51 protein-coding genes (2 of these 51 cut by a window edge) are annotated in these 57025 nt (G+C 73.6%); 28 read left to right on the forward strand and 23 right to left on the reverse strand.

The genetic code is table 11. The features are described from left to right. A protein-coding gene (locus tag OG730_RS36925; protein ID WP_327308344.1) for a DNA-binding protein NsdB crosses the window boundary here: on the forward strand, positions 1-1294 show its 3' portion. Its footprint begins 188 nt before the window's first position; the window shows 1294 of its 1482 coding nt (coding positions 189-1482); its start codon lies beyond the left edge, outside the window; it ends in the stop codon at positions 1292-1294. Positions 1295-1402: 108 nt separating this feature from the next. On the opposite strand, the gene OG730_RS36930 is transcribed toward OG730_RS36925, so the two are convergent. Beyond that, a complete protein-coding gene (locus tag OG730_RS36930) occupies positions 1403-2830 on the reverse strand; it encodes a PP2C family protein-serine/threonine phosphatase (protein WP_327308345.1) in 1428 nt (475 codons plus the stop codon). Between the two features lie 633 nt (positions 2831-3463). Between OG730_RS36930 and OG730_RS36935 the strand changes: the two genes are divergently transcribed. The 3 genes from OG730_RS36935 (at position 3464) to OG730_RS36945 (ending at position 8476) form a co-directional block, all read left to right on the forward strand. After that, the gene (locus OG730_RS36935) at positions 3464-5788 is read left to right on the forward strand and encodes a xanthine dehydrogenase family protein molybdopterin-binding subunit (RefSeq protein WP_327308346.1); all 2325 of its coding nucleotides are present in this window, start codon (positions 3464-3466) and stop codon (positions 5786-5788) included. An 18-nt stretch (positions 5789-5806) separates the two neighbouring features. Continuing rightward, a complete protein-coding gene (locus tag OG730_RS36940; protein WP_327308347.1) occupies positions 5807-6277 on the forward strand; it encodes a (2Fe-2S)-binding protein in 471 nt (156 codons plus the stop codon). Positions 6278-6508: 231 nt separating this feature from the next. Continuing rightward, positions 6509-8476: an APC family permease gene (locus tag OG730_RS36945; protein WP_327308348.1), complete on the forward strand. Its 1968-nt coding sequence runs from the start codon at positions 6509-6511 to the stop codon at positions 8474-8476. On the opposite strand, the gene OG730_RS36950 is transcribed toward OG730_RS36945, so the two are convergent. Further along, positions 8367-9617 carry a helix-turn-helix domain-containing protein gene (locus OG730_RS36950; protein WP_327308349.1) on the reverse strand — a complete coding sequence of 417 codons (1251 nt, stop codon included), beginning with the start codon at positions 9615-9617 and terminating at the stop codon, positions 8367-8369. The genes OG730_RS36945 and OG730_RS36950 overlap by 110 nt on opposite strands. 155 nt (positions 9618-9772) lie before the next feature. Between OG730_RS36950 and OG730_RS36955 the strand changes: the two genes are divergently transcribed. Beyond that, on the forward strand, positions 9773-10336 hold the full coding sequence (locus OG730_RS36955; RefSeq protein WP_327308350.1) for a TetR/AcrR family transcriptional regulator: 564 nt from the start codon (positions 9773-9775) through the stop codon (positions 10334-10336). 108 nt (positions 10337-10444) lie between these two features. After that, entirely contained in the window at positions 10445-11173 is a 729-nt protein-coding gene (locus OG730_RS36960; protein ID WP_327308351.1) for a DUF6461 domain-containing protein, read from the forward strand. Positions 11174-11182: 9 nt separating this feature from the next. On the opposite strand, the gene OG730_RS36965 is transcribed toward OG730_RS36960, so the two are convergent. Next, positions 11183-12502 carry a M48 family metallopeptidase gene (locus tag OG730_RS36965; RefSeq protein WP_327308352.1) on the reverse strand — a complete coding sequence of 440 codons (1320 nt, stop codon included), beginning with the start codon at positions 12500-12502 and terminating at the stop codon, positions 11183-11185. Positions 12503-12639: 137 nt separating this feature from the next. On the opposite strand from OG730_RS36965, the gene OG730_RS36970 reads away from it, so the two are divergent. Continuing rightward, positions 12640-13593 (forward strand): DUF4304 domain-containing protein, encoded by a 954-nt coding sequence (locus OG730_RS36970; protein ID WP_327308354.1) that lies wholly within the window; start codon positions 12640-12642, stop codon positions 13591-13593. 53 nt (positions 13594-13646) lie between these two features. Here OG730_RS36970 and OG730_RS36975 read toward each other — a convergent pair whose 3' ends face one another. Further along, positions 13647-14141, reverse strand: coding sequence for a LysR substrate-binding domain-containing protein (locus OG730_RS36975; protein ID WP_327308355.1), 495 nt, complete (start codon positions 14139-14141; stop codon positions 13647-13649). Between the two features lie 104 nt (positions 14142-14245). Between OG730_RS36975 and OG730_RS36980 the strand changes: the two genes are divergently transcribed. From OG730_RS36980 to OG730_RS37010, 7 genes are all read left to right on the forward strand, one after another. Then, complete coding sequence (locus OG730_RS36980; protein WP_327308356.1) at positions 14246-14560, forward strand: helix-turn-helix domain-containing protein; 315 nt, start codon at positions 14246-14248, stop codon at positions 14558-14560. Between the two features lie 208 nt (positions 14561-14768). Further along, positions 14769-15167 carry a hypothetical protein gene (locus OG730_RS36985; RefSeq protein ID WP_327308357.1) on the forward strand — a complete coding sequence of 133 codons (399 nt, stop codon included), beginning with the start codon at positions 14769-14771 and terminating at the stop codon, positions 15165-15167. Next, complete coding sequence (locus OG730_RS36990; protein WP_327308358.1) at positions 15164-15943, forward strand: transcriptional regulator; 780 nt, start codon at positions 15164-15166, stop codon at positions 15941-15943. The genes OG730_RS36985 and OG730_RS36990 overlap by 4 nt, the downstream gene beginning before the upstream one ends. A gap of 71 nt (positions 15944-16014) precedes the next feature. Next, the gene (locus tag OG730_RS36995) at positions 16015-16425 is read left to right on the forward strand and encodes a roadblock/LC7 domain-containing protein (RefSeq protein WP_327308359.1); all 411 of its coding nucleotides are present in this window, start codon (positions 16015-16017) and stop codon (positions 16423-16425) included. Between the two features lie 81 nt (positions 16426-16506). After that, complete coding sequence (locus OG730_RS37000; RefSeq protein ID WP_327308360.1) at positions 16507-16881, forward strand: hypothetical protein; 375 nt, start codon at positions 16507-16509, stop codon at positions 16879-16881. Between the two features lie 161 nt (positions 16882-17042). Further along, complete coding sequence (locus OG730_RS37005) at positions 17043-20633, forward strand: bifunctional glycosyltransferase/CDP-glycerol:glycerophosphate glycerophosphotransferase (protein ID WP_327308361.1); 3591 nt, start codon at positions 17043-17045, stop codon at positions 20631-20633. Between the two features lie 124 nt (positions 20634-20757). Then, positions 20758-21240 (forward strand): VOC family protein, encoded by a 483-nt coding sequence (locus tag OG730_RS37010; protein ID WP_327308362.1) that lies wholly within the window; start codon positions 20758-20760, stop codon positions 21238-21240. Positions 21241-21469: 229 nt separating this feature from the next. Here OG730_RS37010 and OG730_RS37015 read toward each other — a convergent pair whose 3' ends face one another. Beyond that, complete coding sequence (locus tag OG730_RS37015) at positions 21470-22210, reverse strand: SIR2 family NAD-dependent protein deacylase (protein WP_327308363.1); 741 nt, start codon at positions 22208-22210, stop codon at positions 21470-21472. A 46-nt stretch (positions 22211-22256) separates the two neighbouring features. Continuing rightward, on the reverse strand, positions 22257-23120 hold the full coding sequence (locus OG730_RS37020) for an AAC(3) family N-acetyltransferase (RefSeq protein WP_327308364.1): 864 nt from the start codon (positions 23118-23120) through the stop codon (positions 22257-22259). Between the two features lie 138 nt (positions 23121-23258). Between OG730_RS37020 and OG730_RS37025 the strand changes: the two genes are divergently transcribed. Next, positions 23259-24137 (forward strand): ATP-grasp domain-containing protein, encoded by an 879-nt coding sequence (locus OG730_RS37025; RefSeq protein WP_327308365.1) that lies wholly within the window; start codon positions 23259-23261, stop codon positions 24135-24137. A gap of 52 nt (positions 24138-24189) precedes the next feature. Next, positions 24190-25068, forward strand: a complete 879-nt coding sequence (locus tag OG730_RS37030) for a GNAT family N-acetyltransferase (protein ID WP_327308366.1) — start codon at positions 24190-24192, stop codon at positions 25066-25068. Between the two features lie 37 nt (positions 25069-25105). Here OG730_RS37030 and OG730_RS37035 read toward each other — a convergent pair whose 3' ends face one another. From OG730_RS37035 to OG730_RS37045, 3 genes are all read right to left on the reverse strand, one after another. Next, positions 25106-25549: a subtilase-type protease inhibitor gene (locus OG730_RS37035; protein ID WP_327308367.1), complete on the reverse strand. Its 444-nt coding sequence runs from the start codon at positions 25547-25549 to the stop codon at positions 25106-25108. A 185-nt stretch (positions 25550-25734) separates the two neighbouring features. After that, entirely contained in the window at positions 25735-26193 is a 459-nt protein-coding gene (locus OG730_RS37040; protein WP_327308368.1) for a Crp/Fnr family transcriptional regulator, read from the reverse strand. A 131-nt stretch (positions 26194-26324) separates the two neighbouring features. Further along, the gene (locus OG730_RS37045) at positions 26325-26627 is read right to left on the reverse strand and encodes a hypothetical protein (RefSeq protein WP_327308369.1); all 303 of its coding nucleotides are present in this window, start codon (positions 26625-26627) and stop codon (positions 26325-26327) included. A 360-nt stretch (positions 26628-26987) separates the two neighbouring features. Here OG730_RS37045 and OG730_RS37050 point away from each other — a divergent pair, with 360 nt between their 5' ends. Continuing rightward, complete coding sequence (locus OG730_RS37050) at positions 26988-29717, forward strand: DNRLRE domain-containing protein (RefSeq protein WP_327308370.1); 2730 nt, start codon at positions 26988-26990, stop codon at positions 29715-29717. Positions 29718-29768: 51 nt separating this feature from the next. Here the strand turns inward: OG730_RS37050 and OG730_RS37055 are convergent, their stop codons facing one another. Next, positions 29769-30077, reverse strand: coding sequence for an ArsR/SmtB family transcription factor (locus tag OG730_RS37055; RefSeq protein WP_327308371.1), 309 nt, complete (start codon positions 30075-30077; stop codon positions 29769-29771). Positions 30078-30150: 73 nt separating this feature from the next. Here OG730_RS37055 and OG730_RS37060 point away from each other — a divergent pair, with 73 nt between their 5' ends. After that, the gene (locus tag OG730_RS37060; protein ID WP_327308372.1) at positions 30151-32148 is read left to right on the forward strand and encodes a heavy metal translocating P-type ATPase; all 1998 of its coding nucleotides are present in this window, start codon (positions 30151-30153) and stop codon (positions 32146-32148) included. On the opposite strand, the gene OG730_RS37065 is transcribed toward OG730_RS37060, so the two are convergent. Continuing rightward, complete coding sequence (locus OG730_RS37065; protein ID WP_327308373.1) at positions 32136-32678, reverse strand: DUF3224 domain-containing protein; 543 nt, start codon at positions 32676-32678, stop codon at positions 32136-32138. The genes OG730_RS37060 and OG730_RS37065 overlap by 13 nt on opposite strands. Positions 32679-32820: 142 nt before the next feature. On the opposite strand from OG730_RS37065, the gene OG730_RS37070 reads away from it, so the two are divergent. Together OG730_RS37070 and OG730_RS37075 are read left to right on the forward strand one after the other, a co-directional pair. Beyond that, a complete protein-coding gene (locus tag OG730_RS37070) occupies positions 32821-33822 on the forward strand; it encodes a helix-turn-helix transcriptional regulator (RefSeq protein WP_327308374.1) in 1002 nt (333 codons plus the stop codon). Positions 33823-33974: 152 nt separating this feature from the next. After that, a complete protein-coding gene (locus OG730_RS37075) occupies positions 33975-35819 on the forward strand; it encodes a hypothetical protein (RefSeq protein ID WP_327308375.1) in 1845 nt (614 codons plus the stop codon). Between the two features lie 10 nt (positions 35820-35829). Here the strand turns inward: OG730_RS37075 and OG730_RS37080 are convergent, their stop codons facing one another. Together OG730_RS37080 and OG730_RS37085 are read right to left on the reverse strand one after the other, a co-directional pair. Then, positions 35830-36231: a S26 family signal peptidase gene (locus tag OG730_RS37080; RefSeq protein WP_327308376.1), complete on the reverse strand. Its 402-nt coding sequence runs from the start codon at positions 36229-36231 to the stop codon at positions 35830-35832. A gap of 76 nt (positions 36232-36307) precedes the next feature. Beyond that, positions 36308-36778, reverse strand: coding sequence for a hypothetical protein (locus OG730_RS37085; protein WP_327308377.1), 471 nt, complete (start codon positions 36776-36778; stop codon positions 36308-36310). 158 nt (positions 36779-36936) lie between these two features. On the opposite strand from OG730_RS37085, the gene OG730_RS37090 reads away from it, so the two are divergent. Next, positions 36937-37284, forward strand: a complete 348-nt coding sequence (locus OG730_RS37090; RefSeq protein ID WP_327308378.1) for a hypothetical protein — start codon at positions 36937-36939, stop codon at positions 37282-37284. Here OG730_RS37090 and OG730_RS37095 read toward each other — a convergent pair. The 3 genes from OG730_RS37095 to OG730_RS37105 all read right to left on the reverse strand — a co-directional run bounded on the left by OG730_RS37095 (position 37251) and on the right by OG730_RS37105 (position 39224). Continuing rightward, positions 37251-37796, reverse strand: coding sequence for a P-loop NTPase family protein (locus OG730_RS37095; RefSeq protein WP_327308379.1), 546 nt, complete (start codon positions 37794-37796; stop codon positions 37251-37253). The genes OG730_RS37090 and OG730_RS37095 overlap by 34 nt on opposite strands. 29 nt (positions 37797-37825) lie before the next feature. Beyond that, complete coding sequence (locus OG730_RS37100) at positions 37826-38662, reverse strand: MerR family transcriptional regulator (protein ID WP_327308380.1); 837 nt, start codon at positions 38660-38662, stop codon at positions 37826-37828. A gap of 73 nt (positions 38663-38735) precedes the next feature. Then, the gene (locus OG730_RS37105) at positions 38736-39224 is read right to left on the reverse strand and encodes a hypothetical protein (RefSeq protein WP_327308381.1); all 489 of its coding nucleotides are present in this window, start codon (positions 39222-39224) and stop codon (positions 38736-38738) included. Between the two features lie 375 nt (positions 39225-39599). Here OG730_RS37105 and OG730_RS37110 point away from each other — a divergent pair, with 375 nt between their 5' ends. Then, entirely contained in the window at positions 39600-40958 is a 1359-nt protein-coding gene (locus OG730_RS37110) for an MFS transporter (protein WP_327308382.1), read from the forward strand. Between the two features lie 610 nt (positions 40959-41568). Then, on the forward strand, positions 41569-42345 hold the full coding sequence (locus tag OG730_RS37115; RefSeq protein WP_327308383.1) for a peptidoglycan-binding domain-containing protein: 777 nt from the start codon (positions 41569-41571) through the stop codon (positions 42343-42345). Between the two features lie 86 nt (positions 42346-42431). Here OG730_RS37115 and OG730_RS37120 read toward each other — a convergent pair whose 3' ends face one another. Next, on the reverse strand, positions 42432-43175 hold the full coding sequence (locus OG730_RS37120; RefSeq protein WP_327308384.1) for an SDR family NAD(P)-dependent oxidoreductase: 744 nt from the start codon (positions 43173-43175) through the stop codon (positions 42432-42434). A gap of 231 nt (positions 43176-43406) precedes the next feature. Here OG730_RS37120 and OG730_RS37125 point away from each other — a divergent pair, with 231 nt between their 5' ends. From OG730_RS37125 to OG730_RS37140, 4 genes are all read left to right on the forward strand, one after another. Next, positions 43407-44033 carry an ArsR/SmtB family transcription factor gene (locus OG730_RS37125; protein ID WP_327308385.1) on the forward strand — a complete coding sequence of 209 codons (627 nt, stop codon included), beginning with the start codon at positions 43407-43409 and terminating at the stop codon, positions 44031-44033. A gap of 59 nt (positions 44034-44092) precedes the next feature. Next, positions 44093-45391, forward strand: coding sequence for an MFS transporter (locus tag OG730_RS37130; RefSeq protein ID WP_442815235.1), 1299 nt, complete (start codon positions 44093-44095; stop codon positions 45389-45391). A gap of 56 nt (positions 45392-45447) precedes the next feature. Then, positions 45448-46506, forward strand: a complete 1059-nt coding sequence (locus OG730_RS37135) for a LacI family DNA-binding transcriptional regulator (RefSeq protein ID WP_327308387.1) — start codon at positions 45448-45450, stop codon at positions 46504-46506. A 135-nt stretch (positions 46507-46641) separates the two neighbouring features. Beyond that, a complete protein-coding gene (locus OG730_RS37140; protein WP_327308388.1) occupies positions 46642-46833 on the forward strand; it encodes a hypothetical protein in 192 nt (63 codons plus the stop codon). A 90-nt stretch (positions 46834-46923) separates the two neighbouring features. On the opposite strand, the gene OG730_RS37145 is transcribed toward OG730_RS37140, so the two are convergent. Both OG730_RS37145 and OG730_RS37150 read right to left on the reverse strand, forming a co-directional pair. Beyond that, positions 46924-47439 (reverse strand): putative immunity protein, encoded by a 516-nt coding sequence (locus tag OG730_RS37145; protein WP_327308389.1) that lies wholly within the window; start codon positions 47437-47439, stop codon positions 46924-46926. 38 nt (positions 47440-47477) lie between these two features. Beyond that, positions 47478-48806 carry an ROK family transcriptional regulator gene (locus tag OG730_RS37150; protein ID WP_327308390.1) on the reverse strand — a complete coding sequence of 443 codons (1329 nt, stop codon included), beginning with the start codon at positions 48804-48806 and terminating at the stop codon, positions 47478-47480. Between the two features lie 230 nt (positions 48807-49036). Here OG730_RS37150 and OG730_RS37155 point away from each other — a divergent pair, with 230 nt between their 5' ends. Beyond that, on the forward strand, positions 49037-49978 hold the full coding sequence (locus tag OG730_RS37155) for an NADP-dependent oxidoreductase (protein WP_442815140.1): 942 nt from the start codon (positions 49037-49039) through the stop codon (positions 49976-49978). 182 nt (positions 49979-50160) lie between these two features. On the opposite strand, the gene OG730_RS37160 is transcribed toward OG730_RS37155, so the two are convergent. From OG730_RS37160 to OG730_RS37175, 4 genes are all read right to left on the reverse strand, one after another. Further along, on the reverse strand, positions 50161-51234 hold the full coding sequence (locus OG730_RS37160; protein ID WP_327308391.1) for a DUF1996 domain-containing protein: 1074 nt from the start codon (positions 51232-51234) through the stop codon (positions 50161-50163). A 124-nt stretch (positions 51235-51358) separates the two neighbouring features. Continuing rightward, entirely contained in the window at positions 51359-53560 is a 2202-nt protein-coding gene (locus tag OG730_RS37165; protein WP_327308392.1) for a pectate lyase-like domain-containing protein, read from the reverse strand. Between the two features lie 327 nt (positions 53561-53887). After that, a complete protein-coding gene (locus tag OG730_RS37170; RefSeq protein WP_327308393.1) occupies positions 53888-56827 on the reverse strand; it encodes a poly(A) polymerase in 2940 nt (979 codons plus the stop codon). Beyond that, positions 56827-57025 carry the 3' end of an RNA ligase family protein gene (locus OG730_RS37175; protein ID WP_327308394.1) on the reverse strand. Its footprint extends 1739 nt past the window's final position, so 199 of the gene's 1938 nt are visible here — the last part of the coding sequence; its start codon lies off the right edge, out of view; it ends in the stop codon at positions 56827-56829. The genes OG730_RS37170 and OG730_RS37175 overlap by 1 nt, the downstream gene beginning before the upstream one ends.

Raw genomic sequence — 57025 nt, forward strand, 5'->3', positions numbered from 1 at the left:
ACTGGCAGCACTGTTCACCGAGCGGCTCGGTCGTGTCGTGACCATCGAGGACCTCGGGTTCGTACGACAACGGCGCACCGCCAAACAGCAACCGGACGGGGAGCAGGAGAACCCCGACGGAATGCCCTGGGCGCCCGAACGCACAGCCGCGGTCCTCACCGAATTCACGGGAATGGACCTCATGCTCAACCGTCGCGGTCTGATGAGCGCGGGTGCCGCGCTCACCGCCGGCTCAGCCCTCAGCAACGCCATGCACGACTGGCTCCACACCGACCCCGCCCGCGCGAAGGACGTACAGCGCCACGGTGACGGCTTCCAGGCCGACTCCGCGGGCTACGACCGCTACGAGGCGGCGCCCATCGGCTCCCAGGAGATCGAGGCGCTGGAGCGTTCGGTGGAGGTCTTCCGCGCCTGGGACGCCTCCAGAGGCGGCGGCCTCCAGCGCAAGGCCGTGGTCGGGCAGCTCAACGAGGTGGGCGGCATGCTCGCGTACCACCACCCCGACCACCTCCAGCGCAGGCTGTGGGGGGTGGCAGCCAACCTGGCGGTTCTGGCGGGCTGGATGTCCCACGACGTGGGCCTGGAGCCCACCGCGCAGAAGTACTTCGTCATCGCCGCGCACGCGGCCCGCGAGGGCGGCGACCGGCCGCGCGCGGGGGAGGCGCTGTCCCGCGCGGCCCGTCAGATGGTCCACCTGGGCAAGCCCAACGAGGCGCTCGACCTGATGAAGCTGGCACAGTCCGGCTCCGGCGAGCAGACCCTGCCGCGGACCCGCGCCATGCTGCACACCATCGAGGCCTGGGCACAGGCCGCCCTCGGCAAGGGGCAGGCCATGCGCCGCACCCTGGGCGAGGCCGAGGACCTGTTCGTGTCCACCTCGGGTGACGTGCCTCCGCCGTCCTGGATGCAGCACTTCGACGAGGCCGATCTGCACGGCATGCAGGCGCTGGCCTTCCGCACCCTCGCCGACCACGACCCCTCGGCGGCGACCATCGCGCAACAGCACGCGCAGGAGGCCCTGCGGCTGAGGGCCGACGGCCACCAGCGCTCGAAGATCTTCGACTACATCTCGATGGCCTCCGCCTGCTTCATCGCCGACGACCCGGAACAGGCCGACCGCTACGCCCGGCTGGCGCTGGTCTCGATGAACGAGACCTCCTCGCACCGGACATGGGACCGGTTGCGCGAGATGTACCGGCTGACGGGGCACTACTCCGGATTCGCCGGCATCGAGGAGCTCCGCGAGGAGATCAAGCTGGCGCTCCCGAACAGCCCCGTGGCGCGGTCGGTCTGAGAGCGGTGGCCGACGGTCCGACCAAGACGAGAGAGGTCCCACGACGAGAAGGGCCGCGCCTTCCGGCGCGGCCCTGAATCCCGCGAAGCGTACGCGACCCGCTGCCCGCTACGAGCCGATCCGGGCCACCAGCACGCAGGCGTCGTCCTCGCGCTCACCCTCGCCGAACTCCCCGATCACCAGGCGCACACAGTCCTGGGCCGACCGGGCGGCGGAGAAGTGCGGTGCCAGCGCCAGCAGCCGTTCGGTCCCGTCGGCCTTGCTGAACTCGATGCTGCGCGGCGTCAGTCCGTCGGTGTGCAGGACGAGGACGTCGCCCACCTCCAGCCGCTCCTCGGCCTGGCCGTACGCGGCTCCGGAGGTCGCTCCCAGCAGGACGCCCTCGGGCGGCAGCAGGGAGCGGCCCTGGCCGCGCCGGAACAGCAGCGGGGCGGGGTGGCCGGCCTGCGCCCAGGACAGCACCCGGCGCGCGGGATCGTAGCGGCAGCACACCGCGGATCCCAGCGCGGGCTGGACGGAGGTTTCCAGGAGTTGGTTCAGCCAGCCCATCAGCGGGCCCGGCTCGATGCCCGCCATCGCCATCCCGCGCAGGGCGCCGAGCATCATCGCCATGCCGGAGGTGGCGGTCACCCCGTGGCCGGTGAGGTCACCGACCGTCAGCATCGAGTGCCCGTGCGGGAGTTCGAGCGCGTCGTACCAGTCGCCGCCGATGAGCGCGCTGGTCGCGGAGGGCAGGTAGTGCGCCGCGACGTCCAGTGCCCTGGTGTTGTCGTGCGGGAACCGCAGGGAGCCGCGCCACGGGGGGAGCACGGCTTCCTGCAGCTCGACCGCCAGCCGGCGCTCGGTCTGCGCGATCTCCTGCCGGCGCTGCAGCGAGTCCCGGGACTCGCGCACCGCCCGCTGGCTCCGGCGCAGTTCACTCACGTCCCGCAGCACGGCCCACATGGAGGCCGTGCAGCCGTCGGAGTCGAGTACCGGCTCGCCCCTCATGTGCAGCGTCCGGACCCGGCCGTCGGCCCGGACGATGCGGAACTCGCCGTCGATCGGCCTGCCGTCCACCAGACAGGCTGTCACCATCGCGGTCAGCAGCGGCTGGTCCTCGGCGAACAGGGTGGAACCCAGTTCGTCGAGGGGCAGCGCGCCGGCCTCGGGGGAGCGGCCGAAGATCTGGAAGAGTTCGTCGGACCAACTGACCTCGTCCGTCAGCAGGTTCCACTCGGCACTGCCGACCCTGGTCTGCTGTGCCTCGGCTCCGGTCTCGGGAGCGGCCTGCGGCAGCGCGGCGGACTCGGCCGAGGTGGGCGGCAGTCCCTCTTTGAGCTGGCCGAGGTGGGCGCGGAGGTCGTCGAGGTGGTGGACGGCGAGATCGCACAGCGCGCGCTGCCAGCGGCCCTGGGCGTCGTCGTCGTCGACCACGGTGTCGCGGCGGACCGCGTCGACTTCTCCCCGGAGCTGTCGGGTCTGAGAGATCAGCGCGTCCACCGACCCTGGCTCGGGGGGTTGCGCGGGGCGGTCCGCGTACAAGTGGGACGGCATCTGAACTCCGATACAGGCGCGGCACGGCCAAGTCTGAGGAGGGACCGGTTCTGAAGGAAGGGCCGGTGACGACTGTGGCACAGCAGGCGACGGCCTGTAAGGCGTTTGGCAACATCTGAGGCGGACTTGCACCAGGCATATGCCTGAGGCCTTCCGGCCCTCCTGGAGTGTGCGAACGAATCCGGTCAGCCGATGCCGGCGGGCCGCTGTGGCAACCCCGCCGGCCCTTGCCCGTACCGGCTCGTCGCAGGGTGATCCGTTCCTGCGGGATCCCACCGGAGCGCGTTGTGGGCGGCCTCCGGCAGCTCCGTCGTGCTCCGCCGGCCGTCCGCCCGCGCCGTCCGCCCGCGTCGTCCGACCGCGGCCGGAAAGCGGCCTGTCGGACGGCGGTGATCGATCGTACGGCCGAGGTGTACGAAGCCGGCGCCCCGCCGGACCGGCGAAGGACATCGCGGGACCCGGATCAACACGGCGATGCCGGCGCCCCCCGAACGAAGGACCCCGAGCCGTCCGCGATTTCGTCCAGGAGGTGATCCGGACTTCCCCACGAACCCCCGAATGGCTACTCTACGTGCCGGTAATGAGCCGGGGAGGCTCGCTGGGGCAGGCCGCGCAGGGTGGGGACACAACGACATGACCGGGCACAGCCATGCGCCGACCGACGGGAACGGCCCCGCGCCGGCCGACGGGAACGGGCTCGCACCGAGTGACGGGAACGGCCCCGCACCGACCGACGGGAACGGCCCCGCCCACGGGCAGAGCCGACGGTCCTTCCTCACCTATCTGATCGCCGCCCCGACCCTCGCCCTCGTCACCCGCGCCGGCGCCGACCTCCTCGCGCCGCAGCCCGCGCACGCCGTGATCCCGACCCTGCCCGCCATCGCGGACCTGATCGACCTCGGTGACCTGTTCATCCTGGCCGGCGCCCCCACCTCCGCCCTGCTCGCGCTCGTCGTGGAGGCCGACGGAACCGTCCGCTTCCGGCTGCCGCGCGTGGAGGTCGGCCAGGGGCTCACCACCGCCGTGGCCATGCTCGTCGCCGAGGAACTGGACGCCCCGCTGGCCTCCGTACGGGTGGAACTGGACGACGCACGACCCGAGCTGCTCTTCAATCAGCTCACCGGATCCTCCAACTCCATCCGTTCCCTCTACGGTCCGGTCCGCCAGTGCGCCGCCACCGCCCGGGCCCGCCTGGTCGCGGCCGCCGCCGTGCGCTGGAGCCTCCCGGCGTCCACCCTGACCACGGCGAACGGCGCCGTCCGCGCCCCCGACGGCCGCACCGCCTCCTACGGCTCCCTCGCCGCGGCGGCCGCCGACCCCGCGCTGATCGTCCTCGGGGCCACCCCCAAGCCGGCGGCGAAGCACGCCCTGGTCGGCAGGCCCACCAGCCGGATCGACGCCCGCGCCATGGTCACCGGGGCCCAGCGCTACACCCTCGACCTGGACGTGCCCGGGGCCAAGCCCTGCGTGGTCCGGCGCCCGCCCACGCTCGGCGGCAGCGTCCGCTCCGTCGCCAACCTCGCCGCCGTCCGGGCCATGCCCGGCGTCCTGCACGTGGTCACCATCGCCACCGGGGTCGCGGTCGTCGCCGAGACCTTCGGTCAGGCCCTCGACGCCAAGGCCGCCCTCCAGGTCACCTGGGGCCCGGGCCCGGCCGACCAGCTCTCGGACGCGGCCGTACGGACGAAGCTGCGCGCCGCCACCCCGCCGCTGCTCGTGCCGCCGCTGCTCACCGCGCACGTGGACGCGGAGTTCGACTTCGCCTTCGTCAGCCACGCCCCGATGGAGACCAACTCGGCCGTCGCCGATGTCCGCGACGACCGCGCCGAGATCTGGTCCGGGCTCAAATCGCCGATCGTGGCCCGCGAGACGATCGCCGCCGACCTCGGCCTGCCCCTCGACAAGGTCACCGTCCACGTGGTGCAGGCCGGCGGCTCCTTCGGCCGGCGGCTGTTCTTCGACGCCGCCCTGGAAGCGGCCCGGATCTCCAAGGCCTGCCGCCGCCCGGTCCGGCTGATGTGGACCCGGGTGGACGACACCCGGCACGGCCGGATGCGCCCGGCCACCCACCACAAGATCCGGGCCACTCACGCGCTGGGGGAGGTGCTCAGCTTCGAACACCGGGTCGCCGCCGCGGAGACCGACTTCCGGCACGGACTGGGCGAGATCATCACCGCGACCGCCGCCAGCCTCCCGCTCGGCATCGGCAACGCCACCCTCGCCCAGACCCTCTTCCTCACCACGATCAAGTCCCCGTACCACTTCGGGCTCACCACGCAGGCGCTCACCGAGGTCCCGACCGGCGTTCCCACCGGGTCCTGGCGCTCGGTGTACTCGGCGAACACCCGCGGGGCCGAGGAGATCGTGGTGGACGAGCTGGCCGCCGCGACCGGCCGGGACCCGTACCAGTTCCGCCGGACCTTCCTGAAGACGGCCGCCCAGCGCGCCGTCCTCGACAAGGTGGCCACCGAAGGGGGCTGGGGCCGGGCCGTGCCGGCCGGGTGCGCCCAGGGCATCGCCTTCCACGAGGAGTACAAGTCCCGTACGGCCTGCCTGGTCGAGATCGACACCAGGGACCCGGAACACATCCGCGTCACGAAGGCCGTCATCGCCGTCGACGTGGGCCTGCCCGTCAACCCGCGCGGTCTGGAGGCGCAGATGATCGGCGGCCTGACCGACGCGATCTCGACCACGCTGAAGGCCGGCCTGCACCTGGACAAGGGGCTCCCGCTGGAAGGCAGTTACAGCCAGTTCCACTGGGCGCGGCAGCGCGACACCCCGAAGGACGTACGCGTCTTCGTGCTCCCGGCGACCGGAACCGAGCCCGGCGGGGCCGGCGAGCTGGGCCTGCCCGCCGCCGTGGGCGCCATCGCCAACGCCTACGCCCGGGCCACCGGCACCAAGCCGCGCAGCTTCCCCCTCGACTTCGACGTCGACTTCACCCCGTACCCGCGCTAGTCAGCCAGGAGCCGAGCCGTGCCCTCGCACACCTTCACCGTCAACGGGCAGAGCGTCACCGTGGACGCCCCCGACGATCTGCCCCTGCTGTGGGTGCTCCGCGACATGCTGAACGTGCGCGGCCCCAAATACGGCTGCGGAGTGGACGTCTGCAAGGCCTGCACCAGCCACCTCGACGGGGTGGACGTCCGCCCGTGCGTGGTGCCGGTCTCCGCGTGCGCGGGGAAGGCGGTGACCACCATCGAGGGGCTGGCGGACGGCGAGGACCTGCACCCGGTGCAGGAGGCCTGGCTCGAACAGGACGTCGCCCAGTGCGGCTTCTGCCAGCCCGGTCAGATCATGGCGGCCGTCGCGCTGCTGCAGCGGACGAGCGCGCCCACGGACGAGGACATCGACGCGATCGCCAACATCTGCCGCTGTGGCACGTACTTCCGGATCCGGGAGGCCATCCGCAGCGCGGCGGCGAAGATGGCGGCGCCGAAGATCTAGGCCGTCTCTTTCGGATCTTGTCGGGCCCGCGACGCCTGGCACCGCGCCTGGCCGCACTGCCGAGGCGACCACGTACGCCCAGTACGCGAGCGCCCCGACAGCACGCCCAGGCACGGCACCAGACGCCACGAGCTCGGCCGACAAGATCCGAAAGAGACGGCTAGGCGGTTCACCCCATGACACAGGGTCGATATGGGACAGATCCGCACGTTTTTGGCTGATCATGCCTGAATGAGGCGTATCAATGCGAAACGTGTGCTGGTCGGCGAACCGCTCGACACCGCGCGTCTGGGCGAGACCCTGCTGCCCAAACGGCTCGCGCTCCCGATCTTCTGCAGCGACCCGCTCTCCTCGGTGGCGTACGCCACCGAGGAGATCCTGCTGATCCTCGCCCTCGGCGGGGTCGCGCTGCTCCACCTCGCCTGGTACGCGGCCGCCGCCATCGTGTTCCTGCTCGTGGTCGTCGTCGCCTCCTACCGGCAGACCTGCTACGCCTACCCGGGCGGCGGCGGCGCCTACATCGTCAGCTCCAAGAACCTCGGCCAGACCGCCGCCCTCACCGCCGCGAGCGCCCTGCTCGTCGACTACGTCATGACCGTCGCCGTCTCCGTGGTCTCCGGCGTCGCCGCCATCACCTCGGCCATCCCCTCCCTCTCCGACCACGAAGTCCCCCTGTCGGTGGGTTTTGTGGTGCTGCTGACCCTCATGAACCTGCGCGGGGTACGGGAATCCGGCCGGGTCTTCGCCGTCCCCACCTACGGCTTCGTCCTCGTCATCTACCTGATGTTCGCGGTGGCCGCCTACCGGCTCGCGACCGGCGACGCGATCCGCGCCGAATCCGCCGAGCTGCCGATCACCGCCGAGGGCAACTACGCCGGCCTCGCGGTGGTGCTCCTCGCACTGCGGGCCTTCGCCTCCGGCTGTACCGCGCTCACGGGCGTCGAGGCCATCAGCAACGGCGTCCCCGCCTTCCAGAAGCCCAAGAGCAAGAACGCGGCGACCACCCTCGCCGCCATGGGCGTGCTCGCCGTCACCATGTTCGCCGGGATCACCGTCCTCGCGATGAGCTACAAGGTGCACGTGGCCGCGGACCCGACCGAGCTGGGCCTGGCCCCCGGAACCCCGATGTCCACCGCGCTCGCCCAGATCGGCCGGGCCACCTTCGGCAGCTGGCACTTCATGTTCTACCTGCTCCAGGCCGTCACGGCCGGCGTGCTGATCCTCGCCGCCAACACCGCCTTCAACGGGTTCCCGATGCTCGCCTCGATCCTCGCCAAGGACCGGTACGTGCCCCGCCAGCTCTTCAACCGCGGCGACCGGCTCGTCTACTCCAACGGCGTCGTCCTGCTGGCCCTCGCCGCCATCGGCCTGATCATCGCCTTCGACGCCCAGCTGACCCGCCTCATCCAGCTCTACATCATCGGCGTCTTCGTCTCCTTCACCCTCTCCCAGGCGGGCATGGTCCGGCACTGGCAGCAGGAGCTCGCCTCCCCGGAGACCCGCAAGGAGCAGCGGATCCACATCCACCGCCGGCTCGCCATCAACGCGGTCGGCGCCACCATGACCTTCGTGGTCCTGGTCATCGTCCTGATCACCAAGTTCACCCACGGCGCCTGGCTCGTCGTCATCGCGATGCCGCTGCTCTTCATCGGCATGAAGGGCGTACGCCGCCACTACGACACCGTGGCCCGCGAACTCGCCGTCGCCCCCGGGGTCAAGCCCCGCAAGCCCGCCCGCCACCACGTCGTCGTGCTCGTCGCGTCCGTGCACGCCCCCACCCTCAAGGCCCTCGGTTTCGCCATGGGGCTGCGCCCCGACACCCTGACGGCCGTCTCGGTGGCCGCCGACGAGGAGAGCGTGATCCGGCTGCGCGCGGACTGGGCGGACCACGACCCGGGCATCCCGCTCAAGGTGCTGCACTCCCCGTACCGCGAGGTGGTCGGACCCGTGCTGGCCTACGTACAGGAGCAGGCGGCCGCCGAGGGCACGGACATGCTCTCCGTGGTCATCCCGGAGTACGTGGTCGGGCACTGGTGGGAGCAGCCCCTGCACAACCAGAACGCGCTGCGGCTCAAGGCGCGCCTGCTGTTCACGCCCGGGGTCGCGGTGATCGACGTGCCGTACCTGCTGGAGTCCGCGAGGCCGGAGGAGAAGGGGGAGCGTCAGGAGGGGGCGGGGACCCGGCCGGGCGCTGGGTGACCGCCGTGTGGGCCAGCGCCAGTTCCACGACGTGGGCGGGATCGGCCAGCGAGCGGCCGGTGAGCTGCTCCAGGCGGCGCAGCCGGTTCGAGACGGTGTTGCGGTGGCAGTACAGCCGCTGGGCGGCGTACGTGGTCGAGCCCCGGCAGAGCAGCCAGGTGCCCAGGGTGGTCAGCAGCACCCCGCGGTCCTGCGGGGCCAGCGCCAGGACCGGACCCAGCACCACCTGACGCAGCCGGCCCGCGAGCTCGGGCTCGGCCGCGACCAGCGCCGCCGGCAGCCGCTCGTCCAGCAGGGCGGTGTGCGGACCGTCGGCTCCCGGCGCCGCGCGCAGCGCGAGGACGGCCAGCCGGCGGGCCCCGGCCAGCTCGCCCGGAGTCTCCACCACCGGGCTCACCCCGGCCCGTAAGCCGAGGGGCGCGAGCAGACCGGTCACGGAGGCGAGCGGGAGCCGGCCCAGGTCCACCAGGCCGGTCTCCCCGTCGGCCCGGATCCGCCACAGCACGCGCGGGGCGCCTCCGGCCGGGACCGTCCCCGCGCCGTCCCCGGAGTCGAGGACCACCACGGCGAACCGGCCGCGCTCCGGCAGCCCGAGCCGCCGCGCCGACTCGGCGGACCGGCCCGCGGGACCGCCGCCGTCGAACAGGGCGTCGAGCAGGGCCCCCCGCAGCTCCCGCTCGCGGTCGCCGCGCACCGCGTCGGCCCGGCGGTAGGACTCGGCCGTCGCGTCCGCCATCCGGTCGACCACGTCCCACAGTGCGGGCGCCCCGGGCAGCAGCCGGGGCAGCGCCGCCCGGTCGTGGGCGGCGACGGCCTCGGTCAGGACCTGCCACAGCAGCCGGCCGGCGAGCCGGTGGACGCGCAGCAGGGAGTCCAGGGGCAGCCCCTGCCGGGCGCGGAGCTCCCCGTCGGCGCGGGCCTCGGCAAGCTCGAGCGGCAGGCCGCGGGCCTCGCGGAGCAGGCCGTCGACGGCCTGGCGGAGCAAGTGGTGGACCCGCTCGCGCAGGGCGGCCCGGCCGAGCAGGGCGACGTAGACGGCGCAGGCAGGCTCCCCGTCCGGCGACCGGTCGGCGAGCCGCTCGGCAGCCACGGCCAGCCGGCGGTCCAGGTCCTCGCGTATCTCCCCGATGATCCGCTCCATGACGGGCAGGGTGGCACGTCGCGGGGGGTGCTGGGGAGGGCCGCGACGAGGCGGTGTCCGCTAGCGTGTCCGAAGCACTGCACGTGCAGTGCATATGCGGCGGTCATACCGGCGGCCACGTCCGCAGCCACGTCCACACCGTCAGGGATCCACCCATGCGCCAGAACCCCGAGCGCCGTGCCGCGCTGCTCGACGCCGCCATCGAAGTCCTCGCCCGCGAGGGCTCGCGGGGGCTGACCCTGCGCGCGGTGGACACGGAGGCCGGGGTTCCGACCGGCACCTCCTCCAATTACTTCGCGAACCGCGCCCAGCTCCTCGTGCAGATCCTGCGCCGCACCCGCGAGCGGCTGACCCCCGATCCGGCGGACCTGACCGGCCCGTTCGACACGAAGCTGCTGTTGCGCCGGCTCCTGGAGCGGATGCGCCGCGAGCGCAGCGTCCACACCGCGATGCTGGAACTGCGGCTGGAGGCCACCCGGCGACCGGAACTCCAGGAGGCGCTGGCCGGGTTCCAGGGCGCCGAACTGGAGGCGAACATCGCCTGGCACCTGGAGGCGGGACTGCCGGGGGACCGGCAGGGTGTGGTCCTGATCTACCTGGCCATGCTCGGGCTGATCGTGGACGACCTGACCGTGCCGGGACTGCTGGACCCCCACGCGGTGGAAGGGCTCATCGACACGATGGTCGAACGCCTCCTCCCGGAGGGCCCCGCCGACTGACTATCGTGCCGGTAGGACTGCTTCCGGCAGGACCGTCACAACGGGCGGAACCGGCGGGACAGGTACGACCGGCTCGCATCGCGGAGATCGCGGGAGGGGACCGTGGCAATGGCGGACAGGACGGGGCGGGCAACGGGCGAAAGCGCCCGCGGCCCGGGCGAAAGCGCCCGCGGCCCGGGCGAAAGCGCTCGCGGCCCGGGCGAAAGCGCTCGCGGCCCGGGCGGAAGCGCTCGCGGCCCGGGCGCCGGCATCCAGTGGCTGGCGGGCTGGAGCGCCTGGTACGTCGGCCTCACCTTCGCCCGGGGCATCGGCCCCGAGGAACTGGCCGTGCGGCTCGGCGCCCTGCCGGACCTGCGCCCCGGGCCGCTCGGGGCCATCGACGCGTGGAGCATGGTCACCGAGACCCTGGACGGTGACGGCGTGGCCCGGGTCGGGAGCTGGGGCGGCTGGTCCTTCGCCGTGGAGCACGGAGTGCCCGCCGGGGCGCACCGCCTCGCGGAGGTCTCCGGCTCCGGGGTCGAGGCCGTGTACCTCGACCCGCAGCCCGATCACCCGCCCAAGCAGTTCGCGTACGCCCGGGACGGCGAGCTGGTCTGCTGCTTCGGCATCGGCGAGGAGCACTGGCGCGGCGGCCACCGGCCCGATTTCCTCCTGCCGGAGCTGGTCGAGGCCAAGATCCTCACCCCGGACGGCTGCTACGGCCGCCCCGAGGACGAACCGCACGAGGAGCGCGACCGCCTCACCCTCGCCGTACTGGAACACCGCTTCGCGCTGTCCCTTCCCCGCCGCCTCGTCGAGGAGACCCCACTCCCGGCCTTCGTGACCTGCACGCAGTAGGCCGTCGGTTCAGCCGGCGTGGTCCCGGATCACCCGGCGGCCCAGCACGGCGCGGGCCGGAGCCAGCTCGGCCGCGACCGCCTGGGCCCGAGGCCCGTCCCAGACGACCCGGGCGGGCTGCGGGTCGGCCGTGGCCAGGCAGCGACGGCGCAGGTGGGTCGGCGGGTGCGTGTCGTCGACGCTGTGCCCGCGCCGGGCCGAGACCCTGCGCAGCCGCTCGTACTCGATCTCGGGGACGGAGTCGATCCGCGCGGCCAGCCGCTCCCACAGCTCCCGTTCGGCGGCCTCCCGCGCCTCGCGTCCCGCGGATCCGCCGCCGGCCCGGGCCGCCGTGATCGACTCGCGCCGCAGATGTGCCTCGGCGCCGTCACTGACCAGGAGCCGGTCGAGCAGTGTGATGGCCGCCGCGCTGGAACCGGCACGGGCCGCGCCGGCGTCGGCCAGGTACTCCGCACGCTGCGAAGCCCGCATGGTGAGGCCGTCGAGCAGGTGGATCAGCCCGTAGACCGTCCAGCGCGGCAGGAACGTCAGGGCGTTCAGGAACCAGTCCACGATGCTGCCGTGGTTCACCGAGCCCAGGACGGAGTGCCATTCGGCGAGGGACCGCAGGGCGCCGTGCATCAGGAACGAGGAGCGGACGTCGCCGTTCGCGAAGTGCCCGAGCTCGTGTCCCAGCAGGGCCACGCGCTCCTGCGGCGTGAGGATCTCCCACAGCCCGAGTCCCAGGACCATCACGCGGCGGCCGCGGTACCCGTAGGCGCTGACCGCGGCGTTGACGGAGGTGTCCACCACCACCGTGTGCACTCCCGTCGTCCCGACGGCCGCGCCCACCTCGTCGATCAGCCCGAAGAGTGCGGGGGCGTCCGCCCGGTACAGCACCGGCTGCCCCTTCGGGAGCCGGCCCGGCCGGGGCAGCAGCAGCGCCACGGCCACCAGGAGCACGACGCCGAGCACCGGCTGGATGCCCGTGTGCCACCCGCCGATGATCAGTACGGCCGCGGCCAGGAACAGTCCCGCGGTGACCCCGTGCACCAGCAGCGCGAGCCCGAAGGCCAGGACGGTCGAGCCGTCCGGCCCGCCCGGCCCGGCCCCGCTCCCGCCCCGCCCGATCTCCTCCGCCAGCTGCTCCCCGTGCCGCCCGGCCAGCCGCCGCCGGACCTGCGCGAGGCGCCCCCGGTCCGGATCCGGGGCGCCCGGATCCACGTTCCAGTCACAGGCCGCGCACCAGGTGACGTACGCCGCGTGCACGGTGGCCCCGGTCCCGCACTCCGGGCACGGCCGTACCCCCTCGCCGTCCACTCCGCCGAGGCTCTGCCTCACGGTTTCCATGTCCGCTGATCCCCTCCCCGCCGCCGACCAGCCGTGATCCGCGGTCCGCGAAGAATAGAGGGGCCTGTTCAGGCCGCTGCGGGCGCCCGAGGATGGCCGGTTTTGGTCGGGAGGGCGCGTCTTGTGACACTACGGGGGTGAACGCGACCGAGTTGTTCCACCAGACGCTGCGCGAGCGGATCGCCCCGGTCCTGCACGACGCGGGTTTCGCCGGAACGGGACTGGAGTACCGGCTCCGCGCCGCCGAGCCCGACCACGCGCTGCTCGGCTTCCAGCGGAGCGCTTCGTCCGGGGCCGCCGAATGCAGGTTCACCATCAACCTGCGCGCGGTCCCGTACGAGGAACACGAGGCCCTGCGGCGGCTGCGGCCGGCCCTCGGGACCCGGCTCAGCGCCAACCGGATCGGCCCCGTCGGCTGGCACGCCAGGATCGGGCGCCTCCTCGGCCATCCGCACGACCACTGGTGGACCATCACCGACGAGCGCACCGCCGCCCGCGTCGCGGACGAGGTCACGGACGTGGTGCTGCGCCACGCCGTCCCCGCCCTGTGGGGCGAGGTGACCGACCGGCCGCCGCTGCCCGGGCCCGTGGTGGATCCGGTGCCCGACTGTCTGGACCCGGTGTGCCTGCGGGTGGACAGCGGTCCGTTCCCCGTCGCGAACGGGGTGGCCCCCCTGCCCGTGGACCTGGAGGGCGCCCTCGTCCTGGAGACGGGCGAACGCCGGCGGGCCTCGCCCTTCCTCACCGTCCACGACGAGCTGACCGACACGGAAGCCCGGATCGTGATCGACGCGCCCTGGCGGCTGGAGCAGCCGCTCTTCGGCTCGGTCCGGGTCGGCATCGCCGCCGACGGCGACGTCCGGGTCTCCGCCAGCCCCGGCAGCATGCTCCCCGGCCATCCGCTGGCGCTCCTCGGCGAACTGGCCCTGTGCCGGATCAACACGGCCGAGGTCACCGGCAACGGCTCCCTGCGGCTCACCTTCGAACAGGGCTCCCCGCGCGAGGCCTGCCTCACCGTCTCCGGCGCGCCGCACGCGCTGACGGTCGGCGAGCCCTGGCACATCGAGGGATGGACACCGGCCCGCATCTGATCCGGCCCGGAGCCGTGGGCGTCAGCCGCCGAGCTGCCGCGCCAGGTGCCGGATCATCGACTCGGTCGCCGGGCCGCGGTCCCCGGTCCGGACGGTCGCGTAGATGTCCCGTACGAGATGGGCCGGTTCGGCGATGTCGTGGAAGGAGATCTCCGCGCGCCGCTCCGCCGCGCTCTGCGGGACCAGCGCGACCGCGAAGTCGGCTTCTCCCGGCGCAGCAGCACCTGCCGCAGCCCGCGCAGGTCCGGCTCCGGGAGGTGGGGGTACTGGTGGGTGACGGCCAGGTCCAGGCTGCCCGCCGCCAGCGAGGGCAGGGCCAGCTCCGGCTCCAGCTCGGTCAGGCTGACGTCGAGCCCCGGGTGGGTCCGCCGGAACGCGGCCGGCGCGGGCACCGTGAAGGGCTCCGCGGCCGAAGCGAAGGTGGCGACCCGCAACTGGCCGTCCCGCAGCCCCGCGATATCGCGCAGCGCCTCCTCCGCGGCCTCACCCGCGATGGTGCCCGTGCGTGCGACGTCCCCGAGGAGCTTCAGTTTCCGGGGGTCGAGCATTAGTTGATCTTATGCTCAGGTTTACGCGCGTCCGCTGGTTTTGCGGCCGGTGAGCGACTTTGATGGGTTTGCCAGGCCTCGTACCGGAGCAGGGGGGACCACTCATGGGTACCGAACACAGCCCGAAGGGCAGCGCGGACACCGCCGGCAAGGCGGACGCCACCGACAAGGCGGACAGCGCGGAGAGCGGCAGCGCCACCACCACCGCTCCCACCCTCATCGGTTCCGTACAGCGGGCGTTGCGGCTCGTGGAAGCGATGTACGCGGAGGGCGGGGCGACCGCCAAGCGGCTCGCCCGGCTCACCGGAATCCCGTTGCCCACCGTGTACCACCTGCTGCGCACCCTCAGCCACGAGGGCTACGTACAGCGCGAGGGCGGATCCTTCCGGCTCTCGGACGATCTGCCGCTCGCCTCGTGACGGCGGGCCGCGCGCGGGGAGTTCGGGGCGCGTGTTCGAAGTTAATGATCAAAATGTGTGGGGTTCCGGCCAAGCTGTCACGTGCCATCGCGCATGTTCCAGCGGAAAATGCCAGAACGCCCTTCCACAGTGTGGAACTTGAGTAAGTTCCCTTCTGTCGCGCCGTAGCCCGTGCACCACGCACGGTCCGGCCGGGAGGGGAGCCCGCGTGCCCGGGATCGACGAATGCCTGCTCGAAGCCATGGCCCTGCCTGGTGCCAGGGGGGCCGCGCTGGTCGACTGGAGCAGCGGACTGGCCCTCGGCACCGCCGGGGAGTCACCGGTGGGGGACCACGAGACCACCGCTGCCGAGACCGCCGAGCTGGCCCGGGCGGCCGCCGAGTACGAGTCCTTCGCCCCGGACGGGACCGAGGCGCCGGACGGCGCCGGTCCGCCCGTGGAGGACCTGATCGTCACCACCCGGACCGGCTACCACGTGCTCCGCTTCGTCGAGACCAGCTTCGACAGCAGCGTGTTCCTGCACCTGTGGCTCGACCGGACCGACGGGAACCTCGCCCTGGCCCGGCACAGACTCCGGGCCCTGGCCGAGGAGCTGGTGCTGAAATGAGCGCCGTCGCCACGGTGGCCGTCTCCCCGCTGCTCACCCGGCTCGCCGCCGAGCGGGCGACCGGCGCCCTGTTCCGCGAGCGCGGCACGCTCTTCCTGGAGGACGGCCGCGTGGTGCACGCGGAGAGCCCGGCCACCCCCGGACTCGAGGTCCTGCTCACCACCGGCGGCGGCCTCACCCACGAGCGCTGGACCGAAGCCGTGAACGAGGCCGGCGCCCGCCGGCAAGTCGCCCGGTTCCTCGTCGACAGCGGTGGGCTCGCCGGCGGCGAGCTGGAGATATGCCACCTCGCCGCGATCTTCGACGCCGCCTTCTTCGCCCTCTCCCCGGGCAGCGGCCCCTCCCGCTTCCGGCGCGGGGCCACCCACTGGATCGGCTCCGTCCGTTCCGTTCCGGCCGCCGCCGTCGAGCGGGAGACCTGCCGCCGCCGGGAACTCCTCGACGCGGTCTGGCCCTATCCGCTGCTGGACACCTCCCCGGTCGTGCCCCGGGCCGCCGCCCCCGGGCAGACAGTCACCGCCCGCCAGCGGATCCTGCTCGACCTGGCCGACGGGGTGCGGACACCGGCGGACCTCGCCTGGGTGCTGGGCCGGCCGGCCTTTCACACCCTGCTCGACGTACGACGCCTCGCGGCGGCCGGGCTGGTCGAGACCCCGCACGCGCCGGCACCCGCCGCCGCGGCGGAGGCGCCGCTGCCCGACTGGATGACGCAGGCGCAGTCCCCGGACGTGGCGCTGCTGCGCCGGTTACGCGACGCACTGGAGGCAAGCCTGTGAGGCTCCCGCTGCGACCCGCCCAGCGCGGCGACCGTTCCGAGCGGCGGCAGTCCGAAAGGAGAAGGTCCGACATGAGTACGGTGCCCGCCGAAGCCGAGGCCGAGATACTCGCCGAGCTCCGCCGGCTGAGGGCCCGGGTCCCGCAGCTGGGCGGCGCCCTCGCCGCGAGCGTCGACGGCCTGGTCCTGGCCCACGACAGTGCCGCCGCCGAGGCGGAATCCGTCGCGGCGCTGACCGCCGCGGCCCTCGGAGTGGCCCAGCGCCTCAGCGACTGTACGGGGCAGGGCGGGTTCCGCGAGCTGCTCGTGCGCGGGGAGGGCGGCTACGTCGCCACCTACGCGGCGGGCGATGCGGCGGTGCTGACCCTGATCGCGGAGCCGCGCGTCAACGTCGGCCGGCTCCACCTGGAGGCCCGCCGTTCCAGCCTGCGCATAGCGGAGCTGATCGACCAGAGCCTCGGCCGCCGCGGCCCGGGCTCCTGATCCCGTCGACCACGTACACCCGTACCGACCGAACGTACCGACCGAGAACGTCCAGGACACCGAAGAGAAAAGGGAACAGCCATGGCCAATGTGGAGACATCGCTCAAGGAAGCCACCACCAGCATCGAAGGCGTGCTCGGCGTCGCCCTGGTCGACTGCAGCAGCGGTATGGCCCTCGGCACCATCGGCGGCGGAAAGGACCTCGACCTCACGGTCGCCGCGGCCGGCAACACCGACGTGGTGCGGGCCAAGCTCCGCACGATGGAGATGCTCGGTCTGAAGGACGAGATCGAGGACATCCTCATCACCCTCGGAAGCCAGTACCACCTGATCCGGCTCCTGAAGGGCCGGGGCTCCGCGGGGCTCTTCCTCTACCTCGCGCTCGACAAGACGCGGGCCAATCTCGCGATGGCACGGCACCAGCTGAAGAAGATCGAGGCGGAGCTGGAAGTCTGACCCGATGACGGCGAGGTGGCGGGCGGCTGAACTCACGGCCGCCCGCCCCGCGGCTTCTCACTTATGCCCGAGATGACCGAATTCTTATCATCTCGTTACAGCGTAGGATGCTGTAATCGGCTGATCATCAAAGTGTTATTGAGCTGGAGAACCCCCACCCCATGCCTCCGCGCCTGAGCATCGTCGTGCCCGTCTACAACGTCGAGCTCTACCTCGACGAGTGCCTGGAGTCCCTCGCGGCACAGACCTTCGGTGACTTCGAAGTCGTGCTCCTCGACGACGGCTCCACCGACGGCAGCGCGGCACTGGCTCAGGCCTTCGCGGACCGGGACGACCGCTTCCGGCTGGTCCTCCAGAAGAACGCCGGACTCGGCGCGGCCCGCAACGCGGGCACCCGGCACATCAGCCCCGACAGCGAGTTCCTGGCCTTCGTCGACAGTGACGACACCCTGCCGCCGAACGCCTACCAGCGCATGATCGACGCCCTCGACAAGACCGGCTCCGACTTCGCGGCCGGCAACGTCAAGCGCTTCCGCTCCGTCGGCATGCAGCAGGCCTGGGGACACAGGGTCCCCTTCGCCTCGACCCGGCTGAAGACCCACGTCTCGAAGTTCCCGGCGCTGGTCACCGACCGCACCGCGTGGAACAAGGTCTACCGGCGCAGCTTCTGGGACGAGCACGCCTTCCAGTACCCGGAAGGCATCCTCTACGAGGACGCCCCCGTCTCCATCCCCGCGCACTACCTCGCCAAGAGCGTCGACGTCATCGGCGAGTGCGTCTACCACTGGCGCGTCCGCGAAGCGGGCGAGCGCTCCATCACCCAGCGGACCACCGACCCGGTCTCGGTCATCGACCGGGTCACCTCCATCCGGCTGGTCCGCGAGGCCCTCCAGCGCAAGCAGGACGCCGCGCACGCCCGCCACCTGCGCGACTACGACCGCAACCTGCTGACCGAGGAACTCCAGCTCATCTACAAGTTCGTTCCCGAAGGCGGCGCGGATTTCCGTGCCGCCTTCGCCAAGGAAGTCGGCGCCCTCATCCGGGAGATGGGCTCCGGAACCTGGTCCGACCTGCCGGTCGGGGACCGGCTCAAGGCCTACCTCGCGGAACAGGGCCGGGTCGAGGAGTTCGTGGCCCTCATACGCCACCAGCGCGCGTTCCACCACAGCCTGCCGGTCAAGGGGCTGGCCCGCCCCCAGGCCGACTACCCCTTCCTCAAGGCGCCGGTTCCCGCGAAGGTCCTCGCCGTCGGCCCGAGCGAACGACACGTCATCAGCCGCGTCGAGCAGGTCCTCTGGGCCGACGGCAAGCTGCTGCTGCGCGGCTACGCCGTGCCCGGACACCTCGGCGCCGAGAGCCGCCTCGGCTCGCGCAAGATGCTGGTCTTCCGCGAGCAGGGCAAGCGCAAGGCCAAAGGCAAGGGCAAGAACAAGCCCCGCCGGGCCGTGGTCACCACCCGTACCGTCGCCTCCCCCCTGGCCACGGCGAACTCCCCGCACCTCACCCTGCGCCATGCCGACTGGGCCGGATTCAGCGCCGCCATCGACGCCACCGCCTTCCAGACGAACGGCCAGTGGAACGAAGGCGTGTGGACCGGGTCCGTCATCGCCACCGGCGCCGGCGGTCTGCACCGCGAGCGGCTTTCGCACGGCGAACACGACAGCGGACAGAACCCGCCCGTGCACTGGGTCGCCCCGGACGTGCGGATCGTGCCGAGCACCGGCGGTCTCTTCAGCGTCCAGGTCGAGATCGTCCGCGCCCGCGCCCTGGACGTCCGCCTGGACGGTGATGACATCGAGGTATCGGGCGAGCTCGCCGCCGAGGTCGGCGCCGGGGCCTCCCTGCGCGCGCTGCACGTCTCCAGCCGGGCCGTGCTCAACCTCCCGATGGACACCGCTCCCGCCGTCGACGGCGGCCGGATCCCCTTCACCGTACGGCTCCCGCTGGCCGATCTGGCTGCCGTCCCCACCTCCCCGGGCGCCCCCGGCCAGTGGGCCCCGAAGCCGTGGAACCTGACCGTGATCGGCGCCGACGGCGCGGAACACCGCCTGGCACAGGACGAGCGTGCCGGATTCGCCGGACTGGTCGTCCCGCTGCCCGGTGACGAGCCCGGACGGGTCCTCTTCGCCAAGCGCGGCACCACCGGACACCTCATCCTCTCGATCCAGCCCTCCCCGCCGCTGGTCGACACCGTCGAGACCGGGAACGGCACCCTGACGCTCCGGGGCCGGTTCGTCGCACCCCTGGACGAGCCCTACGAGCTGGTCCTGCACAACGCGTCCGGCACCGAGTTCAGCTACCCCGTGACCTGTGACGGGGACACCTTCGAAGCCTCCTTCGAGCCCGTGTTCCCCGAGAACCACGCCGGCCGCGTCCCGCTGCCGCAGGGCCGCTGGTGGCCCACGCTGCGCCCCGTCTCCCAGGGCGGGGCCACGGCGAGCCTGCTCGGCGTCGACCGGGGCGTCCCGCTGCAGTTCGCCCCGACCGCCCTGTACTCCGGACCCCACGCCGTGACGACCCTGGGCCGCCGGATGCGCGTCGAATCGCGCCTCTACGACCGGCTGGTCCTGGTCGCCGACCCGATGCTCAGCCCGCACGACCGCTCGCGCTACGCGCAGCGGGTCGCGCGCGATGTCACGTACCCGGCGCAGCGGGCCCTCCCGCTCAAGGACGTCGTGCTTTACGACGCCTTCCAGGGGCACGGCGCCGGAGACTCGCCCCGCGCCATCCACGAGGAACTCCTGCGGCGAGGAGAGAAGCTCGACCACGTCTGGCTGGTGCGCGACGGCCGCGTCGAGGTCCCGGAGACCGCGCGCGCGGTCCAGTACGACGGCCTCGAATTCTGGGAACTGCTCGCGCGGGCCAAGTACTACGTGGTCAACGACAGCGTGCCGCTCGCCTTCCGGCGCCGCCCCGGCCAGACCGTCGTACAGACCTGGCACGGAACGCCGCTGAAGCAGATCGGCCACGACTTCAACCACGACTACTACACCAGCCCCGCGGTGCTGGAGGCGCTGGAGCACGACAGCGCGCAGTGGTCGCTGCTCGCCTCCCCGGGCTCGTACGCCACGCCGGTCCTGAAGCGGGCGCTCGGCTACGACGGCGAGGTCATCGAGTCGGGCAGCCCGCGCACGGACGCCCTGGTGCGTCCCGACGCGGCGCGGATCGCGGAGGTCCGCCGGCGCCTCGGCCTGCCGGAGGGCAAGAAGGTCGTCCTCTACCTGCCCACGTGGCGGGAGAACCGCGAGGGCTGGACGCTCACCTCCGGCTACAAGCTCGACCAGCGGATCGACCTCGACGCGGCCCGGCGCGAGCTCGGCGAGGACCACGTCCTGCTGATCCGCAGCCACCACAAGGTCACCGAGCAGGTGTGCGAAGGTGCCCGCGACGGGTTCGTCGTCGACGTGTCGCGCTGGCCCGACACGACCGACCTGCTGCTCGTCGCCGACGTGCTGATCTCGGACTACTCCTCCGCGATCTTCGACTTCGCGCACACCGACCGGCCGATCCTGCTCTTCACGTACGACCTGGAGCACTACCGCGACACCCTCCGCGGCTTCAGCTTCGACCTGGAGAAGAAGGCCCCGGGCCCGCTGCTCAGGGATTCGGCGAGCCTGATCGAGGCCGTGCGGAACGCGGACGCGGTGGGCGAGCGGTACGCGCGGGCGCGTGCGGCCTTCCGCGAGGAGTTCTGCGACCTGGACGACGGCCAGGCGGCCCGCCGGATCGTCGATCGCATGCTCGAGAGGTAACCCGCGGGAGTGTTCTCCAGACTGGATACGGACCGGTCCCGGCCCCACCGATGAGTTTCGGGGCCGGGACCGGTCTGTATCTGCGGGCCGGATTCCCCGCCCCCCGCACACTCCGGAGGCAGTCATGGCGAGCAACCCCTTCACCACGTGTCTGTGGTTCGACGGCGCGGCGGAGGCCGCCGCCGACTACTACCTGTCGGTCTTCAAGGACGGCAAGATCGGCCGCGTGGGCCTTTTCCCCGAGCACGGCGGCGGCGTGGCGGGCGAGGTCATGGTCGTGGAGTTCGAGGTCAACGGCCAGAAGTTCGTCGGGCTCAACGGCGGCCCGCAGTTCCCCTTCACCGAGGCCGTCTCCTTCCAGATCAACTGCGCCGACGACGCCGAGGCGGACTACTACTACGAGGCGCTGACCGCCGACGGCGGCCAGGAATCCGCCTGCGGCTGGGTCAAGGACAAGTTCGGGCTGTCCTGGCAGGTCATCCCGGCCGGTGCCATCGACCTGATCTCCGACCCCGACCCGGGGCGGGCCGGCCGGGCGACGGCCGCGATGATGAAGATGAAGAAGCTCGACGTGGCGGAGATGCGACGGGCGGCGGACGCGGGCTGAGCCGGGCCGGCGCGCGGGGCCGACGCCGGCCGGTGGGCCCGCGCCGGCCACCGGGCCCACGCGGCTAGGCCGTCTCTTTGGGATCTTGTCGGCCGAGTCCGTGGCGTCTGGTGCCGTGCCTGGGCGTGCTGTCGGGGCGCTCGCGTGCTGGGTGTACGTGGTCGCCTCGGCAGTGCGGCCAGGCGCGGTGCCGGGCGTCGCGGGCCCGGCAAGATCCGAAAGAGACGGCCTAGAGGCGCGCGCCCTCCGAGGCGATCCGTGCCAGCAGGGCGGGCAGCGCCGTCCCGATGGGTTCGCGGATCACCTCGTCGGCGAGGGAGTCGTACGGGGTCTCCTGCGCGTTCACGATGATCAGGCGGGCCCCGGCCTCCGCGGCCATCCCGGCCAGCGAGGCCGCGGGCTGCACCTGGAGCGTCGAGCCCACGGCCACGAAGACCTGGCACCCCTTGGCGACCGCGACCGCCCGCGCCAGCACCTCGGGGTCCAGCCGCTCCCCGAACATCACGGTCGCCGCCTTCAGGATCCCGCCGCACGCCAGGCAGGCCGGATCCGGTTCCCCGGCGGCGACCCGGGCCAGCGCCTCGTCCATCCCGGTACGGGCACGACAGGCCGTGCACACCACTGCCCGCGCCGTGCCGTGCAGCTCGAACACCTTCCGCGCGGTGGTCCCGGCGAGCTGGTGCAGCCCGTCCACGTTCTGGGTGATCACCCGCAGCGGGATCCCTGCACGCTCCAGATCGGCGACGGCGAGGTGCGCGGCGTTCGGCCGCGCCCCCAGGGCGCCGATCTCGGCGCGCATCAGCCAGGACCGGCGCCGGATCTCCGGATCGGCCATGTAGGGCGCGTAGGTCACGAGCTTCTCGGCGTCGGGCTCCCGCCGCCACAAACCCCGCGGCCCCCGGTAGTCGGGAATTCCCGAATCGGTGGACATCCCGGCCCCACTGAACACTGCGACGAGCGGCTTTCCCATGCGCCGAGCCTAGGGAGCGGGCGTGCGCTTCTCCACAGGGTTTCGCTCAGCCCGACGCGGGCGACCGCACGTCCGTGTCCGTGTCCGTGTCCGCGCCCGTATCCGTATCCGCGCCCGTATCCGTGTCCGCGCCCGCGTCCAGGAGCTCCTGGAGGCGCGGGACCGCGAAGTCCACGAGGGCGGCCACCGGAAGGAGGCGGCAGACCGCGCCGCCCACCGTGGACTCCGCGATGCCCGCATGGCGTTCGAAATCGGCGCCGAGGACCGGGAAGTGGGTGTCGTTGTCGTTGCCCACGTCCGGGGTTTCGACCCAGACCCGCTCTCCGGCCACCTCCATCGGGAACCGCCGCAGCCGCAGCCGGGGCCGGGGCACCAGGGACTCGACGTAGTGCAGGAACGAGTTGCGGTTGTGGCCCACGCCGATCAGCAGGATGTGCGCGCCCAGGTCGTGCAGCCGGCCGAACGGCGAGGTGCGGCCCAGGGCGAAGCCCAGGGACTGCCCGGCCGTCACCTCCGCGGCCCGGGCGCCCACCGCCGCCACCGAAGCCTGCGGATGCCCGCTGCGCACGCTCTCGGGCAGGGACCGCAAGGCCTCCGGTACGGCGCCGAGGGCGCGGGTGACCGGCAGATCCGGCCGGAACAGCGGCACCGCCGCCCGCCGCGCCGCGACCGCGGCGTCGGGCACGCCCACGTGCTCCGGGTCCGGATCGGCCACCTCCCAGGTGAAGGCCGGGACGGCCACCGTCCCCGCCGACCCCACCGCCTCGCGCAGGCTCGCCACCACCGTCCCCGCCCCGCCGTCCACCCGCCCGAGCGCGGACAGCGAGGCGTGCACCATGAGCGCCATGCCCTCGCCGACGCCGGCCGTCCGCCAGCCCGTGACCAGCTCGCCCATCCCGAGCACGTGCACCCTCCCGTTCTCCCGCCGGCTCCGATTCCCGTGGCCCGTACCGCCGACGGTTGCCGGGGCCACGGAAATCAGACCATCCCGGCGGGCGCCCGGGTCATCCGGCCCCCGCCTCCGCACCGGAATCCGTAGGGTGGCCGCATGCCGACCACCGTCCTGTACTGCTCCGATCCGCTGAACGGGCGCCGCGCCGATGCCCACTTCGCCGAGGAGGCCCGCGCCGTGCGCGACGCCGGGGGCGGCATCGGGCTCATCGATCACGACGCCCTGCTCGCCGGGGACGCCGGCCGGGCCGTGGCCGGGGTCCCCGCCGGGGCGGGGGCGCTCTGGTACCGGGGCTGGATGATTCCGGCCGGCCGGTACGCCGACCTCGACGCGGCCCTGCGCGAGCGCGGCGCCGCACTGCGCGTCACCCCGGAGGCGTACCGGCGCGCCCACGAACTCCCCGGCTGGTACGAGGCGTTCGCCGGACTCACCCCGCCCAGCCGCTGGCTGGCGACATCCCCGGGGAAGACCCCGGAACCGGACCGGCTCGCGGACGCCGCCGCGGCCCTCCCCTCGCGCGCCGGCATCGTCAAGGACTACGTCAAGTCCCGCAAACACGAGTGGGCCGAGGCCTGCCACCTCCCCGACCTCACGGACCGGACCGCCGTCCACCGTGTGGTGAACCGGTTCGTGGAACTCCAGGGCGAGGACCTGGCCGGCGGGGTGGTGCTGCGCGCCTTCGAAGAGTTCACGGCGGCCGAGGGCGAGGCCGGCGAGGTACGGGTCTGGTGGCGCGATGGCGAGCCCCGGCTGGTGACCGCCCACCCCGACAGCCCGTACGCCGTCGCCCCGGCGCCGGACCTGACGCCGGTGCGGCCCGCCGTCGCGGAGCTCGGCTGCGCCTTCGTCACCACGGACCTCGCGCTGCGCGCGGACGGCGCGTGGCGGGTCGTGGAGGTGGGCGACGGGCAGGTGAGCGATCTGCACCGGGAGGCCGATCGCACGGCGTTCGCCCGTCTCCTGACGGGCGGTTGAGCCCGGGCGGGACGCGGGCCGGGGCGCGGGCGGATCTGGTACAACATCGGGCATGACGGGACTCGCTGGATTCGAGATCAACGGCGCGAGCGTCGCCGACCTGGCGCTCATCCGGGACTGGGCCGACGAGGAGGGCTGGAATCCCGGGGACTCCGACCGGTTCGCCTTCGCCGTCGCCGATCCGGGCGGATTCCTCGTCGGGCGGCTCCGCGGGAAGCCCGTCGCCTGTATCTCGGCCATCCGGTACGGGGCCGGATTCGGCTTCATCGGCTTCTACATCGCCCGTCCCGAGGTCCGCGGCCAGGGGTACGGGATCCGGCTGTGGAAGGCCGGAATGGAGCGGCTCGACGGACGGCTCGTCGGGCTGGACGGGGTGGTGGAGCAGCAGGACAACTACCGCAAGTCCGGCTTCCGCCCGGCCTGGAACAACGTCCGCCACGAGGGAGTTCCGCAGGCGGCCGGGCAGCCCGGGGCGGGAAGCGAGGAGGCCGCGCCCGGGGTGCGGATCGTGGACGCCGCCACCCTGCCCTTCGGGCAACTCGCCGCGTACGACCGGATGTTCTTCCCCGCGCCGCGCGACGCCTTCCTCGCGGCCTGGGTCGGACTGCCCGGCCGCACCGCCCTCGCCGCCGTCCGGGACGGCCGGATCGAGGGACTCGGCGTCGTCCGGCCGGGCAGCGGCGCCTCCCGGATCGGCCCGCTCTACGCGTCCGGCCCGGCCGTCGCCGCCGCCCTGCTGCTCCGGCTCGCGGAGCGGACGCCCGACGGCACGGTGGCCGTGGACGTGCCGGACGCCCATCCGCGAGCCGCCGCCCTGCTGGGCGGACTGGGCCTGACCCCGACGTTCGAAACCGCCCGGATGTACACGGGCCCGGAGCCGGACCTCGACCTGACCGGCCTGTACGGGGTCACGAGTCTGGAACTGGGCTGATCCCGAAGCGGGGCCGGTCCCGGGAGCCGGCCCGAGCTCAGAAGGCGAAGAGCGTGCCGGTGCTGTTCCACAGGGCGCACGGGTTCGCGTAGGTGTAGGAGTAGGTCATCCGGCGGCCCTGCCACACGCCGTCGGCGGTGACGGTCACCGGGCTCCACTCCCGGGTACACGCCGCGTCGGGGCGCGGCTCGGCCAGCGCGTCCAGTTCGGGTGCGTTGGCCCGTAACTCGGCGCACGCCGCGTCCGGGGCCGGATGGGTTCCGCCGGGCCGGGGCGCGCAGACCAGGGTGACCGCGCGCAGCACCGTACCGCTCGCCGCGTCGTCGCCGTCGGTGACGCTCAGGACGAGCGCGGACGGGGCGTACAGGCTTTCGCCGCCGGTGGGGGCGGCTCCGGCGATGCCGGAGCCCGTCAGGGCGGTGAGGGCGGTGAGCCCCATGGCGGCGGACGACAGTCCCAGGGTCCTGGTGACGGATCGCATGTCGAACACTCCTCGCGTCGTTGCGTCGGATAACGGACGCGAGTCTTGCCCATGCGGAACCGGAACGCCCGTTCGCACCTCTACTTCTCGTCACGCACCGCGCACGCATGACCGCAGACCGCAGTGGCCCCGAGTGGCTGACCTGTGGGGGAGCGCCCCGCGGATTCGGCCCGAACCCGACCGGATCAGCTCGCGGCGAGGCGGGGGGCGTACAGGTCCATGAGGCGGGTCCGGGTCTGGTGCAGCCGCAGGGCGAGGACCCGCCCGACCCAGTGGCCGAGGGCGGACCCGAAGGCCGGGTCGGCGTCCATGAGCATCCGTACGGTGGTGGCGTCGAACTCGTACGCGCGCACCGGCGTCATGGCCTCGGCGCCCAGCTGCCACACGTACGGCGGGAAGAGCCACGACCACCCGACCAGTTCTCCGGGGCCCAGGCTCTCGATCGGGGTGGGCCGGCGGCCCGGTACCGGGATCTCCAGGGTCACGGTGCCGGAGCGCACGATCCAGAAGGAATCCGCCCGGGTGCCCTCGTCGAAGATCCGCGCGCCCTCGGCGAAATTGACGTCGCGGGCATGGGACATCAGCCGCCCGCGATGCTCGGTCGACAGGACGGCAGCGATCCGGATGGGGGAAGGTGTGCTCACGACGGCCTCCGATCGGGACCCCCCGCTCACCCCAGTGTCGCCGACGGCGGACCGAATCCGGGGCGTCCGTCTCCGGGGAATTGTCCGATTTTCGGCGAGGTAAACCCCGGGGGCCGGAACGGCGGCCCCGGCTACTCCTCGGCGCCCGCCTCCAGGCAGGCCAGCTCCATGGCGTCGAGGACGGCCTCGTGGGTGCGCCCGCTCAGCTCGCAGACGTGTCCGATCTGTGCCGTCGCCCAGGCCGCCAGGGTCATGACCAGCACGCGGAGCCCGTCGGTGCCGTGCTCGGCGAGGATCTCGTCGGCGGCGTCCATCGCCCTTTCGGGCACCTGTTCCGGTGGTTCGAGCCCGGCCAGGCCGCGGAGCAGGGTCAGGGTGCGGCGGGAGATCTCGGGGGTCATCCTCGCCAGTCGCGTGTCTTCTTCGTCGTTCATCCCGCTCATCCCGCTCCGCCCCTCCGGTTCCGCGCCCGGTTCCGCGCCCGCGCCCGCGTACGTCCCCGGGCGTGCGCTCCTGCCCGAGCCTGTGCCGTCCCCCAGGGCACCGTAGAGGGGCGCAGGCCCGGGCGGGGCGGCAATCGGGAGAACGGGCCCCGGCGTCCCGGGTTCCGGACGGGCGGATCCGGGCCCTGGGCGCGTGATCGGCGCGATTCGGCATCCGATGCGTCAAGTGCGGTGAACGCGAGCGGGATTCCCCCTAGGGTGCCCGTGGCCACGGGCGTGGACGTCCGTACGATGGTTTCCGGCCATTCCGCTTTTCATCACGCGTCATTCATTCACCGAACTGGGGGGTTCATGCGTAGATCCAGAGGGCTGGCAACCGCTCTCACCCTGGCCCTGGCCGGCACTTGCACGGTCACGGGCCTCGGCTTCACCGAAGAGGCCGCGGCCGTCACCCCGCCGGTGGCCTTCACCGCCGACGAACTGCCCACCTGGCAGGCCAACGGTGTCGTCTGGGCCCTCGCCGAGGCCGGCGACCAGGTCTTCGTCGGCGGCACCTTCTCCGCGGTGCGTCCGCCGGAAGGCGCCGCCGGAACCGAGCAGGAGGCGGTGAACTTCGCGACGCTCGACGCCGCGACGGGCGCCCCGACCTCCTGCAAGCTGTCGTTCACCGTCGGCTCCGGCACCGCCACGGTCCGCGCGCTGGTCCTCTCGCCGGACAAGACGACCCTGTACGCCGGCGGCTACTTCGGCGCGGTCAACGGGACCGCGGTCTCCAGCATCGCCGCCGTCGACGTGGCGACCTGCACCGTGAAGACCGGCTTCCGGCCCGCCTTCGCGGCCACCGTCCGGGCCCTCGCCGTCAGCGGCGACACCGTGTACGCGGGCGGCGACTTCCTCACCGTCGCTGGCCAGCCCCGCGAGCGGTTCGCCGCCGTCGACGCGGCCGACGGCACGCTGAAGCCCTTCACCGCGAACGCCGACGAGCCGGGCCGGGCCGTCGAGCTCACCCCGGACGGCGAACACGTGCTCCTGGGCGGTGACTTCTTCACCGTGGGCGGTACGAACAGCCACGCCCTCGCCGTCGTCGACGCGACGAGCGGAGCCGTCACCAAGGCCTACCCGGGCTTCATCGAGACCAACTCGGTGGTCAAGGACATCGCCACCGACGGGACCGGTTTCTACACCGGCAACGAGGGGACGGGCGGAGGCGTCTTCGACGGCCGGATCGCCCTGAACCTGAACGACTTCGGCCAGCGCTGGCGCGACACCTGCCTCGGGGCGACCCAGGCCGTGCTCCCGTACCAGGACGTGCTCTACAGCGCCTCGCACGCGCACGACTGCTCCAGCGTCGGCGAGTTCCCGGACGGCCAGCGCCACCACCTGCTCGCGCAGCCGACCGCCGCGACCGGCAAGCTGGGCTGGGCCCCCGACACCAACGACGGCATCGGCGAGGGCATCGGCCCGCGCGTGATGGCGGTCGGCGCCAAGAGCGGCGTCCAGTACCTCTGGGTCGGCGGCGAGTTCACCACCGTCAACGGCGCGGCGCAGCAGAGCCTGACGCGCTTCGCCTCCACCGGGGACACGGGCGCGCCCAGCGTCCCGGTGGCCAGCGCCGTCAGCTTCAAGCCCGGTGAGGTCCAGGTGCGCTGGCGCACCAGCCTCGACCTGGACGACAGCGCGCTCACGTACAAGGTCTACCGGGGCGGTTCGGCCACGCCGATCGCCACGGTCGCGGCGGACTCGCTGTTCTTCCGCCGCCCGCAGGCCTCCTGGACCGACACCACCGTCACGGCGGGGCAGTCCTACAGCTACCGGGTGACCGCCACCGACGCGGCCGGCAACGCCAGCGCCCTGTCGGCGACGGCGAGCGTGACGGTCCCGAACTCGGCCGACGCGTACCCCAGCGCGGTCCGCGCGGACGGCGCCCAGCTGTTCTGGCGCTACGACGAGTCGGCCCTGCCCTTCGTGGCGGACTCCTCGGACGGCAACCAGAGCGGTGTGCACCTGAACGCCCCCGCCCTGCGCCAGACGCCCGGTGCGGTCTCGGGCGCGAGCACGGCCATCGGCTTCAACGGTACGGACACCCAGGTGTACGGGGACCGGCGGCAGAACGTCGGCTCCACCTACAGCATCGAGACCTGGTTCAAGACGAACACCACCACCGGCGGCAAGCTCGTCGGGTTCGGCAACAACCAGTCCCGCGGCAGCAGTCAGTACGACAAGCACATCTACATGACCAATGACGGCCGGCTCGTCTACGGCGTCTACAGCGGCGGGACCCACACCGTCACGACCGCCGCCGCGTACAACGACAACCAGTGGCACCACGTCGTCGCGACCCAGGGCCTGGGCGGCATGACCCTGTACGTGGACGGAGTCCAGAAGGGCACGCTGGGCTTCACCGCGCACGAGAACTTCGCCGGCTACTGGCACGCCGGCGGCGACAGCCTCGGCGGCTGGCCGGACCGTCCGGTCAGCGAGTACTGGGCGGGCAAGCTGGACGAGACCGCCGTCTACCCGACGGTCCTGAGCGCGGCCCAGGTCCAGAACCACCACGCCCTGGCCACCGCCCCGGCCGACTCGGTCGTCGAGGTCCAGGCCGCCGAGGACACCTACGCCAACGCGGGCGCCCCGGGCACCAACTACGGGACGTCCGGCTCGCTCGCGGTCCGCGGAAGCTCGTTCTACGCGAGCTACCTGCGGTTCAACCTGCCGGCCGCGCCCGCCGGCACGGTGCTCAAGTCGGCCACGCTGAGCGTGAAGACCAGCACGATGAGCGGCGCCGGTACGACGGACACGGTCTCCGTGCTCCCGGTCACCGGCTCCTGGACGGAGGCCGGGACCACGTACGCCAACCGCCCGGCGCTCGGCAGCCCGGCGCTCGGCGGCTTCGCGGGCGTCGCGGAGGGGTCGGCCGTCCAGACGACCGGCCTCGACGAGGCCGCGGTCGCCGGAGGGCTCGGCGGCGCGTACAGCCTGGCGCTGAGCAGCGCCGGTACGGACGCGCTGTGGCTGTGGTCCTCGGAGGCCGCGGCCAACGAGGGCTCGCCGAAGCTCACGCTCACCTTCGGCGCGCCGTAGCCGGAGCGGTTCCTGCGCCCGGTTTCTGCGCCCGGTTCCTGTGCCCGGTTCCTACGGGCGTCCGCCGTGGTGGACGTGCGCCAGGATCTGGCGGAGCAGGGCGACGACGTGCTCGTCGTGGAGTTCGTAGATCACGCTGCGTCCGTCGCGCCGGCCGGTCACCAGGTCGAGGTGGCGCAGGAGCCGCAGATGGTTCGAGACGGTGGGCTGGCCGAGGTCGAGTGCCTCGGCCAGCTCGCCGACCGAGCAGGGGGCGTGCAGCAGGCGCGCGAGGATGCGGATCCGGGCCGGGGAGGCCAGGCCCTGTAGGACCTCGGCGACGGCGGCGGCGTCCGGTTCGGTGAGCGGTTCCGGTTCCATGCCCGTCACCCTAGATCAATGCATCAGGATCTCTCCAGATTTATATATTTCGACATGTTGATATGTTGATGTCATGACTGAAGCCGAGAACGTGACCACGCGCGGTGCCGCGACCACCCACCGCCACGGATTCCTCGGAGAGCGAGCGGAGCTGGTCAGCGCACTGCTCGCCCTCGCCGTCTACCTCACGGGCCTCACCCTCCGGCTCACCGGCTACGGAGGCCACGTCCCGCAGGCCCTCTTCATCGCGGCGTACGCCTTCGGCGGGTTCTTCACCCTCCGCGAGGCCCTGCTCTCCGTACGCGGCGGCCGCTTCCAGGTCGACTTCCTCATGCTCGTCGCCGCGGCCGGCGCCGCCGCGATCGGGCGCTGGGAGGAGGGGGCCGTCCTGCTCGTCCTGTTCAGCCTCGGCCACGCCCTGGAGGGCTACGCCATGGGCCGGGCCCGCCGCTCCATCGAAGCGCTCGGCGCGCTGGCCCCGCGTACCGCCCTGGTCCGCCGGGGACCGGGCGCGCCGGTGGAGGTCCCGGTCGAGGAGCTGGCCGTCGGTGACACCGTCGTCGTCCGCCCCCACACCCGTGTCCCAGCCGACGGATTCGTCGCCGCGGGCGCCGGCAGCGTCGACCAGTCGCCCATCACGGGCGAGAGCGTGCCCGTGGACAAGGTCCCCGTCGCCGACCGGACCGCGGCCCTCGCCGACCCGGGCGTCATCGGCCCGGACAGCCGCGTCTACGCCGGCACGGTCAACGGCTCCGGCGCCCTCGACATCGCCGTCACCCGTCTCGCCGGGGAAAACACCCTGGCCAGGGTCGTCAAGCTGGTTCAGGACGCCGAGGAGCGCACCTCGCCGACCCAGCGGTTCACCGAGCGGTTCACGAAGTTCTTCGTACCGGGCGTCCTCGTACTCGTCGCCGTACTGCTCGCCGCCGGCGCGCTCACCGGCGAGCCCTTCGCCGACACCTTCTACCGCGCCATGGCGGTCCTCGTCGCCGCCAGCCCCTGCGCCCTGGCCATCGCCACCCCGGCCGCCGTGCTCAGCGCGGTGGGCCGGGCGGCGCGCGGGGGAGTCCTGGTCAAGGGAGGGGCGCCGCTGGAGGAGTTCGGCCGGCTGCGGACCATCGCCTTCGACAAGACCGGCACCCTCACCGAGGGCCGGCCCCGCCTCACCGAGATCGAGCCCGTCCACACCGCCGGGCGCGAGGAGCTGCTGCGCACCGCCGTCGCCGCGCAGCGCCTCAGCGACCACCCGCTCGCGCAGGCCGTGGTCCGGGACGGCGCCGGACTCCTCCAGGGGGCGGCGGCCTCCGGGGCCGCGCCCTCCGAGGCCGCGAACCTGCGCGCCCTCGTCGGCCTCGGCATCGTCGCCGAGCTCGACGGCGAGGCCGTACACATCGGCAGCCTCGCCTACGCCGACACCCTCGCGGGCCCGCCCGTACCGGCCCGGCTCCGCGACCGTACGGAGGAACTCGCCCGGACCGGCCGCACCACGATGCTGGTCCGCCGGGGCGACCGCTGGCTCGGCACGCTCGGCCTGATGGACGCCCCGCGCCCCGAGGCCGCCGCGACGGTGGCCGCCCTGCGCGGGCTCGGGGTGCGGCGGACCGTGATGCTGTCCGGCGACGACCAGCGGGTGGCCGACGCGGTGGGCCGCGCGATCGGCATGGACGAGGTCCGGGGCGGCCTGCTCCCCGAGGACAAGGTCGCCGAGGTGACCCGGCTGCGCCGCACGGCCCGTACGGCGATGATCGGCGACGGCGTGAACGACGCCCCGGCCATGGCCGGAGCCACCGTCGGCGTGGCGATGGGCGCGGCCGGCTCGGCCGTGGCACTGGAGACGGCGGACATCGCCCTGATGTCCGACGACCTGCGCCGGCTCCCCTTCATCACCGGCCTCAGCCGCCGCGCGAGCCGCATCATCCGCCAGAACCTCTGGCTGAGCCTCGGCATCGTGGCGGTGCTCGTCCCGGCCACCGCGCTCGGCCTCGGCATCGGCCCGGCGGTCCTGGTCCACGAGGGCTCCACCCTCGTGGTCGTCGCCAACGCGCTGCGCCTGCTGCGCTACGCCGACTGATCCGCGGGCGCGGCCGCTGCCGTCGCCGCTGGTGCTGCCGTGAACGCGTAGTCGAATGAGTACTCGACCGAGGTGTCGCCGTAGCGGTGGACGAACGAGCCCGAGCCGCCGAGACCGGTCAGGCCGCCGGTGCCCGATCCGGGGACCACGGTGAAGTCGCAGTGGGTGCCCGTGGCGTCGAAGGTGCCGCGTTCCTCGAGAACGAAGGCGCCTTCGCGGCCGTCGACGGTACCGGTGACCAGCTCCATGCCGGTGTAGGCGCCGTGGCTGTCTCCCGTGTAGGCGATGGTGTAGGCGCAGGTCGTCCCCGGGGCGGTGAGGGCGCCGGTGAAGGCGTTGGTGACCGTGGCGCGGGCCAGGCGGGGGAAGACGCCTTCCGGGCCGACCGGGTGTTCCTCCCAGTCCTTGAAGGTGAAGCTGTTGGTGGCGGATGCGGTGGTCGGGGTGGGCGTGGTGGTCTGGGTGGGCGCGGTGGTCGGGGTGGGCGCGGTCGTCTGAGCGGGCGCGGTGGGCTGAGCGGTCTGGGGCACGGGGGTCTCCTGGTCCGGGTCCTGTGGGTGCGGACGTGGTGCGGATGTGGTGCGGGTCCTGCGGGCGGGCTGACGGCCCGTCTGTGCACATCCTGGGCGGCGTACCTGACACCTCCTGTCAGGTATGCCGGACAATGACCGCATGCGCGCCGACCGGCTCCTCTCCCTCCTCCTGCTGCTCCAGAACCGCGGCCGGATGACCGCCCCCGAACTCGCCGCCGAGCTGGAGGTCTCCGTCCGCACCGTGTACCGGGACGTCGAGGCGCTCGGCGCCTCCGGGATCCCCGTCCACGCGGACCGCGGGCCGGCGGGCGGGTTCCGCCTCGTCGACGGCTACCGGACCCGGCTCACCGGCCTCACCGACGTCCAGGCGGGCTCCCTGTTCCTCGCCGGCGCCCCCGGCCCCGCGCGGGACCTCGGCCTCGGCGCGGACCTCACCGCCGCCCAGCTGAAGCTCCAGGCCGCGCTGCCCGCGGAACTCGCCGACCGGTCCCGCCGGATCCAGCAGCGCTTCCACCTCGACGCTCCCGCCTGGTTCCGCGACGCCGACCCCGTACCGCACCTCGCGCGGATCGCCGAGGCGGTGTGGGAGCAGCGGATCCTGAAGACCCACTACCGCCGCTGGAGGGGAGCCGTCCACCGGGAGCTGTGGCCCCTCGGACTCGTCCTCAAGGGGGGCATCTGGTACCTGGTCGCCCGGGCCGCGGAGGCGGAGGCGGTGGCGGTGGCGGACGCGGAGGCCGAGGGCGCCGTGCGGACCTATCGGGTGGGGCGGTTCCTCGCCGTGGACACCCCGGGCGAACGCTTCGAACGCCCCGAGGGCTTCGAACTCACCGCGTACTGGGCGGAGTCCACCCGCCGCATGGAGGCGGCCACGCGCCGCCAGACCGCCGTCGTACGGCTCTCCCCGCGCGCCCGGCGCCTGCTGCCGATGTGGTTCGGGGCGGCGGGCGTCCGCGCCCTCGCCACCGCGGGCCCGCCCGACGCGGAGGGCTGGGCGGTCGTGGAACTCGCCGTCGAGTCCGATGCCGTGGCCGTCGGCGACCTGCTCCGCCTCGGCGCGGAGGCCGAGGTGCTCGGCCCGCCGGAGCTGCGCCGGGCCCTCACGGCCGCGGTGGCCGAACTGGCCGGGCGCTACCGGTGAAAACGGGTGAGAGGGCGGTGCGAACGCGTGAGAAACCGGTTGCGCCCGGCCGGCGGCACGGCAAAGATCCACGCCATGACGATGCGAAAGGGCGTTCTGCGCCCGGGGCTTTGAGCCCCCGACCGCCGGGTCCCGAGGGCCCGGCCGATCCTGTGGACGCCTGGCTGGAAGAGGCCGGGCAGGACCGTACGGGCTATGCCCACGCGGCCGCCCGCTCCGTGGTCTTCAACGCCGTACGCCGTGACGCCGACGGCCCCGAAGCGAGCCGGCTCGCCTCCCTGGCGACCGGCGCACGGGGCGACGTACGGCTGTGGGTGCTGCGGCTGCTCACCGAGCTGGCGTCCGGCGCCGAGGACCGTACGGCCGCGGCCCGGACCGCGCTGGCCCTGCTGGCCGACCCCGACCCGTCCGTGCGGCGGGCGGCCGCCTGGCTGCTCGCCGAGGCGGACCGGGCAGGGGCCGAGGAGATCCTGACCGGCCCGGGAGACGACCTCCCGGGAGACGACCTCCCCGGAGACGACCTTTCCGGAGACGACCTCCCCGCACCCGACCCGGTGGCCCGCCTCGCGCTCGCCGAGGCCTTGCTCGTACGGGGCGGGGACGGCCTCGTGGAGCGGCTGCGCGGCGACGCCGATCCGGCGGTCAGACTGCGCGCCGCCCCGGCTCCCGAAGGCGAAGCGGTCCTCGAGGACCTCGACGCTGCCGGGAGTCGGATGGCCGGTCCCGGCAGCCTGGTGGCCTGGGGGATCGGCACCGTGTGGGGGTTCAACGCACGCCGCTCCGCGGACGAGAGCACCTGCTACGCGTGGGTCGCCCGGCTCGCGGCCCGGCCGACGGAGGCCGCCCGGCTCGCGGCCGTGGACCTGGCGGCGGTGGCGATGCGCCACTGGCGGGGCGCTCCGGCAGCCCTCGTACCGCACCTGCGACCGCTGCTCGCGGACTCCGTGGCGGCTCCGGCGGCCGTACGCGTGCTCGGCGCCTCGCTGGAGGCCGCCCGGCTGTGCCGGGAGGAGCTGGCGGAGCCGGGCCCCGCCCGGGCGGAGGCGGCCACCTTGGCGCTCGCCCGGATCGGGGACGTACGGGCCCTCCCGGAGCTCTGCCGGATCGTCCGTGCGGGGGCGTCCGGGTGGCAGCTCGGAGAGGCCGCCAGAGGGCTCGCCGAGGTACCCGGCACGGACCTTGCCCCGCTCGTGGAGGCGGCCGCGGCGGCCGTGGACCTGCCCGGGCCCCACGACGCAGGACGGGCACTGACCGTCCTGAGCGCGTGCGGAGCGGCCGCGGCCCACGCGGTGCCGGTGCTGGTCAGGCTGCTGACCGAGCTGCCGGCCGGGCCGACGAGCGGCCGGGGGGACGGCGGCCCGCGGAACCAGCGGGCGGCCCATCTGGCGGGCAGCCTGATCGGCACCCTCGGAGCCATCGGTCCGGCGGCGGCCCCCGCCCTGCCCCTGCTCGACTCGCTCGCCGAGAACGGGCCGGGCACCCGGGCCGGGCACACCGCCATGGCTCTGATCCGCGTCTCCGGGGACCGACGCCGCGCGGAAGAGACGCTCGGCAGGCTGGGGGACCGGCCGCGCGACATCGCCCTGGCGGCCCGGATCCTGGAGTGGCTGGCCGATCACGGCGGACTGGAACCCCGCCACGTGACCCGGCTCCGGGCGAACGCCGCCGATGCGGAGCGCGCGCACCCGCGACTCCTCGCCACCTTGTGGCTGCACGCCGGGGACGAGCCGACGGGACCGTCGCTCGACGCCTTCCTGGAGCATGTGGTGCGCGACGGGTTCGGCCTGTACGTCTGCCGGGTCCTGGGATCCCTGGGGCCCGCCGCGGCACCGGCCCTGTCCACCCTGCGGGCGGTGGCGGAGCAGAGCGTCCGCGTCCCGATGTACTTCGGCGACCAGGACGAGGAGATGCGCGAAGACGAACGGCTGGCCGAAGCGGTACGGAACACCCTGCGGCGGATCGACGGTCTCCGGCCGGAAGGACCGGGCCCGGTCTGACCGGGCCGGGTTAGGGGTGCTCTCGGATCAGGCCGGTGCCGCGGTGCCGCGGTGCCGGGGTGTCCGGCGCCCCGCGGACCTTGGCCCCCGCCCCGGGGCGGGGGACGTCGTCCACCGCGAGGCAGATGCCGAAGACCCGGTCGTGACCGGTCCAGCCGTTGACGCGGCCCCGGTTGTTGGAGATCTGTACCCGGCGGCGCGGGGCGTCCACGGCCGTGACGAGGTGCAGGTACACCGTGCCGGACACCCGGGCCAGCACGATGTCTCCGGGTTCGAGCAGAGCGGGATCGGCCGGGGCGACGCGGACGCGTTGCCGACTGTGGACGAGCGGGACCATGGACGTGCCGGTGGGCCGGAACTCCACGGTCGCGCCCGCGCGGACACGGTCTGCCTGGACTTCGAGCATTCCCATCGGGCGAGTGTGCCCCGGTGTTGGGCCCGGCGGACACCGGATTTCGCCGGCCTCAGGCCTCCGACCGCCGGCCGCCTCAGGGGGCCGGCGGTGGTTCGACCTCCAGGAAGCGGCGACGGCGGGGGCCGCGGTACAGCAGGCAGACCCAGCCGAGCCGTTCGAGCGCGGCCGCGCAGGCCGTGAGGCGCTCCTGCTCCTCCTCGGCCGCGCCGCCGCCCGGCGGGCCGAGCCAGGTCACCTCGACGCGGCCGTCCCCGGACGCCGCGGGGCCCACCCGGTACCCGGTCCGGGTGCGCGGCCCGTCCGGGTCCCGCGGATCCCGCGCCGACGGCGGGATGCCCGCCGCCTCCAGTACGAGGGCCACCGCGCGCGGCATCAGCCGGAGCTCCCACGGGGCGGGAACCGCCGAGCCCGACGGGCCGTTGACGAGCCGGCGGATCTGCAGCAGGCCCTCGTAGGCGGTACGGAGCTCCGCCGCGCGGCCCGCACCGGAGGGCGCGGGGCCGTCGCCGCTCGCCGGTTCGAAGCCCTGCCCGGGTGTGTTCACGTACGGCCGTCCCCTCGTTCCATCCGGTCCGGTCCGGTCCGGTCCCGTCTCGTCCGGGTCGGGGCGGGTCGGGTCGGGTCGGTTCTGAGTACCTCACACCCAACGGTCTGAGTATCAGGCCCGATTCCCGGGACGGCCCCCGCTGATGGAATGGGGGCATGACCTCAGAAGCCGGCGTCGCCACCGCCACCGCGCCCGCCGCGAGCCGCCCGCGGATGCAGCAGCACGTGACCACCGCCGGCTCGGCCCTGGCCGTGGCCCTGGTCCCGCTCGTGGTCGGGGTCCTGGTGGCCAAGGGGCTCGCCGCCGATCCGCACGCACCGGTCAACGCCCTGATCACCGGCGGCGGCCAGCGCGCCGGTCTGCCGCGGGCGGAGTGGCGCCGCCGCGGGCACGCCACCATGCGCCGGCTGCGCACGGTCCGCCGGGGAGCCGTGCGCGGAACGGTTCGGGGCGCCGCGCGGGGACGTGCCTACGTGACGCCCGGCCGTCCCGCCGGGCGCTGAGCCCGCAGCCAGGCTTCGGCGGCCTTCGGGGAGCGCAGCCGGACCACCCGCAGCGGGGCGAACCGTGCGTCACCGGCCAGCGCGCCGATCTCCGCCCGCCGGGCCCCGTACTGGGACCAGGCCCACCACGCCGGATGGTCGGCGAGCAGCCACTCCCGCCACCGCTCGCGGTTGCCCCCGAACAACCGCTCCCGCAGCAGGCTCCGGCGCAGGGAGCGCACCAGCACCCGCCGCATGACGGTCCGGCGCGGCTGGTCCAGCCACACCACGGTGTCGGCCCGCCGCCACAGGAACTCGCGCGCGTCCTCGGGCCCGTGGGAGTCGAGGATCCACCGGTCGCCCTCCGCGATCCGCGCGAGGTCCGCGACGTAGGACGGGCTGACGGCCCACCCGGGCCCGGAGAAGTGCAGTTCGTCCATTTCGTGGTACGGCAGGCCGAACAGCCGGCCCAACTCCCGGGCCAGGGTGGACTTGCCGGCTCCGCTGATGCCGACGACGAGTACGCGTTGCATCAGCGGAGCCTAACCGGGGGAGCGCTCCCTCAGGCGCCGAGGGGTTCCTGGAGCTCGGTGACCCACTGGTCCCGGTCCGCCGGGCAGGACAGGGACACCTCGCGGGCGTAGCCGGAAGAGCGCTCCCCGTTCGCGTCGATCCACTGGGCCAGGGCCTGCGCGGTCGGCAGGACGGAGTCCATCGAACCCCGGTGCACGACCGTCGCCGCCCGCTCGACGGCGGGCAGCACGACGATGCGTACGTCGCCTCCGAGGTCCTCGGCCCGGACGCCGGCGGCGACCGCCACCCCGGCGTGGACCAGGACGGCACCGGGCCGCGACGCGTCACCGGCGTCCTCGTAGTACGCCACACCCGGCTCCGTCAGCGTGACTCCGGCGGCCTCGACACGGCCGAGCAGCTCGTCGTAGAGCGGGCCGATGACCGGGCCGATGTCCTGGCCGGCGTAGCTGGCGGCCACCCCGCTCAACTCGGCGAGGCGGACCGGCGGAAGGCTTTTGACGACGATGTCGATGGAAGACATGGTTCCCTCGTTCTCGATGATCCGGAGCCTCGTCTCGACCTGGGTCAGCCGGGCCGCCGCGGCGGCCATGGCCGATTCCAGTTCCGCCTGCCGCAGCCGCAGCATGCCGCGCAGCTCCTCCGCGCCGACGAGCTCGTCGAGTATCGACCCCACCTGTTCCAGGCTGAAGCCGAGCTCCTTGAGCGCGATGACACGGTTGAGGCGGGCGAGCTGCCCGGCCTCGTAGTAGCGGTAGCCGCTGGCGGGGTCGACACGGGCCGGGTGCAACAGTCCGAGCGCGTCGTAGTGACGCAGCATGCGGACCGATACCCGGCCGTGCTTGGCGAAGTCTCCGATGGTGAACATGACGCCTTCCAGTGCAGGCCCTGACACGGTGTGAGAGTCAAGCGCGGCCAGAATATGGGGGCGTCGGGCCAGGTCAGCGGTCGGCTTGGCGGATGCAGAGATCCACGATGGAAGGCGGCAGGGAACCCTCCGCCGCCGCGCACAGCTCGTCCGTGCGGGGGAAGGGCGGTACGGGGGCGCGGGCGGGGCGGTCGGGCCGGGCGGCGGTCGTCTTGGGTGGGTGCGCGTGGCGTGGCGCGGTCGGCTTCGTGCGCCGTTCGGCCGCCGGGCGGGGAGCCTTCGCGGGCCGCCGGGAGGGGTCGCGGCCACCGTCCGGGTCGGCGTCGGTCCGGTCGGCGGCGGCCCTCGCAGGGAGTTCGCCGAGGGGCGGCGGTTCGGCCGGGAGCCCGGCCGGACCGGCCGTGGGGGAGGCGTCGACCGGCCGGCTCAGCTCCGGCGCGTCGGCGGGGGTCACGGAGTCCCGCGCGGGCACGCCGGTGTCCCGCGGGCCGCCGACGGACACGCAGCCGGCGCTGGCGAGGAGGGCGACGAGGGAGAGGGGCAGGGCCCGGCGCAACCGCATCGGACCACCATGCCGCACCGACGGGCGGGCCGGTTCCCGCTCTCGCGCGTGCGGGCGGACCGGGGAGGCCGGAGCGGGCCGGGAAGGGCGCCGCAGGAGCCGCTGAAACGGTTCGGCGAGCTCACTGTGACCGTTTCCGCCGTGACGGGAGGTTCACCGGTCCGGGAGAACGCGCACCTGGACGGGGGTGGACCTGACGGAGAAACCCAGACAAGGTTCGGAAGGGAACGACAGTACGGATGCCGGGGGAGGCGCGACCTCCGGTGCTCCGCGTTGCCGTGCCGGCTCCCCGGACCGGCGCCCGCCCGAGCGGCGGGAGCGCTCCGGTGGGCCGCCCGCCTGCCCGCTCGCCTGCCCTGTACGGAGTCCCGCCCCATGACCGCAGCCCCCGCGCCCGGCAACGAATCCGACGCCCCGGAGCCGAAGCACCCGCCGAGCTCCGCGCCCGCACCCGCACCCGATCCCACGACCACGACCGAGGACCGGGCCGTCGCCGGGTGGCGGGGGTGGGGGGCCGTAGGGGCCGTGGCGCTGGGGATCTTCTGTCTCATCACCTCCGAGTTGCTGCCCGTCGGCCTGCTCACCTCCGTAGGAGCCGATCTCGGTGTGTCCGACGGCACCGCCGGGCTCATGGTCACCGTGCCGGGGCTCGTCGCGGGCCTCTGCGCGCCCCTCGTCACCGTGGGCGCCGGCCGGCTCGACCGGCGCTGGGTACTGGTCGTCCTGATCGCCCTGATGGCCGTCGCCAACCTGGTCGCGGCACTCGCTCCCGGATTCGGCGTGCTGCTGGCCGCCCGGCTGCTCGTGGGGGTCAGCGTCGGCGGGTTCTGGGCCATAGCCGGCGGCCTCGCCGTCCGCCTCGTCCCCGCGCACCAGGTCGGCCGGGCCACCGCGCTCGTCTTCGGCGGGGTCCCCACGGCCTCGGTGCTCGGCGTCCCCGCCGGGACCCTGCTCGGCGAACTGGGCGGCTGGCGCTTCGCCTTCGCGGCCGTGGGCGGGCTCGGAGCGTTCACCCTGGCCGCACTGCTCCTGCTGCTCCCGCCGCTGCCGCCGACCCGGACCATCACCTTCGCCCAACTCCCCGCCCTGCTCCGGCGCAACCGCGCGGTCCGGGCCGGGGTCGCCGTCACCTTCCTGCTGGTGACCGGGCAGTTCGCCGCGTACACGTTCGTACGGCCAATCCTGCAGGACGTGTCCGGTGTGGACACCGCCTACGTCAGCACCCTCCTCCTCGGGTACGGAGTCGCGGGCGTGGCCGGCAACTTCCTGGCGGGCGCGCGGGACCCGTACCGCACGCTGTTCACCGTCGGGGCCTCCCTCGCCGTGATCCTGGCGCTGATCGCCACGGTGCCGGGTGCGGTAGCCGGCACGGTGCTGCTGCTGGCCTGGGGGCTCGTGTACGGCGGGGTCTCGGTCAGCCTCCAGAGCTGGATGATCAAGGCCGCACCGGACGACGCGGAGGCCGCCTCCTCGCTGATGGTGGCGATGTTCAACCTGGCCATCGCCGCAGGCGCCCTGTCCGGCGGTCTCGCGGTCGACGGGATCTCGGTGCCCGCCGCCGCATGGGCCGGAGCCGTCCTGATGGCGCTGGCCGCCGTCACCGTGCGGGTCACCTCCATGTCCCGCACGGCCGCGCGGGACGTCACGGGCGCTGGTGCGGCGACCGCCCCCGGAGTCACCGGGACCGGAGGCCGCACCGAGGACCGCGACGCTTCACCGGCCGACCGGCGATAGCCCGGAGACGGCCGGCAGGTCGCCCGGATGGTCGGCCGGGTGGTCGGCCAGTACCGGATCCTGGAGCGGGAGTTGACCGTCCGCAATCCGGACGGTCGGCCATCCGGGCCGGCGGGGCGACCGCTTCCGACGGTCGGTTTCCGGGGAAGAGGTCATGCCCGGACGGGGCGGATGGGGCGGATCGGACATCCGGCTTGACCTGGGGCATCTTCTGGAGAAAGAGTGCGCCGGTCGAACACCATCATCCGGACCGAACCTGCCCGAAACGTCCGGACGCCCGGCCCCACCGCACGACCGCACCCCGGAGACACCTCAGATGCCCGCATCCGCCCGCCCTCCCCTCGCCTCGGCAGCGGCCGGCGGTTCCGTCGCGGCGACCGGTGCCGGCCTTCCCGCGGCAGCCGGCGTCGAGACGGTTCCGGTCGCCCGGCGGCGCAGGACCTGACCGGCCGGGTACGGGGGCCGGCACCGCACCGCCGCGCCGGCCCCCGTATCCGCCGGGCGACAACCGCGCCCCGTGGCTCCCGCCTTGTGGCCTGTGACCCCTGACCTGTGATCCCTGCCCAGTGACCCCTGCCCCGTGACCCCTGACCCCGATGAGAGTGGGATCGTGCCCGACGACGATCGCTTGCTCGTACGCCCCTACGTGGCTCCCTCGGGCCCGTTGCCCGGCTCGCCCGCGCCCGCCTGGCCCGAGGAGTCCGGGCGGATCTTCGTACCGACGCACTTCGGGCCGTCCGTCGTGGAGCCCGGGCCGTCACGTGCGCCCGGTACGGCGGACCGCGCGCCCGCGCGGCGCACCGAACCCCCGGCGACCCCAACGGCTTCCGCCGTCGAACGGCGGGGCAGTCGGCTTCCGCTGGTGGGACTCGCCCTGCTGGCGCTCGGGGCAGCGGGGGCCCTCGCGTTCCTCCTGCGCGGCCCGGACCACGAGCCGCCGCGCGCCGTGGTCCGGCCGGACCTGTCGGTGCCGGTCCTTCCGGCGCGCAGCCCGGGGGCGGGCGAGGAGCCCCCGCCGGCCGGGCAGCCCTCTTCCGGCCCGTCCACGCCCGGAACCCCGTCCGGGACGGCAACGCCGGGCACGGGGCAGCCCTCTTCCGGCCCGTCGGCGAGTGCGAGCCGGGAGCCGAAGCCCGTGGGCCCGACGGGCACGCGCCCCGCGCCGGGCGGCGGCGGGACCCTGGGCCCGGGCGACCGCGGGGCCGAGGTGCGCGCCCTGCAGGAACGGCTCCACGGGCAGGGGTTCACGTACGTCTCCGTCACCGGCGTGTACGACGAGCAGACCCGGCGCGGCGTCCTGCAGCTCCAGCAGAACAGGAGCATCGAGGGCGACCCGCCGGGCGTCTACGGTCCGGCCACCCGCGCGGCCTTCGGAAGCGAGGGCTGACACGGCCGGTCCTCGCGTGCCGCACTGAACCGCCCTGCTCCACCCCGCCCCGCCCCGGCCGCCACCCGGCCGGGGCCGGGGTCCGCTCAGCGCCCGCCGGCGACCCGCAGGACCGTACCGGTCGTGTACGCGGCGTCCTCGGACAGCAGCCAGGCGATGGCCGCGGCGACCTCCACCGGCTGCCCGGCCCGCCCGAGCGGGATCTCCGCGGCCGCGAGCGCCGGTCGGTCGGGGTCGCCCATGGCGGCGTGCATGTCGGTGTCGATGATGCCGGGGGCCACCGCGTTGACCCGGATCCGGTCCGGGCCCAGCTCCTTGGCGAGCCCCAGGGTCAGGGTGTCGGTGGCGGCCTTGGTGGCGGCGTAGTGGACGTAGCGGCCGGGACTGCCGAGGGTGGCGGCCGCGGAGGAGACGTTGACGATGGCCCCGCCGCCCGACTCGGCCATGTCCCGGGCGGCCCGGCGGCAGCAGAGCAGGTAGCCGAGGAGGTTCACGTCGAGCACGCGGCGCAGGTCCTCGACCCGGATGTCGGCGAGCCGGCCCGGGGTGCCGGTGACTCCGGCGTTGTTGACCAGGCCGGTCACGGCACCGAACTCGGCGCCGGCGATGTCGAAGAGCCGCTCCACGCCGCACTCCTCGGAGGTGTCGCCGCGTACGGTCACACACCGGGCGCCCGCCTCCCGGACCCGCTCGGCGGTGGCCTTGGCGGCCTCGTCGTCACGGAGGTAGCCGAGGACGAGATCGTGCCCGTCGGCGGCCAGCCGGACGCACGTGGCGGCGCCGATACCGCGACTGCCTCCGGTGACGATGGTGACTGGTCGACGTGACATGTGAGCCTCCTGTGTAACGCATTACCCCGTGTCGTGCCCACACCTGGGATGGCCGCAGGCTAACACCGCGACACCCCGGCCGACCAAGGGGAAGGCCCTCTGTGGAGCGCTCCCCAGGAACCGGAGAACTGCGAGGCAGCGCCTACCTGTTGACCAACCGTGCCCGGGGGAAGGCGACTTGATCTCACAACAACTCTTTTGAAACAACTGTTGTGGGTCTACTCTCGGCGCATGGTCGCTCCCCTCGCTCCCTCCGCCGCATCCGCCGAGCCGTCGGGACAGGACGTCGAACTCGACACGGCTGCCCTGCGCGTACTCGCCCACCCCTTGCGCCTGAACGTCCTCACCCTCCTGAGGGAGCGTGGTCCGTCCACCGCCACCCGGATCGCCGACGAGCTCGGCATCAACCCCGGGGCGGCGAGCTACCACCTGCGGCGTCTCGGGGCGGGTGGGCTCATCGTCGAGGAACCAGGGCGCGGCACCGGACGCGAGCGGTGGTGGAAGTCCGCCCATCGCCAGTCGGTCCACGATCCCGCTTCCGCGTCCGGCGAACAGCGGGAGGCAGGCCGCGCCTACACGCACGCGGTCGCCCTTGCCGCGGCGGATCGCCTGCGCAGGGCCGCACACGAGGTACCGCTCCTGCCCGAGGAATGGCTCGACGCGGCCACGTACGGCGACTTCCTCCTGTACCTGACGCCGGGGGACGTGGCCCGGATGCGCTCCGAGCTCTTCCAGGTGATCGCGCGCTATCAGCACGGAGAGGGCGAAGCCCCCGAAGGGGCCGCTCCGGTGGCGCTGCAGGTGCAGGCGTTTCCGGTACCGGGCACGGCCCTGCCGCGGGCCGGTGGCGCCGCGTGAAGGCGGACGGCGCGGCCGCGTCCACGTACACCGGCGCGTCCGCGTCCGCCTCCACGTCGGTGTCCGCGCGGCCCGCCTACCGGGACGCCAACGTCCTGCGCTGGCTCGTCGCGTACACGGCTTCGATCACCGGTGACGTCGTCTACTTCCTCGCCCTGACCTGGGCCGCGGTGCGCGTCGGCGGGCCGTCGCAGGTGGGCCTCGTGGTCGCGGCCGGAGCCCTGCCCCGCGCGGTGCTCATGCTCGGGGGCGGCGTGGTGGCCGACCGGTTCGGTCCGCGACGGGTCGCCGTCGTCAGCGACGCGGTGCGCTGTGCGGTGATCCTCGGGGCCGCCGCGGCGCTCACGCTCGCGTCCCCGGGCGTGTGGCTGCTGGTCACCGTCGCGCTGGTCTTCGGCGCCGTGGACGCGGTGTTCATGCCGGCCGTGGGCGCGCTCCCGCCGCTCATCGCGGCACCCGCACAGTTCGCCAGGGTCCAGGGGATGCGGGGGCTGTCGATCCGGCTGAGCAACGCGGTGGGGCCACTGCTGGCGGCAGCCGTCCTGGTGACGGCCGGTGCGGCCGGCGCGTTCGCCGCCGCGGGCATCCTCTTCGCCCTCTCGCTCGCGACCCTGCTCACCGTGCGGACCCTCTCGCCGGCCTCTTCCGCGCGACCGCCCCGGAGTGCTTCCGCACGTGCCTCCACACGTGTCTCCGCCCTGCGCGAGCTGGCCGACGGCCTGCGCTACGTCCGCCGCCACCGGATGCTCGCCCCACTGGTCGTGGTCATCGGGCTGGGTGAGATGTGCTTCAGCGGTCCCGTGGCCACCGGTCTGGTGCTCCTGGCCGAGGAACGCGGCTGGGGCGCCCCGGGCATGGGATGGATCGCGAGCGCGTTCAGCGTGGGAGCCGCGGCGTCGGCCCTGCTGCTCACCGTCTCCGCCCGGATACCTCGGGCCGGGCTGGTCATGTGTGCGGCGCTGCTCGTCACGGCCGGGGGAGCGGTCGCCCTGGGGCGCGTGGCCTCGCTGCCGCTCGCCGTCCTACTCGGTTGCCTGATCGGACTGACCAGCGGGATCACCACAACCGTGACCGGTGCGCTGCTCCAGACGGAGACGGACCCCCGGTACCTCGGACGGGTCACCGCGGTGACGACCCTGTGCACGCTGGGCCTTGCTCCCGTCCTCTTCCCCGCCGTCGGCGTCACGGTGGCACTGTGGGGAGCGGACGCGTTCTTCGCCGGCTGCGGAGTGATCTGCCTGCTCGCCGCAGGGCTCGGCCTCGCCGTCCCCGTGCTCCGCCGGGCCGAACTCCAGGGGCCCGAGACGCTGTCGCCCGTCGCCGTCGCCGGTGGATCCGGTGTGCCCTCCGAGGGGTGACGGAGGTCCGGCCGGGGTCCGGGAGAGGGCTGAGCGCGGGCGGCTACAGTGCCGACATGGACGCAGCGAGCACGGCCACCGGTACGGGCACCGGAACGGCCACCGGCACCGGAACGGCCCCGACCCTGGAAGACGTGGCCCGCGCGGCCGGGGTGTCCCGGGCCACGGTGTCCCGCGTGGTGAACGGGGTCCGCAATGTGGACCCGGCCATCCAGCAGGCGGTCCAGCGGGCCGTCGCCGCGACGGGATACGTGCCGAACCGCGCGGCCCGCTCCCTGGTGACCCGCCGCTCGGGTGCGGTGGCGCTGGTGGTCTCCGGCGCGGGCGCGGACACCGGGCGGGTGTTCCAGGACCCCTTCTTCGGGCGGGTGGTGAGCGGGGTCGTACGGGCCCTGCGCCCGCGCGGCGTGCATCCGGTGCTGCTGTTCGCCGACGGGGAGGCGGACCGCGCGCAGGTGGTCTCGTACCTCACCCAGGGCGGTGGGGACGGAGCACTGCTCGTCACCACCGACGGCCACGACCCGCTGCCCGGCATGCTCGCGCGCGCCGGCCTGCCCGCGGTGCTCTTCGCCCGGCCGGCCCCCGAGATCCCGCTGGACTGGGTGGACCTGCGCCACCGCGAAGGCGGGGCCCTGGCCGCGCGGCACCTCCTCGCCCGGGGCTGCCGGCGACTCGCCGTGATCGGCGGTCCGGCGGACGTACCGGCGAGCCGGGACCGGGTGGCGGGCTTCCGGGAGGCACTGGACGGGACGGCGGTACGGGTGGCGGAGGCGGACTTCACCCTGGACGGCGGCGAGCAGGGGATGCGCGCGCTGCTGGCCGAACACCCGGACCTGGACGGAGTGTTCGCGGCGAACGACCTGATGGCCCAGGGCGCCTGCCTGGTGCTGCGCGAACACGGCCGCCGGATCCCCGAGGACGTGGCGGTGGTCGGCTTCGACGACTCCGGCGCGGCGGTGGCGGCGAGACCCCGCCTGACGACGGTCCGCCAGCCGGTGGAGGAGATGGCGGCGGAGATGGTGCGCCTCCTCCTGGACCGGGTGGCCGGCACGGCCGCACCGGACCCGGCGGCGGTGCTCTTCGACCCGGAACTGGTGGTCCGCGACTCGGCGTGAGCGCCGACCGCGACCCGCGGGGAAACCCGGGTGCGGCCCGGCCGGCATCCACTACCGTCGGCCGAGGCACTGTTCGACCTCCCCGTAGGCGTCGATCGACCGAGGCTGCGGGTCTGGCCGCACCCGGAGGTGTTGGTGATCTTCGATGCGCTCTCGGTGGCCGAAGTCGATTTCGACGTGGACATCTGCCAGCTCCGGGGGCAGGAGCGGGTGGACGTGCTGTGCGGGTTTCTCGGCGCGGTCGGCCGCAGGCTGCGCGGGCCGGTGGTGCTGGTTTCCGAGGGGGGGACGAGGATCGGGGGCGACCGCTCATCGGCTTCGACGTAGGCTGTGACCGCGTGCTGTTGCGGCCGAACGGCCAGGCCCCGTACGGGGCATGAGGGCGGCGGGGAGCGCTCCCTGCGCCGGAGGCCGTGCTCAGCAGTCGAAGGCAGACCAGCAGATGTCGTTGCGCAACCGCTGGTCGTCCAGGACGAGTGCGCGGATCGCCTCCGGGAGCTGGTCGCGCTGCCAGTGGCACTCCCGTCGGCCCGCCGCCTCGCCCTCGCCTTCCGGCGCCGCCGCGCGCGCGGCCTTGATCGCATAGGCGGCCGCGCCGAGTTCGTGCGCCGCGACATGGGCGACGGCCCCGGCCTGCCCTGCGGCGTACGCGGCATGGCGGGCCGCTCCGCGCAGGTCCCTGGCCGCGCCCATCGCGTGTCCGCCCGCCGCGCGGGACGCGGTCATGGTGACCTCGCTGCGCACCCACGCACGGGCGTGCTCGATCGCCCGGCGCGGCCGCGGGTCCTCGGGCCGGGCGGACTCGAACAGGCCGAGGACGTGCTCGGCGCAGGACGCCGCCCACAGGGCCAGGAGGTGGTGATCCGCGTCGGTGAGGGTTCCGCCGCGGCGGATCGTCACGAAGCGAAGGTCGCGTTCCTTCGGGAGGATCATCGTCGGCTCTCCTTCGGTGACACCGGCCGGGACATTCCCTAGGCCCCGGCCGCCGCCCCGCCGCCGCGGGAGCGCAGGGACGTCTGCCAGCCCGGAGCCTCCGTCGCGGGCTCCGGCGGCGTGCGCCGGCCGCCCGCGGCGAAGAAGGCCGCCAGAGGGAGGGTGGCCGCGCCCACGGTGACCGCGTCCGGGCCCAGTGAGCCCATGTCGATGGTGACCCGGGCGGCGGGATGGCGCAGCGAGTAGCGCGTCGCGTGTTCCCGTACCGCCGGGAGGATGTGCGGGCCCAGCATCAGGCCCGCCCAGCCGCCGATGAGGATCCGCTCGGGCTGGAAGAGGTTGATCAGGTCCGACAGGCCCGCGCCCAGGTACTCCGCGGTCTCGTCGAGCACGGCCAGCGCGGCCGCGTCCCCGCTGGAGGCCGCCGCCAGCAGCGCGGTCAGGGCGTCCTCCTCGTCCCGGGCCACCGCGTCCGCGGCGACCGCGTCCCCATCGCCGCCCCGTTCCGCCCACCGCGCCAGGAGCGACTCCGCCCCCGTGTACGCCTCCAGGCAGCCCAGCGCCCCGCAACGGCAGCGCCGCCCGCGGACCTGCACCGTGAGGTGGCCCCACTCCAGGGGTGCGCCCTCCGTGCCGGCGCCGTCCGGGGAGCCGTCGGTGATCAGGCTCGCTCCGATGCCGGAACCGAAGAGCACGACCACCGCGTCCCGGGCCCCGCGACCCGCGCCGAACCACATCTCCGCCTGCCCGAGCGTGCGGGCCCCGTTGTCGATCAGATACGGGACCTCGGGCGGTACGGCCCCCGTCGCCCGCAGCAGCGCCTCCAGCGGGACCGCGTCCCAGCCGATCGTCTGCCCGTGGACGACGGTTCCGCCCGGCGCGTCTCGGTCGACGATGCCGGGGACGCCGATGCCGACCCCCAGGAGCCGCTCCGTCCCGACCCCGGCCCTCTCCAGGACGGTGGCGATCCCGCTCCGTACGTGGTCGACGATCGGACCGACGTCGTAGCAGCCGCGCGGCTTCAACGGGAGCTCGGTGCGCGCCAGTTCGGTCAGCGTCAGGTCGAACAGCTCTACCCTGACCCGGGTTTCGCCGACGTCGATGCCGATCAGGTGCCCGCTGCCGGGCGCCACCCGCAGCAGCGTGCGCGGCCGGCCGCCGTCCGAGTCGACGACTCCCGCCTCCTCCAGCAGTCCGTCCGCGACGAGTTCACCGACCACGTTGCTGACGGATCCCGAGCTCAGTCCGGTCGCCGGGCCCAGCTCCTGCCGGCTCATGGGCGTGCCGAAGTACAACTGCTGCAGCACGGCGCTGCGGTTGCCCCTTCGCAGGTCCCGCACCGTACGTCCACTGCGCCCCGTCGTCATGTGGCTCCTTCCGCCCTGACACCGATCGCAACATACCCTTGCGCGACCCCTGGGGGCGACCCTTTGGCGGGGCTTACCTCACATCGTGAATTAATTCCGCGGGGCGGCGGGGCCGTCTCGGTCGGCCCTCCGCCGCGCCGCGCCCGCCGCTCCTCCCGGGGTGGGCGCGGTTCTTCGTGGTGGGATGGGGGGCGGGGGTAGGCGCACGGCTCACGGAGAGGCGAGAAGGTATGTCCGAGGACCAAGAGGGCACCATGCGGGCCATGACGTACGACACGTACGGCGGAGTGGAGGTGCTCTCCGAGACCCGGATTCCGGTGCCCAAGGTCGGACCCGGCGAGGTCCTCGTCCGCGTCCGGTGCGCCTCCGTCAACCCCGTCGACTGGAAGATCATGGCCGGCGGGCTCGACGGCCTGATGGACGTCGTGTACCCCGTCGTCCCCGGCTGGGACGTCGCCGGGACCGTCGAGTACGCGGGCATCGACACCCCCGAGTTCACCGCGAGCGACGAGGTCATCGCCTACGCCCGCAAGGACTACGTGCACGGCGGCACCTTCGCGGAGTTCGTCACCGTGCCCGTACGGGCCCTCGCGCGCAAGCCCGTCTCCCTGACCTGGCAGCAGGCCGCGGGGCTGCCGCTGGCCGGGCTCACCGCGTACCAGCTGCTCACGCGCCTGGACACCGGCAAGGAGGACACCGTCCTCGTGCACGGAGCCGCGGGCGGCGTCGGCTCCATGGGCGTGCAGATCGCCCGCGCGCTCGGGGCCCGTGTCATCGGCACCGCCTCGGCCCGCAACCACGACCGGCTGCGCGAGCTGGGCTGCGAACCCGTCGAGTACGGGGACGGCCTGGCGGAGCGGGTCCGCGCCCTGGCGCCCGACGGGGTCACCGTCGTCGCCGACTTCGTCGGGGGAGTCCTCGACACCACCCTGGCGGTACTGGCCGAGGGCGGCCGGCACGCCTCCATCGCCGACCACACCGTGCTCGGCTCCGGCGGCCAGTGGATGTGGGTACGGCCCGTCGGCGCCGACCTCGCCGAGCTGGGCCGACTGGCCGACGCCGGGCAGCTCACGGTCACCGTCGCCGAGACCTTCCCGCTCGCGGAACTGGCGGCCGCCTTCGAGCTCAGCCAGAAGGGGCATGCCGCCGGGAAGATCGTCCTGGAGGTCTGAGCCCGCCGGGACCCGCGCGCGCACGACGGCGGGCACGGCCGTGCACTCGACCGCGCGCACGACCGCGCGCACGACCGCGCGCCGCCCGGATCGGGTCCGGGTGGCGCGCGGGTGTACGGGGGCGTCGGGCCCGGGGTCGGGCCGGCGGGAACCTCCTCGGGAGGGTGTGGGGGAGCGGGCGCCTACGGGAGGCGGCCGTCGGGGCCCAGCACGGTGCCGGCCTCCGGGTGGAACTGGTCGTAGCCGCGGTTGTTGCACTGCAGCCCGCCCTTGATGCAGTGCTCGACCATGGCGTTCAGGGTGCGCTCGTCCCACGCGTTGAAGAAGTCGTAGTGGAAGGAGTGGCCGGTCCCGCTGGACAGCCTGACTTGGGACATGTCGCCGCTGACCGGGAAGGCCATCTTGAACTCGACCATCGGGACCGCGACCGGGTGCGAGGCGGGGCAGACGTTGTCGTTGTTGCCGGGCTTGGTGACCGGGTAGGCCATGTGCGCCTTGTGGTCCGGGACGTCGAGGTTCTTGCCGTCCCAGCAACTGGGCGCCTGCATGCGGATGTTGAGCTGGCTGCCGGCCGGGCAGTTGGCCGGGAACTCGGTGTTCTTGAAGCTTTCGCCGCACTCCCAGCCCTCGACCCAGCCCTTGTGCGCGCGGAACTCCGCCGCGGTCTGGGTCGGGCTGCCGACGAGGAAGCGCAGTCCCTTCGGGAAGGGGCGCACGCTCGTGTAGTCGGTGACCCCGGTCTTGTAGTAGATGACCTGGGGGCCGGTGGGCAGGACCTTCTGGCTGCCGTTGAGGAGCGTCGGCATCCAGTAGCCGGACAGGTCGCCGAGCGCGGTACAGGCGGTGCTGCCGGCGCTCAGGGAGGCGGTGGTGCTGTTGCCGTTCGTGCCGGTGTTGCCCATGAAGGTGTGGTCGTGGGAGGCGCCGGGCCGGCCCGCGTACACGATCGGGTCGTCGGGCGCGGTCTTGGTGACCGAGCAGTTGGCCTGGAACTCGTGGAAGTAGCGGTCCGGCGGGTTGTTCCAGGACGGGGTCACGCCGGTGACCTGCGGAACGGCAGGGATGTAGCCGTCGCCGTCGGGGTCGTCGCCCCCGGCGACCGCCGCGACGGCGGAGTGGTCCATGTTCATGTGGACGGCGCCGGAGTCGGGCGAGGCCTGTGCGGTGAGCGTGGTGGCGCCGAGACCTGCGGCCGCGGTCACGGCGATGGCCGCCGAGACCAGGAGCGCGGACAGGGTCCGCGGTCGGAGATGCATCGTTCGTTCAGCTCCTTCTGGAGGGAGGGGGAGAGGGCGCGGAGGTGGGAGAGCGCTCTCTCACGTGCCCCGGAAAACGCGGGGCGGCCGGTGGCCGCCCCGCGAGCCGGGCGTCAGGGGTTGATCAGGGGAAAGAGACGACGGTGGAGGGGGTGGTCGAGGTGCCGGAGGTCGGCGCGCCCGTGTTGTTGATGACGTGCTCGTACTGGCCGTTGCCGCCGAGCGAGACCACGAGGATGTCGTGGAACTTCACGCCCGCCTTCACCGGTACCTGGAAGCCGTGGTCCTGACGGATCGTCGGGTCGACGTTGTAGTAGCAGTAGCTGCCCAGACCCCAGCCCTCGTGGGTGTTGACGGAGTCGGCGACCTTGTAGGCGGCGTACCCCTTGACCGAACCGTTCTGGATCGCGGCCTGGTTGGGTGCGTCGTACGCCTTCTCGTTCTGGAAGAAGATCGTGCGGCCGCGCTCGCCGTTCCACTCCACGTCGTACTTGTTGAAGTGCTCGACGAACAGGCCGGTGGCCAGGACGTCGTCACCGTTGACGCGGAACCCGTAGTCGGAGCGGTTGGTCTCCCAGCCCACCCCGTCGCCGTGGTCGGCGCGCCAGATCCAGGTGTGGTCGACGATCGTGTCGTGGTTGTTGATCACCATGCCGACCGTGGCCTTGCCGGCGCCCGCGCCGCCGACGCGGATGAACACGTCCTGGACGGTGGTCGGGTTCGCCGCGTGGTCCGTGGTGGTGCCGGCCGGGCCGACCTCCAGCAGGCTGGGGGAGTTGACCTGGCCCGCGTCGACCAGGAAGCCGGCCAGCTTCACGCCGTCGACGTCGCCGACCTTCAGCGCCGTCACCCCGTTGTCCGGGATGATGGTGGCGAGGCCGAGGCCCAGGACGACCGTGTCCGCGCGGTTGACCTGGATGGTCTGGTTGACGTGGTAGACGCCCGGGGTGAAGAGCAGGTGCAGGCCCTGGGCCAGCGCCTGGTTCATCGTCGCGGCGGTGGTGCCGGGCTTGACCACGTAGAACTGGCTCAGCGGGATCGAGGAGCCCTGCGGGGCTCCGTTGCCCCAGGAAGTGCCGCGCGCGTTGGTGCGCTTGGCCGGGACGAACACCTTGTACTCGGAGCCGTCCAGGTACAGGAACGGCTTCTCGCGGGAGACCGGGGTGGTGTCGAGGGTGGTGTAGCGCGGCTCCGGGAAGGCCTGGGCCGGTGCGCCCTGGGTGCCGGAGAAGACCTGGTTCCACACGCCGTTGGACCAGCCGCCGATGGAGCTGTCGCGGGTGTACCACTGCTGCTGCGAGTAGTTGCCGACCTGGCCGTCGATCTTCGAGTCGGCGATGAAGCCGCCCGAGGACCAACCGTAGCCGGAGGGAGCCAGGTTGAGGCCGCCCTTGACGTGCATCCGGCGGAACGGCGCGGCCTGCGACACGGCCCAGCGGTCGGTGCCGTTGACCGGGTTGAGCGCGAGGTTCTCGGCCGAACGCCAGAAGTTCTGGGTGGCATTGCCACCGAACCAGCCCGCGTCGACGGTGACGTCACCGTTGATGGTGGTGTCGTCCGGGCTCAGGCCGAGGCCCGAGATCGAGGTGTAGAAGCCGATCTGGGCGTTGAGGCCGTTGTAGGTGCCCGGCTTGAAGAGGAACTGGTAGCGCCCGGAGCCGAACTGCGCCGACTCCTGCTGGGCGAAGACCTCGTCCAGCTTGGCCTGGATGTTCGGCGTCGAGGGATCGAAGACGATCACGTTGGGGCCGAGGTCACCGCCGCCGGGGAGCGTCGGACCGGTGCCCCCGGTGGTGCCGTAGACCTGGAACTCCCAGAGGGAGTAGCCGTATCCGGTGGTGCGCTGGGTGCCGTACACGCGGACGTAGCGGGCCGTGCCGGTGATGTCGTGGGTCTGCACGCCGCCGGTGGCGATGGCGGTGGAGTACGCCGTGGACCAGTTGGCGCCGTCCGTGGACAGTTCGACGCGGTACGCCTTCGCGGCGGCGGTCTCCCAGCGCAGGACGACCTGGCTCAGCTGGGCGGCCGCGCCGAGGTCGACCTGTATCCACTGCGGATCGGAGAACTGGCTCGACCAGCGGGTCCCGTTGTTGCCGTCGACGGCCGCGGAGGCGGGGGTGCCGGCGCCCTCCGACGAGGAGGCGGTGGCGGGCTTGCCCTGGGAGAGGAGCGTGGGCGCGGCGGTCGCCGCGGTGCTCGGCAGGAGCACGAGGAGGGCCGCGACGAGGGCGCCGGCCAGGGAGGCCACGGTCAGGCGGGACGGACGCGAGGGGCGGCGCGACGGTTGACGCGATGGGTGGGGAGGGTGAGCGGAGAGGAGGGGCATGCGGGGCTACTCCTGACGTTGTGGATCCGGGGGGATCGAAGCGTGAGTGAACTGCCCGGCGCCTGGGCCGTCAAGGGTTTGAGCGTTCATGAACTGAAGATCCAATGACGTGTCAAACACGCATCAGGCCTGTGAACTTGGAGTTTCTTCAATCCTTGTGAAAAGTGTTGACGAAAAAACTTTGCCCGACTCTACTGAGGCTCTGACCGCTCCGTCCCGCCGTGCCCGCTACGGCGGGGCGGAGCTCAGGTCGAGAGCTCGTCGACCGCGTTCGGAGAGTGGGCCCGGATGGCCGGCCCGGTGCTGTCGTGCGTTCGTTACTTGTCGTCAGGGAAGGCCGGGGACGGTGCCGCAGTCCGCCCACGTCACCTCGGTGCCGGGGAGCGTCGCCGACCAGGGCGCGGCGAGGGCCGCCAGGGCGCTTGCGTCCGGCGGGGTGTGGCCGAGGCCGATCGCGTAGCGGGCCAGGGCCGGGGTCCGCTCGAAGGGCCGGGGCCAGGCGTGGGCCTCCACGCACCCCGTCTCCACCAGGGCGCCGAGCAGGGCGCGCAGCCGGCCGCGGGTGCGGCCCAGGTTGTCCTCGAAGTCCGCGGGCCGGGAGCCCGTCACGGTGACCACGGCCCAGGCGGCGTGCCGGCGGTGCGGGGGAGTGGCGGGGGCGGGCCGGGCGGTGGGGTTCGGCTCCAGTGCCTCCCACGTGGCGAACAGCTCCCGCGCCAGCAAGTCGGCCATGGCCGGAGTCACTTGGGCGGTACAGCTGCGGACCGGGGCGGAGGGTGTCAGCACGGTGACCGGGAACTCGCCGGCGGAGATCCCGTCCGGCGGCGCGGTGAGGCCCACGGGGGTGCGCCAGTCCCAGGCGGCCCAGGTGGCGAAGAACTCGCGGAGCAGGGGGCCGGGGGAGAGGTCGCGGGCGGAGCGGACCGTGTGGGCGGCCAGCACCGACCAGGCGAGTCCGGGCAGGCCGCCGAAGGGCGCCGAGTCCAGACCCCGGGACCGGGCCCAGGCCTTGACCTCCCGCGCCAGCCGGGCGAAGGCCGCGTGCTCCGGGCCCGCGAAGTCCCGCACCGCCTCGGCATCGCTCACCGCGCTCAGCGCCACTGCCGCGGCCTCGCCGAACTCCGCCCGCCGGGCGACCGCCCGGTCCGGCGGCACCGCTCCGGTGGCGACCACCACCAGGTCCACGTCCAGCCCGGCGACGCCGAGCCGCAGGCCCGGTACCCGGGCGCCGGTCACCTCGCGGAGCCGCTCCGCCGCGGGCAGGGCCGAGGCGACCCGCGCCCGTACCTCCGCCGACTCGACGGCTCCGGGCAGGACCGCGACCAGGTCCAGGTCGGCCTCCGGCAGTGCGCAGCCCATCCGGCGCGAGCCGGCCGGATGCACGACGCCTTCCGGGAACGCCGCGGCGATCCGCGCCGTGAGGTCCGCGGCGCGAGCCTCGGAATCGGCCCCGGCCTCCGCCCCGGCTCCCGTCCCGGCTCCCGTCCCGGCTCCCGTCCCGGCCCCCGCCTCGGCTCCCGTCCCGGCCCCCGCCGGCTCCGTGTCGCTCGGGCGGGATGGCGCGGGGCGTGCGGGCTCCGGGATCCAGTGGGTGGTTCCGGTGCCGAGGTCTACCGTCGCCCGGATCTCCATCGGGCCGTCGCCACGCCGGGACAGCACGGCGAGGGAGTCCACGCGGGCCGACCGGGCGCCGCCGAGGCGGGCCGTGAAATCGCGTTCCGCGCGTACGGGATCGGCGCCGCGGCCCAGGGTCAGGTGAGGGGTGAACCCCTCGGCGCGGCCCCGGCAGCCCGGGAACCGCGCCGCCAGGGACCGGCGCAGCTCCTGCCACGGGGCGTCACCGGCCGCGGCCGGATCCAGCCACAGGGTCGGGCCGAAGCCGTACACGCCCTCCAGCCGCGCCATGAACGCGGGCGATTCCGCGGCGGCTTCGGCCAGGAGGGGCAGGGCCGCCTCGAAGGAGGACTCCGGTACGAAGCCGAAGAGCAGGTTCACGTGCGCGGGCCAGCGCTCCGCCTGCGGGTCGTGTGCGCGGCGCACGGCCTCCACCGCCCCGTCCGGTGGCGGCAGCCAGGCCACCGCCGTGCGCGAGGTGGCCCGGACCTCCAGGACCGCGTGCCCGGAGCCCGCGCCTTCGTCGGCCGAGGCGTCGAAGTTCAAGGTGGCCTCGACCCCGTAGTGGTCGGAGATGAACAGGCCCTCCGACGCGGGGGAGTCCCCGCGCAGCGCGGCCCGCGCCACGTGAACTCCCGCCGACCGCAGCAGGATCCGGTCCAGGCGGGCCGCCCGGCCCGACAACGACCCCACCGCCGCCAGGGGATTGGCGACCGGATCGAAGGTCGGGGTCCCGTCCCGGGACCCGTGTACCTCGGTCCACGCGTCCCGCAGACCCAGCGCCGCCGCCGGACCCTCCGCGCCCGACCGGCCGTCGTTGAAGTCGCCGAGCAAGGCCACGTCGGCCGACTCGATCGCGGCCAACCCCTCACGCAGTCGCGTCAGTTCCGTGGCGCGTCGGTCCTCGCCCCGCTCCGTGTGATCGCTCGTCAGGTGCGTGGCGGCGACCACCAGGGGCCCGCCCGCCGTGTCCACGGTCACGGCGACGACCGCCTTGTGCGGGCCCAGAACGTGAACGCCCGCCTCCCGCACCGGCAGTCGGCTCAGCACCAGCAGTCCGCTCTCCGCGACGTCCCGACCGCCCGGGTCGGCGGCGATGGTGTACCCGGCCCGGACCCAGGGCTCGGCGAGCAGCATGCGGAGCAGATCGCGCTCCACCTCCTGGAGCGCGATCACGTCGGCGTCGGCCGCCGCCAGATCCGCCAGCAGCAGCGGCCTGCGCCGCTCCGTGGCGATGCGCGGGGCGTCGTACCGGTCCCAGAGCGTGTTCCATGTCAACAGTCGTACAGCGGAAGGATGTTGGGTGTGGGACGTACCCTCCGGCGCCGTCCGCCAGGCGCCGCCGCCGGACGCGTCCCACGCGTACGGGGTCCGCGCGGTGAAGAACGGAGCCCGGAGCAGCCTCGGGGCGCGGACCCGCCCGGCCGCGGTGCTGTCGATGGTGTCGACGCCCGTCGCCCGGTCCCACACCAGCTCGCCGTCGGCTTCCACGAACAGCACCCGGTGCCAGGGGATGTCGCCCCCCGGCACGAAGGACGGGAGGGGCACCCGCTTCGGCGCGGCTCCGCGCTGCAGCAGGCCCAGGGTGAACCGGGCGGGATCGAAGCGGGGGTCCCAGCGGACCTGGTGGTAGAGCTCCTCACTGGTACGCATCAGCCCTCCTCGCGGGTCGCTACGGGGACTGTCGTGCGGGCCGGCGCCGCTATCGTGCCCGCCGTGTCCTCGACGGTTCCGTCGGCCCCGATGTACCAAGTGCGGTGCGCCTCACCGGGATACGGCGGAGCGAACCGGCGCAGCTGCGAGGTCAGCACCGGCTCCGGCACCGGGTGCGCGCGCGTGGAGTTGCGGCGC

This window comes from Streptomyces sp. NBC_01298 (assembly GCF_035978755.1).
Classification (GTDB): Bacteria; Actinomycetota; Actinomycetes; order Streptomycetales; family Streptomycetaceae; genus Streptomyces.

Coding starts and splice junctions, on each gene's coding strand:
- OG730_RS36930 (WP_327308345.1), bottom strand. CDS start 2,830: ATGCCGTCCCACTTGTACGCGGACCGCCCCGCGCAACCCCCCGAGCCA.
- OG730_RS36935 (WP_327308346.1), top strand. CDS start 3,464: ATGACCGGGCACAGCCATGCGCCGACCGACGGGAACGGCCCCGCGCCG.
- OG730_RS36945 (WP_327308348.1), top strand. CDS start 6,509: ATGAGGCGTATCAATGCGAAACGTGTGCTGGTCGGCGAACCGCTCGAC.
- OG730_RS36950 (WP_327308349.1), bottom strand. CDS start 9,617: ATGGAGCGGATCATCGGGGAGATACGCGAGGACCTGGACCGCCGGCTG.
- OG730_RS36955 (WP_327308350.1), top strand. CDS start 9,773: ATGCGCCAGAACCCCGAGCGCCGTGCCGCGCTGCTCGACGCCGCCATC.
- OG730_RS36960 (WP_327308351.1), top strand. CDS start 10,445: ATGGCGGACAGGACGGGGCGGGCAACGGGCGAAAGCGCCCGCGGCCCG.
- OG730_RS36965 (WP_327308352.1), bottom strand. CDS start 12,502: ATGGAAACCGTGAGGCAGAGCCTCGGCGGAGTGGACGGCGAGGGGGTA.
- OG730_RS36975 (WP_327308355.1), bottom strand. CDS start 14,141: ATGCTCGACCCCCGGAAACTGAAGCTCCTCGGGGACGTCGCACGCACG.
- OG730_RS36980 (WP_327308356.1), top strand. CDS start 14,246: ATGGGTACCGAACACAGCCCGAAGGGCAGCGCGGACACCGCCGGCAAG.
- OG730_RS36990 (WP_327308358.1), top strand. CDS start 15,164: ATGAGCGCCGTCGCCACGGTGGCCGTCTCCCCGCTGCTCACCCGGCTC.
- OG730_RS36995 (WP_327308359.1), top strand. CDS start 16,015: ATGAGTACGGTGCCCGCCGAAGCCGAGGCCGAGATACTCGCCGAGCTC.
- OG730_RS37000 (WP_327308360.1), top strand. CDS start 16,507: ATGGCCAATGTGGAGACATCGCTCAAGGAAGCCACCACCAGCATCGAA.
- OG730_RS37005 (WP_327308361.1), top strand. CDS start 17,043: ATGCCTCCGCGCCTGAGCATCGTCGTGCCCGTCTACAACGTCGAGCTC.
- OG730_RS37010 (WP_327308362.1), top strand. CDS start 20,758: ATGGCGAGCAACCCCTTCACCACGTGTCTGTGGTTCGACGGCGCGGCG.
- OG730_RS37015 (WP_327308363.1), bottom strand. CDS start 22,210: ATGGGAAAGCCGCTCGTCGCAGTGTTCAGTGGGGCCGGGATGTCCACC.
- OG730_RS37025 (WP_327308365.1), top strand. CDS start 23,259: ATGCCGACCACCGTCCTGTACTGCTCCGATCCGCTGAACGGGCGCCGC.
- OG730_RS37030 (WP_327308366.1), top strand. CDS start 24,190: ATGACGGGACTCGCTGGATTCGAGATCAACGGCGCGAGCGTCGCCGAC.
- OG730_RS37035 (WP_327308367.1), bottom strand. CDS start 25,549: ATGCGATCCGTCACCAGGACCCTGGGACTGTCGTCCGCCGCCATGGGG.
- OG730_RS37045 (WP_327308369.1), bottom strand. CDS start 26,627: ATGAACGACGAAGAAGACACGCGACTGGCGAGGATGACCCCCGAGATC.
- OG730_RS37050 (WP_327308370.1), top strand. CDS start 26,988: ATGCGTAGATCCAGAGGGCTGGCAACCGCTCTCACCCTGGCCCTGGCC.
- OG730_RS37055 (WP_327308371.1), bottom strand. CDS start 30,077: ATGGAACCGGAACCGCTCACCGAACCGGACGCCGCCGCCGTCGCCGAG.
- OG730_RS37060 (WP_327308372.1), top strand. CDS start 30,151: ATGACTGAAGCCGAGAACGTGACCACGCGCGGTGCCGCGACCACCCAC.
- OG730_RS37070 (WP_327308374.1), top strand. CDS start 32,821: ATGCGCGCCGACCGGCTCCTCTCCCTCCTCCTGCTGCTCCAGAACCGC.
- OG730_RS37080 (WP_327308376.1), bottom strand. CDS start 36,231: ATGGGAATGCTCGAAGTCCAGGCAGACCGTGTCCGCGCGGGCGCGACC.
- OG730_RS37090 (WP_327308378.1), top strand. CDS start 36,937: ATGACCTCAGAAGCCGGCGTCGCCACCGCCACCGCGCCCGCCGCGAGC.
- OG730_RS37095 (WP_327308379.1), bottom strand. CDS start 37,796: ATGCAACGCGTACTCGTCGTCGGCATCAGCGGAGCCGGCAAGTCCACC.
- OG730_RS37100 (WP_327308380.1), bottom strand. CDS start 38,662: ATGTTCACCATCGGAGACTTCGCCAAGCACGGCCGGGTATCGGTCCGC.
- OG730_RS37105 (WP_327308381.1), bottom strand. CDS start 39,224: ATGCGGTTGCGCCGGGCCCTGCCCCTCTCCCTCGTCGCCCTCCTCGCC.
- OG730_RS37110 (WP_327308382.1), top strand. CDS start 39,600: ATGACCGCAGCCCCCGCGCCCGGCAACGAATCCGACGCCCCGGAGCCG.
- OG730_RS37120 (WP_327308384.1), bottom strand. CDS start 43,175: ATGTCACGTCGACCAGTCACCATCGTCACCGGAGGCAGTCGCGGTATC.
- OG730_RS37125 (WP_327308385.1), top strand. CDS start 43,407: ATGGTCGCTCCCCTCGCTCCCTCCGCCGCATCCGCCGAGCCGTCGGGA.
- OG730_RS37135 (WP_327308387.1), top strand. CDS start 45,448: ATGGACGCAGCGAGCACGGCCACCGGTACGGGCACCGGAACGGCCACC.
- OG730_RS37145 (WP_327308389.1), bottom strand. CDS start 47,439: ATGATCCTCCCGAAGGAACGCGACCTTCGCTTCGTGACGATCCGCCGC.
- OG730_RS37150 (WP_327308390.1), bottom strand. CDS start 48,806: ATGACGACGGGGCGCAGTGGACGTACGGTGCGGGACCTGCGAAGGGGC.
- OG730_RS37155 (WP_442815140.1), top strand. CDS start 49,037: ATGTCCGAGGACCAAGAGGGCACCATGCGGGCCATGACGTACGACACG.
- OG730_RS37160 (WP_327308391.1), bottom strand. CDS start 51,234: ATGCATCTCCGACCGCGGACCCTGTCCGCGCTCCTGGTCTCGGCGGCC.
- OG730_RS37165 (WP_327308392.1), bottom strand. CDS start 53,560: ATGCCCCTCCTCTCCGCTCACCCTCCCCACCCATCGCGTCAACCGTCG.
- OG730_RS37170 (WP_327308393.1), bottom strand. CDS start 56,827: ATGCGTACCAGTGAGGAGCTCTACCACCAGGTCCGCTGGGACCCCCGC.